This is a genomic window from Wenyingzhuangia sp. IMCC45533, from assembly GCF_054111225.1.
Genome location: NZ_CM134197.1, coordinates 1,018,528 through 1,075,503, shown reverse-complemented (window position 1 = coordinate 1,075,503; position 56,976 = coordinate 1,018,528). Strand labels below are relative to the sequence as shown.

The following is a 56,976-nucleotide window of genomic DNA, read 5'->3' as shown; positions in this document are numbered from 1 at the left end:
TCTCTAAAACAAGTGCTTTCTCCTAAACATTAGGAGCAACACATAATGCAAGCTAAGCTAACTTGAGATAATAGGAGAAATGAAAAAACCGAAAGAAGTATGTGACTTCTTTCGGTTTTTTCAAATTTTGACTAGTCTCTTTTATAATAACTAACAATGCTAGCCTTGGCAATGGTGTTATTATTTAAATAATAGCCCACAACTGCGGCATTGACGTTTTTATCCAATCCTAACTTATCTGTTTTTAAGGCATACACGGTAATCATATATTGGTGTAATCCGTGTCCTTTAGGAGGGCAAGGTCCACCATAACCATTGGTACCATAATCCGTAACACTTTGAATAGCTTGTTTAGGAGCTAAGTTTAAGTTGATGTTTCCAGCATTGGCAACCAATTCATTCACATTGGCAGGAATATCAAAGACCAACCAATGCCACCACCCACTACCTGTAGGAGCATCCGGATCGTACATCGTAATAGCAAAGCTTTTTGTTCCATTAGGAGCATTTTTCCACGATAATTGGGGAGATTCGTTTTTACCAGTACATCCAAAACCATTAAATTCTTCAGATTTTGTAGTTTCTCCACCAATTGTTTTACTAGTTAGTGTAAAAGTACTTTGAGCAAATAGGCTATTACTAAAAGCAGCGATAAGCGTGATAATTAAGAGTTGTTTTTTCATTGTGTTTGATTTTGAAGATAATTACAAACATAAGTAAGTAACTCGAAGTATTATAAGATTGATGGTTCTAAAAAGAGCTTATACCATACTATTGTCACTTCTACTTAGTGAAATAAATAGCTAATAGTGTAATTAATAAGTACCACACATCTTTTCCAAGGATATTCGGTATTTCTAAACGCTGTTTAATATTTTACTCCCGCCAAAATTTTAGTAGCTATATGATTATTTTTTGGAGGAATTGGGCAGACAAAATTTTTGTTGTAAGCACAATAAGGATTGTAAGCTTTGTTAAAGTCTAAGGTGATATAACCTGTAGGGTTCTCAGGAATAGTAGTATCTATGTATCTACCTCCACTATAAGTGGTAGTTCCGTTGGTGATATCTGTAAATGGGATAAATAAATAGTTTTGATATCCTCTTTTGTTTTTTAACGCAATGTTTTGGTAAATACTGAGTGTGTACTCTTTACCATCAAGCATAAAGGTTGCTAAAGCGTATTGCTGGTATGGGTCTTTTTGTGTTCCCGTAGTTTCCATATAAAAAACAGGACTGTTAAAGGTATAGGTTAGTTTAGCTTTTACCTTGTATTTAGAGTTGATAGGAAAAAAAGGTAGCGAATTAAACTTTTTACGTTTGGTTTTGGGTAGAGGACTTTTTGTTTTGTCTTTAAAATGGTTGTTTAACTCGGTTCTATGTAGGGTAATTAGCTCTTTATAACTTTTTTGAGCATAGGTATTACTCAGCATAAAACAAAAGAATAAGAGGAATGTTATTGTCTTTTTCATAAGTTAAGCTTTGGTAATTTTGGCTAAATAATCATAATGTTCTCCTTCTTGAATGAGTTCACAGTTTAAACCATTGTAAACGGCACATCGTTGCAGAGTATTGTAATCTACATACAGCCAATCAAAAGTTTCCGATTGTTGCTCTTTATAGTTCATCCAAAACTGTACCTCTCCGTAATAATCTTGGGTACCATCTATCCAATGATCTCCGTTTTCATCTTCAAACATATAAATAATATCGGAAGAGTCTATTAAAATTTGACCTTTGGGGGTTAAAAAGCTAGATAGATGCTTTAAAAATTCTGCTAACCTGCTAAGTTTTCCACAAATTCCAGTACCGTTCATCAATACTAAAATAGTGTCGAACTTTTCGTCAGTTGCAAAGTTGTAAATATTTGCAACGTTTACTTTATGGAGCCCTCTATCTTTTGCAACTTCTACGGCCCCTCCAGAAATATCAATAGCGGTTACTTTTAAGTTTTTACTTTGTTGCAGGTACAAGGAGTGACTACCCGCTCCACAGCCCACATCTAACACCTTTCCCTTAGCGAGTTGTAAAGCCTTTTGTTCCAAAGGAGGCATTTGGTTAAAATTTCTTAGTAAATAATCTAAAGGCATTTCATCTTCTTCGCTAACGGAGGAGTTCGTGAGCAACTTGTCTTTGACGTTTTTATCAAAATAATATGCTTTTAAAGCATTTCCCAAAACATCTGTAGCCATTAAGTAAAAAGTTTTTTCAAAAATACTTAGTTGTGTTGAGGCTTACAAACTTTGCACTCATCAATGTCTTTGTGTTCACCTTTTAAATAACCATTGTCGTCAATACTATAGTTGCAACAATCAACAAAGCCTTGCTTTAGCAATTCTTTACCTCTTAATATTCTAGACTTGGTGGCAGCTAAGCTGATGTTAAGTTCTTCGGCTATTTTTTGATGCTTGTATTGCTTAATAGTACTTAAAAATAGTACATCCTTGTATTTTTTTGGAAGTCTTAGAATTAGGGGCAATATGCAGTCTACAGCATTGTGATTCTCTGTTTTTTCGGTTGCTGGTGTTATCAACGAATCAGAACGATTTAAATTTTTGTGCTTTTTAAAATAGTCTAATACGGTATTGTTGGCGATGGTAAAAATCCATGATTTTAATTTTGTACCATCCTTTAAATTTTTTTGATGTGTGTGGATTTTAATAAACACTTCTTGCAAAATATCATCAGTAATTACGGTATCCTTAGTTTTACTAAAGACGAAACGCTTTATATCTTCCGAAAATTGATTCCAAATATTTTCTGTATCCATAAATAAATGTTCAAAAAATGGCTACTCGTTTGTTATAAGTAGCCATTTATAAATTTAACAATTACAATGAGAACATGTACAGCTATCGCAGGTACAATTTGTACAGTTTCCGTTTGTGCATCCATTACACTTGCAAGTACAATTCGTGTCTTTCATGATTTTAAAATTTAAGGTTACTTTCTACTAATAAGACGATTGAAATTATAAAAAGATTCATTTTTTAATCAAATTTTACTGGAATAGATAAATAAGCTTAGTATTTTTGATGTCGATGAATAAATTAGATATCAAACCAGAAGAAGGGGATTATTATACCAATGAGCAAGGTTACAGAGTTTTTACGGAGCAGTATCACTTAAAAAGAGGATATTGCTGCAAAAGCGGATGCAAGCATTGCCCTTATGGCTATGATAAAAAAACGGACACTTTTAAAAAATAAATTAAATGAAGAAAATAGTAGTTTTGGCACTAGCGTTAGTCTTAACAAGTTGTGCAGAATTGAATAACATAGTTAAAAGTTTGCCAATAGACCAGATATCCAAAGGTGCTCCTTTGAGCAATTTAGATATTTCTAAGGGACTAAAAGCTGCCTTGAACAAAGGAATATCCGACCAAGTAAGTAAGTTGACCTCAGAAAAAGGTTTTTACAATAACGAATTGGTAAAAATAGCTTTACCAGAGGAGTTGCAAAAGGTTGATGAAACTTTACGAAAGTTTGGTTTGGGAGATTTGGCAGACAGAGGATTAATTGCTCTAAACGCTACCGCCTCTGATGCTGTTAAAACAGCTACTCCTATTTTTGTAAACGCAATTAAGAGCATGAGTTTTAACGATGCTCGTAATATTTTAATGGGAGACAATACAGCTGCTACAAATTATTTAACGAATACCACAAACGATAAGCTATATGCATCTTTTAATCCGGTGATTAAGAGATCTTTTGATAAGGTAGGAGCTGCTGATATTTGGTCTCGATTAATTACAAAGTACAATCAATTGCCATTTATCTCTAAAGTAAATCCTGATTTAACGGATTATGTTACCCAAAAAGCTTTGGCTGGAGTGTATACAATGATTGCGGTTGAGGAGCAAAAAATTAGAACAGATATTTCTGAACGATCTTCTACTTTGTTACAAAAGGTATTTGCTTTGCAGGATAAAAAGTAATTGATTACTGAAACATTTTATAATACTTAAACAACCCCAACAAAATTATTTTATTGGGGTTGTTTGCTTAATAGTATTTGTGAAAATTCAGTAGTTGTAGATAGTTCTAATGCTTACTTAAAAGAAGAACCCTCATTTAATCTAATTCTCAGAATCTTAAAATAATCAAAAGCTTTAAGAATTCTAGAACCAAACCAACTAAACATTTCTCCGTCTACAAAAACGGCACTAGATCTGTTGGTGTATTCACTTATTTCAAAAGCGTGCTGGTCCTTAAAAGGGAAAGGTTCTGATGAAAATAACAAAACTTCAGGATCTCCGTCGTGTCTTATTCTCTGTGGATTTATTTCTGGATATTGTTCTAGGTTTTGATAAATATTATCGAATTTACACAGAGACAACATTGAGTTGATGTAAGTGTTGTTAGCAGCTACCATCCACGGATTGTGCCAAATAAAATAAGCTACTTTTTTATTATCAAAATCTTTGACAAAAGAAGAAAAATCTTCCAATTTCAAATTGATTTTTCTGTTTAACAAATCTGCTTCAGTTCTTCTATTAAGCATCATCCCCATATTTTTGATCATACGTTGTGTATCTTCAATAGATGAAATTTCTGTAACATACACTTGAGTAAACTTTTGTAAAGCTGCAACAATTTCAGGAGTATTTTCTTCTTTATTGCAAAAGACCAAATCGGGTTTTAGTTCCTTTATCAGGTCTAATTTTACTTTTTTTGTGCCTCCAACAATAGCCTTTGTATGCTTAAAATGGGCTGGGTGTACACAAAATTTAGTAACTCCTATAATAAGTTCTTCTACGTTTAAATCATATAACGTTTCTGAAATAGAGGGAACTAAGGAGATTATTCTTTTAGGTTTTTTATCAAAATTTAATTCGTTACCTAAATCATCAATAAAAGTCATTATGCAATGTTGTTATTAGCCAAAATAGTTGCCATTTGTTGCTGTAGCTTCTCAGCTTCTAATTTTGCAGCCTCCGCAAAATTATTTTCATTGCTTGCATAAATAATACCTCTAGAGGAATTGATTAGTAGACCAATATTTTCCTTGTTGATACCGTGCTCACAAACTCCCTCTAAACTACCACCTTGTGCACCCACTCCAGGAACAAGCAAAAAGCTATTGGGAGCAATTTCCCTAATTCCTTTAAAATATTCTGCTTTGGTAGCTCCCACCACAAACATTAGGTTTTCTGAATTATTCCAAGTCAAAGATGTTCTTAAAACCTCTTTGTAAAGGGGTTCTTTGGAGTTTAGTTCTTTGCCTTGAAAATCTAGCCCACCTTTATTAGAGGTTAATGCTAGCATGATGGTGAATTTATCCTTAAAAGCTAAGAAAGGTTCTACAGAATCGCTTCCCATGTAAGGAGCTACGGTTACAGAATCAAAATCTAAATCTTCAAAAAATGCTTTGGCATACATGGTTGAGGTGTTTCCAATGTCTCCACGTTTGGCATCTGCAATGGTAAAAATTTCTGGGTACTTGTCGTTGATGTATTTGATGGTTTTATCTAAAGATTGCCATCCCTTAATACCATAGGCTTCGTAAAAAGCGGTGTTGGGTTTATAGGCTACAGCTGCATGATGTGTGGCCTCTATAATTTGTTTGTTAAATTCAAAAATGGGATCTTCGGTAGCTAATAAATGAGTAGGTATTTTGTTTAAATCAACATCTAAACCTACACATAAAAAAGATTTTTTTCTTTTGATTTCTGATACTAACTGATCTAAAGTCATCCTTGAATTATTTGAATTTAATGATGTGCCAAAAATACGGATATAGGATTTAGGAGACAAGGGGTATGGAATTTAGTTTTAGGTTGATGAGCACCAATTTGCAGAAGCAGGAGCATCTGGATTTCTCAATACAATTTTCTGTTGAAAATCACTTAAAATGATTATGCTAAAACTTCACGTTAATTGTACTGAACTGGCGTTAAATAGGTTTTGAAATCAAGATGATAGGGCTTAGCAGTAATTTTTTAGTTTATTGATCAACCACCAACCACGCAACTAAACGTGTTAGGGATAGTAGTGGCATCCTTTTACTGCCAGTTTGAGTGAATTTATGAAGTGTAACGGAATAAATTTGTATCGAAAACAAGTAAAAGATATAACGGATAGCCCGACCTGCAAGGGAACACCCAAATATGAATAACGTTACAGTTCGTATTTTTTAGAGGCATCTAGCTTGATGAAAATAAACAGCAACATGGTAAATCCCCATAAAGATGATCCTCCGTAACTAAAAAAGGGTAGGGGAATACCGATGGTGGGGAATAACCCAATGACCATGGCGATGTTGATGAGTACGTGAAAAAAGAATACACAAGCTACACCGTAACCATACACTCGACTGAATTTAGATTTTTGTTTTTCTGCTAAATAAACAATTCTCAAAATAAAGGTCATAAACAAAATAATGGTTAATGCAGAACCCCAAAAACCCCATTCTTCTCCAATGGTACTAAAAATATAATCGGTGTCTTGTTCGGGTACAAATTTTCCTTGCGTTCGATCTCCATCTAAATAACCTTTTCCAAAAAAACCTCCAGATGAAATGGTTTTGATGGACTGGTAAGTATTGTATCCAATGTTTTTGGTGTCGTTACTTAATCCCAGTAAAATATTAAATCGATCTCGGTGTCTTTGTTTAAATACATAGTTGAATACGTAATAAACGCTATACACGTAGCTTATAATAGTAATGAGGAGTCCTAAAATTTTAATCCACTCAAAACGGAGTGATTTTTTTTTGACTTTTACTAAATATAAAACGGTAAGCATTGTGAGGGTTAAAACAACGGCAATTACGTAAACATAACCAAAAACGAGTGTAGCCAAAAATAAGGCTATAGCGGCTGCACCAATAATCATAATACTTGGATGTAAGCCCTCTCGATAGAATAGCAAAATAAAAGAAATATACACCAATGCTGATCCAGGATCTGGTTGGAGGGTAATTAAAAATGCAGGAATAACGATGATAACAAAAGTCTTTAACTTGTTTACTAGAGGTCCAAAGCTAAATTTCCTTTCGTTTAAGAGTCTTGCTAGGGCAAGTACGGTTCCTGTTTTGGCAAATTCTGTAGGTTGTAAACTAAAGCTTCCAATGGCATACCACGAGGTGGCTCCATTGATGTTTTTACCAAAAACGAAAAGTCCAGCGAGGAGAAGCATGCAGAAAAGATATATATAGGCTGCAAACTTTTCGTAAAAAGAACTTTCTATAAACAAAAGAAATACACCTATAACAAGCCCTAGTACTATCCAAATAATTTGCTTACCGTAACGCGTAGCGAAATCAAATATTTCGTGGTGGTTTTCTGAACTGGCAGCCGAGTAAATATTCATCCACCCAAAGCAGACTAGGAGTAGATAAAGGAGTATTAACGTCCAATCAATTTGTAATAATATGTTATTTCTTTGCGACCTCAAGACTTTGTATAGATAGTTGTTTTTGATATTCTTTTTGCAAAGAAGTATTGATAATTCTTTTTTCCCACCAGGCTAGTGTTTGTGTGCCCAAAAGGTATTTCTCAATCATTAAACTGGCAATTGGAGCAGCAATGGTAGAGCCATACCCTCCATTTTCTACAAAAATAGCTAGGGCTATTTTAGGATTCTCTTTGGGAGCAAAAGCTACAAATATAGAATGATCTGCCAATATATATTTAATGCCATTTTTTCTGATGTAGTTTTGCACCGTACCTGTTTTTCCACAAATATCTACTCCTTTAACTTGTACGTGTTTAGCGGTTCCCTTTTTGTAGACATCGTGCATTCCCTCTATAACTGGGGAAAAATGTATAGGATTTACAGTGGTTTGTTGTTTGGTGGTAAATTTTTCAATATCAATACTTTTTCCATCAATTTTTTTAAGCACATGGGGTTTGTAGTAATAACCTCTGTTGGCAATGGCAGCTACCATGTTAGCCAGCTGAATAGGAGTAGTGACTACTTCCCCCTGCCCAATGGCATTAGAGATAATAGTTGGGAATTTCCAAGTTTTTCTGGGGTATACTCGGTCGTAATAATCTGCATTGGGAATGTATCCTTTTCGACCTGTGGGTAAATCGTAGCCTAAATAATTCCCTAAACCAAAACTGTTTAAATGTGTAGCCCAGGCATCTACTCCTTGTTGAGGTTTAGGGTATTTTTCTATCAACCGCTTGTAAACGTTGGCAAAGTAACTATTACAAGATTTGGCAATTCCAAGCCTTAAATCGATGGGTCTTCCCACAATATCACAATGGCATCCCATAAAGTTGTGTTTGGCATTCCCGTACCTATATCCATGGTGGCAATAAAAAGTAGAGGAAGGTGTGATGACCTCTTCTTGAAGTCCTATTAATCCTTGAATTAATTTAAAGGGGGATCCAGGTGCGTAAGCTGCCTGTAATCCTCTATCCAACATAGGTTTGTTAATACTGTCATTAAATAGAATTACCGAGTTTTTAGACTTTTTTCGACCTACCATTAAATTAGGATCATAGCTCGGTGCTGTAATCAAAGCCAGTATTTCTCCTGAGCTAGGTTCAATTGCCACAATCCCCCCTCTTTTGTTTGTCATTAGAAGTTCTCCGTATTTTTGGAGTTCTAAATCTATAGAAAGCGTTAAATCGTTACCAGGTTTGGCAATCGTATCGTAAATTCCATTTTTGTACGGACCAATAACCTTGTTTAGTCGGTCTCTTAATTTGTATTCTACCCCTTTGGTACCTCTAAGTAATGATTCGTACTCTTTTTCTATTCCTTGAGTTCCTACCAACTCTCCCTGCTCATAGTAAGGGTTTTTTCTAGCCAACTCTTCATTCACCTCATTTACGTAGCCCAAAATATTGGCGGAAGATTGATGAGGATAGTGTCTTAGTGCCTTTGATTGTATGCTGAACCCTTTGTACTTATGAATTTTTTCTTGTAGATAAGCGTAATCTTCTTTAGCGAGCTGACTTAAAAAAACGGAAGGTAACCATCTTGAATATTTTTTAGCTCTAGCCAATTTATAGAGCAAATATTTTTTATCAATCTTTAAAAGATTACAAAACTCAACAGTATCAAATGGCTTTACCTCGTTAGGAATTACTTTTACATCGTAGGTTTGCTCATTAGCCACCATTAATTTACCATTTCTATCAAAAACAAAACCTCTTTCAGGATAGGTGTAAATCCTTTTTATGGTAGAGCTTGTTAAAGATACTTCTTTGCTATCGTGTTTGATAACTTGTAGAAAAAAAAGTCTAGAAATAAAGATGATACCTGTAACCAAAATAAGGATAGGAAACAGCAGACTTCTTTTTTTCATTTTTTGTTGGTTGGCGTAAATATGGCTAAAAGGATAGTTACCACAAAGGTAGTAAATAAACTATTTGTAAAAGACTTATAGATGGCTTCTCCTAAAAAAGCAGTGTTAAAATACTCTAAAACGTATAGTATCACTTGATGAATAAACGCGAGAACAAATACAAAAATTATTTTAGCAGCGGTATTGTAGTTACTGTATTTAAAAGTTTTTAAATCAAGCTCCTTATCCTTAAAAATAAACTTTAATAAAGGTAATTTAAAGTAAGCAATAGCCAAACAAGCAGCAGTATTGATACCACCGGAGTTGCAGAAAATATCAATTAACAATCCAAAGAAAAAAGCATTCAAAATTAGACCAGTAATATCCTTCTTTAAGGGGTACCAGAGAATAAATAAGATAGCGATTTGAGGGTTGATGTATCCAAAAAATCTTAAGTGGTTTGCTATTAAAACTTGAAAAGGAATTAACAACAAAAAATGAAGTGCAATTTTGATGTTATCCTTAGTCATATGTTGATTTTTCTAGTTGTTCAATCTCGTTCTTGTGTAAGTTTTTAATGATGTATACATTGGATACATTTCGCACATCGTTAAATAGTTTAACGTTGATTTGCTGGTAGCGGTTGTGTTCAAAATTAATATTGACTACTTTTCCAATAAGTATACCCTCCGGGAAAATAGCAGATCTACCTCCTGTAATAATGGTGTCTCCTACGCTTAATTGAGCCTGCCTAGGAATGTCTTCCAGCTGTACGGTATTATGCGTTCTACCATCCCAAGTAATGGTTCCAAAGTATTCGTTGTTTTTTAAACGAGCGTTGGCTTTAAAATTAGTGTTAAGAACAGAAATAGCACTAGCGTAGTTGTTAGATGTGTTGGTTGTAATTCCTATAATTCCCAAACTATTTACAATAGCCATGTCTTGACGAATATTGTCCTTTTCACCAATATTTAATGTTAGGTAATTGTTCCTTTTATGAAAATCATTATTGATGATTTTGGCAGGAGCGTATTGGAACTTTTGATTAAATCCTAAATCAACACTATCCTTAAATTCGAGATGGGTAGGAGTGTTTTTTAGAATATAATTTTTGAGTTTGCCGTTTTCTTGAGCAAGTAAGGTGTTTTCTTCTTTGAGGTAAAGATAACTTCTGAAAGAAGTTACGCTGTTATACACTCCACCAGATAGGTTGTTGGCAGAATTGATAAATTTGCTTTTTCTGTATGAGTGATATTGTATGGTAAGAAACAAAGCAATCAATTCTAATACAAAAAACAAGAGAAAATTTCTGTGTTTTTGAATTAAATAAAAGATGAATTGCATGTGCCTAGCTTAATAGTACGGATTTGTATTTTTCTAACTCTTTTAAGGCAATTCCCGTACCTCTAACTACAGCTCTCAACGGATCTTCAGCAATATAAACAGGCAAATCTGTTTTTCTGGATAAACGTTTGTCTAAACCTCTTAACATAGACCCTCCACCTGCGAGGTAGATTCCCGTATTGTAAATATCAGCTGCTAGTTCTGGAGGAGTAGAAGATAAGGCTTCCATGACAGCATCCTCAATCCTTAAAATTGATTTATCTAAGGCTTTGGCAATCTCTCTGTAAGAAACTTGAACTTGTTTAGGTTTACCACTTAATAAATCTCGCCCTTGTACTAACATATCTTCAGGAGGAGTTTCTAAATCTTCTGTAGCAGCTCCTATTTGAATTTTAATTTTCTCGGCAGTGGTTTCCCCAACATGCAAGTTGTGTTGTGTTCTCATGTAGTACATGATGTCATTGGTAAATAAATCACCCGCAACTTTAACAGATTTGTCACATACAATACCAGCCAATGCAATTACAGCAATTTCTGTAGTACCACCCCCTATATCAATAATCATATTACCTCTTGGCTCCATAATATCAATACCTACACCAATGGCAGCTGCCATTGGTTCGTAGATAAGGTATATTTCTTTTGCATTCATGTGAATGGCGGAGTCTCTTACAGCTCTTTTTTCTACTTCTGTAATTCCAGAAGGAATACAAATGACCATTCTTAGTGAAGGAGCAAAAACTTTCTTTTTAATGGAAGGAATACTTTTAACAAACTCTTTGATCATTTCTTCAGAAGCTTGGAAATCTGCAATCACACCATCCTTCAACGGTCTAATCGTTTTGATGTTTTCATGCGTTTTTCCTTGCATCAAACTAGCATCTTTACCTGTAGCAATAATTTTTCCAGTTGTCCTATCTCTTGCCACAATGGAAGGAGAGTCAATCACCACTTTACCTTCGTGAATGATAAGTGTGTTGGCTGTACCTAAATCAATGGCAATATCTTCGGTCCAAAAGTCAAAAAATCCCATGTGCTAATGAATTGTTTTAGTGTCTGTATGTATTCTTTATAAATGTACTAAAATTAATGTTTAAAATGGCGAGTTCCTGTAAACACCATTCCAATTCCGTTTTCGTTACAATAATCAATAGATAACTGATCTTTAATAGATCCACCTGGTTGAATGACAGCTTCTATTCCAGCGTTGTGAGCAATTTCCACACAGTCTGGAAAAGGGAAAAAAGCATCACTAGCCATTACCGCACCTTTTAAATCAAATTTAAAATGATTTGCTTTTGCTATCGCTTGCTCTAAAGCATCTACTCTAGAAGTTTGACCCGTACCTCCCGCACATAATGTTTTGTCTTTTACCAAGATAATTGTGTTAGATTTCGTGTGCTTACAAATTTTAGAAGCAAACAATAAATCATCGATTTGAGCATCTGTTACTACTTTTTCTGTAACGTTTTTCAAATCTTCTTTTTTATCGGTAACTAAGTTCGCATCTTGGAACAATACTCCGTTTAATGCTGTACGATAGGATACTTTTGGCAATTCAATATCTTTTAAGATTAGAATTACTCTGTTTTTCTTTCCTTTTAATACTTCTAAAGCATCTGCATCATAAGCAGGAGCGATTACTACCTCACAGAATAATTTGTGAATTTCTTCAGCAGTAGCTATATCAATCGTTTTATTGGCGATTAAAACTCCTCCAAAAGCTGAAGTAGGGTCTCCTGCCAAAGCATCAACATAAGCATCTCTTAAATTGTCTCTTTGTGCAAAACCACAAGCATTGTTGTGTTTTAAGATAGCGAATGTAGGAGCTTCTCCTTTAAATTCGTTAATTAAGTTTACCGCAGCATCAACATCTAATAAGTTGTTGAAAGATAATTCTTTACCGTGTAATTTATCAAACATAGCCTCTAAATCTCCATAAAAAGCACCTTTCTGATGTGGATTTTCTCCGTAACGTAAAGGAGTTGCTTTGTCAAAAGATTGACGGAAGTTAGTTTCCTCTTCATTCATGTAGTTATAAATAGCAGCATCGTAGTGACTAGATACAGCAAATGCTTTTGCAGAAAAACGCTTTCTGTCTTGAATAGAAGTAGCACCGTTGTCAGTAGAAATGATATTTAAAAACTCATCATATTGTTCCATAGAAGAAACGCAGATAACGTCTTTAAAGTTTTTAGCGGCAGCTCTAATTAAAGAAATACCACCGATGTCAATTTTTTCAATAATATCTTGTTCAGGAGCTCCACTAGCCACCGTTTTTTCAAAAGGATATAAATCCACAATAACAATATCCATTTCAGGAATTTCAAACTCAGCTAATTGTGCTTTGTCACTTTCATTATCTCTACGGCTTAAAATACCTCCAAATACCTTTGGATGCAAGGTTTTAACACGTCCTCCCAAAATTGACGGGTAAGAGGTAATATCTTCAACAGCAACGCAGTTAATACCTAAGTCTCTAATAAACTTTTCAGTTCCCCCAGTTGTGTAAATAGTAATCCCTAACTCGTCAAATTTTCTAACAATTGGCTCTAAACCATCTTTGTGAAATACTGAAATTAAAGCTGATTTAGCTTGTTTCGTAGTGCTCATTTTTATGAATTTCGATTAAAAAAGCAAAATTACTAAAAGTACTCCAAAGCATAAACTATTGAGTGTGTTTATTGTTAAAGTTTTATAAATTGTATAGAACTTAATATTTTAAAACTATTTTTGAATTTAAGTTGTGTTGTAATTATAGTGAACGATAAACTTTCAACACCGTTGTTACAGTCATACTTCAAATAAAATTGACAGATGAAAAATAAAAAAATTTGGTGGTTCTTACTTCGGTTTTTTGGAACCTACTTTGTTCTTTTTGCCTTGTATTCTTTGTTTCTGTCTTTAACACAAGTAAAGGGGCAAACTTTTGTTTGTGACCCCTTAACAAGAAACGTAGCCAACCAATCTAGAAATTTGTTAAACGCTTTTAATCAAAATGCAGTAACCGAAAATGATTCTACGGAATTGTGCGTAAAAATGATTGTTGATGGTTATTACGTAGTGGGTGTTATTGAGGGGTGTAATTCTGTGAGTATCATTATTCTCTTTGTAGCTTTTGTTATGGCATTCAAAGGGACTTTAAAACGAACCGTGCTATTTTCACTTTTTGGAATCGCAACTATTTATTACGTAAATATTTTAAGAATATCCATCCTTACTTACGGAGTTTTTCATTTTGGGAGTTATACGGATGTATTACACAATATTGTTTTTCCTGCCATTATTTATGGATATGTATTTTTACTGTGGATTATTTGGGTGAACTATTTTTCTAATTTAAAAAAGAGAGATGCCTAAGGCTTTAAAAGTTATAATAATAATCGGTTTGCTATTGGGCTTAGTTCTGGTAAGAGCTTTTGAGTACGACCTATTTTACGATCCACTTTTAAAATATTTTAAAGGAAATCATCTAACAGAACCTTTACCCGAAATCAACATTTTCAAATTAGTTTTTTCATACACTCTTAGGTATGGAATAAATGCAATGATTTCATTATTAATTCTAAAAATTGTATTTCCTAAAAATTCCTTTCTTAATACAATAGTGCTGTTCTACACCTTGGCATTCGTGCTATTGATGTTGCTGTTTTTTAGTTTTATTGTTTTTGAAGTGAATGTAGGCAACCTAATTTTATTTTACATCCGAAGGTTTATTATTCAGCCTATATTTATTCTTCTTCTTTTTCCTTTACTATACTTGTTTAAAAAAGGTTACACATTGTAGCGTAGCGTAAGTTCTAATCTTGTTGTATTTTTGCGGCTTTAAGAAACTAAAATTATGTGGATTTATTTAGGGTTGCTGTCGGCTTTATTTTTAAGTTTTAATGCTTTGTGTAGAAAAAGAAGCGTAAAGAACAATGCTGTATTTCCTGTTTTACTGGCAACAAACGGAGTTAGTCTGTTATTGTTGCTTCCCGTTTTTTTAGGGTCTATTTTTTATATGAACAAGATGAAAACACTAGGACTATACATTCCTAATATTTCTCTGGAAGATCATTTTTTGATAGGAATTAAGTCAGTTCTGATGACATGTTCTTGGATTTTGGCTTTTTATGCACTCAAATATTTACCGATTACTATTGTGACTCCCATACGGGCTTCTGGGCCCTTCTTTACTTTTTTAGGGGCAGTATTTATTTATCATGAAAGTCCAGTTCTATTACAATGGATAGGTTTCTTTCTAATTATAATTTCTATGATATTTTATTCGCAAATAGGTAAAAAAGAAGGAATTGTTTTTAAAAACAATAAGTGGATATGGGCTATTGTAGGTGCTACGGTATTTGGATCGAGTAGTGGTTTGTATGATAAGTTTTTGTTACAGTACAAAAGTTATGAGGTTTTAACTGTACAGTGGTGGTTTTTCTTTTACGTTACCCTTTTTATGTTATTGTTGGTGGTATTTGTTTACAAACCCAACAAAGAAAAAATGGGTGTTTTTAAATTTCATTGGTCTATTCTAGCAATAGGTCTATTGATGTTGTTGGCTGATTATTTTTATTTCAAAGGATTACAAGATCCAGAAGCGTTAATTATGATTATGTCTGCTGTTAAACGAAGCCAAATATTATTTACTGTAGTGATTGGTGGTTTGGTTTTTAAAGAACAAAATAAACGGATGAAACTGATTCCCTTAATTGGGGTGTTGGCAGGGGTGTTTTGTATTTTATTTGGGAGTTGACAATAATATTCAAATTGTTGAATCTTACTGTGGAAGTGACTTTCTAACAAACAATTATTATTTTTGATTAAAAAAAAACATGAAGAACAAACTACGAAAAATAGCAATTTTTTTATGCTTAATGCCTTTAACAGTTTTTTCTCAAGAGGTTATCGATAGCGAGATAAATGGAAAAGGAGTTTTAGAACTATACCGCTTTGGTCATTCAGAGTTTATTATGAATAATCACAATCCTGTTATTTGGAGTACTAAAAATACCGCGACAGGTAATTATCCTTTTACTAACGGAGATTTGGGGCATTTGGTCTTACAACCAAGAACATCTGCTACTAGAGATATACTAATGATAACTGGTCAAGGAGACAAAGTTAGGTTGGCTGTTAAGGGTAGTGGTAATATAGGGATTGGGACTACTGAACCTTTTTCTAAGCTAGAAGTAGATGGGGATATATCACTAGAAAGAACAAATAAAATTCAGTTCTTATATGATGATGGAAGTCGAAAACACTTGAGGGCTTACATAAGATCTACTCAGGGTAGTAATACTGGAGATGCTGCGGATGATTATAATTCTTTAGTTTTTGGTGTTGGAAATAAAAACGAGGCTATGAAAATTGATGGTAATGGTAGAGTAGGAATAGGAACTAGTAATCCCAACTTTAAATTAGATGTTAAAGGTATAATTTCTAACGGAGCGTCAGATTTTATTTTGGGTAAACTTGACGGAAGAGATCAAGGCACTAAACTGTCGAACAGAGCGCTGGTACATTTTTCAGACGATAGATTGTTTATAAACTATGATGGAGATTTTGAAGGAGGAGTTAATATACCTTCTGGTGTGGTCCTTGGTAGCACAAGTAAACTGTCGGGTAATCTTTCTAACGGTCCAGCTTTGGCAATTGGAGATAGTGATACGGGTCTTAAACAAATGGGAGACGGAAAACTAGGTGTTTTTACAAATAACGTAGAGAGGTTACGTGTTGACGGGGCTGGTATTAAGGTTGACACAGGTACAGATTATAGTTTTGTAAGAATAGGGAGAGAGGCTCACGATGCTATTATTGCAGACAACAGAGATGATAAATTCTACGGAGGTGGATACTGGTTTAGAGTACATGACGAATCCTTAGGAAACAAATATAGAGATGTGATGATATTATCGAGTAGCGGTAACGTGGGAATTGGAGTTAGAAATCCACAAAACAAATTATCAGTAAACGGAACTATTTGGGCTAAAGAAGTAAAAGTAAGTTTGACAGATGCTGCTGATTGGGTTTTTGAAGAGGATTACGACTTAAAACCGCTTTCAGAAGTAAAAAAGTTTGTTCAAGAAAATAAGCACTTACCAGAAATTCCATCAGCAGAGGAGTTTAGAAAAGAAGATTTAAAAGTTTCTGAAATGACCAATAAATTGTTGCAAAAAATAGAGGAGTTAACTTTGTATACCATAGAACAGGAAGAAAAACTAGAGGCTCAAGAGTATAGAATTAAGAGATTAGAAAATCTTTTGATACATCATAATAACTAACTCGTCTGAATATAATGATAAAAGTAGTTTAAGTCGGTTAGCATAGTAATAGGTTATTAAGATTATAATCATATCCGTAGTTAAACAAAAAACAAATACTATTTGCAGTTGCTATTGATGGTTGCATAGCTAAAGAATAGAATAAACATATAAAATTAATTTCTTCGGAGGATTTTTCATTGATGCGCTCAGTATTTTGCGTGTGAGTTAATGTTAATAAAACGTTAAATTTTGTTTCTAAATCTAATGATACATTCCTCAACTTCATATGTTTGTAAACAAATTAAACTAAAATTAATATGAAAAACCTATTAACTCTTGCTTTGGTGCTTTTATCCATAATTAATTTGCAAGCACAATCTCCCAACTTAATATTTAATAACTCACCCGTAGATGGAGTTAATTCAATTGGTTCGGAGGGTCCGAACAATGAAGATTTAAAGATAAAAGGTGAAAGAAATGTACTCGTAACGGTTAACGAACAAAATAAACATGCTAGCGGAGCCTTTCAAGTTACTAGTGGAACTTCTGGAAATAATTTGTTTAAAGTTGATGAATATGAGTTTAGTCTACCTGGGCTTTTCATGTCAGAAAATGGTTCAACTTTGAGTACTCAGTTTATGGATATTGATATAGACTACTGTTTTTTTTATGGTTCTACTGAGTTTTATAGTAGTAGTTCATTCTACGGTTATACATTTTTCCATGATCAAATAGTACAATTTGATAAAGGATTATCGATTGGGTACACGAATAACAAGAAGTCCCAAATCTCTATGTTAGAAAAACAAATGGTGATAGAAAATCTTTCAGAAGATGGAGATATAATACTCCAGACCAAAAATAACGTAGGTAATGTGGGAATAGGAACTACAACCCCAGCTACCAAGCTTGAAGTTAATGGAAACATTAATGTGGGCGTAGACAATTCTGATATATCCACTGGAAATAATACGTATGGGAATAAAATATCTTTTCTTGGGGCCAATAGTAGTACAGACGCTATATGGATGTCTAGGTATAATGTAGCCTATAATGCATCAGAGTTAAGGATTAATATTGGAGATGATTTATCAGATGATGACAAATTTGTTATAGGTTCAACGTATTATGGTGATGGACTTTTTAAGCCCGTTATGACTGTTTTAACAAACGGTAATATAGGAATAGGGGTTAGTGACCCTAAAAATAAGCTATCTGTCAATGGCCCTATTTGGGCAACAGAAGTAAAAGTAAGTTTAACAGATGCTGCTGACTGGGTTTTTGAAGAGGATTATGACTTAAAACCGCTTTCAGAACTAAAAAAGTTTGTACTAAAAAACAAGCACTTACCAGAAATTCCATCAGCAGAGGAGTTTAGAAGAGAAGATCTAAAAGTTTCTGAAATGACCAACAAATTGTTGCAAAAAATAGAAGAGCTAACATTGTATACCATAAAACAGGAAGAAAAATTAGAGGCTCAGGGAAAAGAGTTAGAAAGGATGAATCAACTGGAAGAAAGATTGTTGCAACTCGAGAAAATATTAATAAAGATGTAAGATTGAGTATAGACTCACTATTATATTAAACGCTAAACCTATTTAATTACACGTAAAGCTAATGATGAAAAGAATAATATTATATGCACTATTGATTGTTACATTCAAATTGAGTTCTCAGAATAATGTCAATCGAAATGGTTTGCAGTCAACAGTTATAAATACTTTGTACGCTAGTGAAAAACAAGCTAAGCGTTACGAAATAGCTAGTGTTCTCTTTAATTCTCATCATTGGCAGAACGGAAGTATAATCATTGTAGAATTATTTAACGTAAGATATCAATCTGGTTACGAGAAGTATATTGTTGAATTGGGATATGGTCAAGGTACAGGTAGCTCGACTCCTAAGCTGACCTTGGTGGATGCACAGGGAAAGAGTCATAATGCTAAAGTTAGTCTGGGGTCACCTAAAAATCACACAACCAACTATGGGGGATACCCTAATAAAACTGTTTCAATATATGTGGATGTTAGATATTATAGCGAATACACAGCAAAAATTACTCACTTAAGAAACAAAGTAGCAACGTTTACTAGCCATCAACAAATAATTATCAATGAAAATCCTACATCTGTAAATATTTCTGATTTTACAGCCCCAGTTTTTTCAAAAGCTACGGATAGCTTGTGGACTCAAAACTCTAATGGTATAAACTATAGTCGAGGTAATGTAGGAATTGGAACCACAAATCCTGATGGTTGGAAATTAGCCGTTAATGGGCGTGTAAGAGCTAAAGAAATTAAAGTTGAAACTGATTGGTCGGATTTTGTTTTTCATGATGATTACCAACTACCAACAATTCAGGAAGTAGAGAATCATATAAAGCAAGAAGGTCATTTGAAAGATATTCCAAGTGCTAAAGAAGTTGAAGAAAATGGGGTTTTCCTTGGGGAAATGAATTCAAAATTATTACAAAAAATTGAAGAATTGACTCTTTATACAATTCAACAGCAAAAGGAGATTGAAAGTTTGAAAGAAGAAAAAAAGCAGATTAGGCTCTTACAAGAAAATCTAATTTTTATGAATAAAAGATTGAAAAAATTGGAACATTAATATTAATGTGAGTTCGACTTAAGAAACGGTAACATTTTAGGTAAAAAAAGCAGAATGTTTAGTTGATTAAAGTGCTTAATTACAATAAACTAAACTAAATTTATTCTGCTCATGACTTCTGACATTAAAATTATTGAAATTTTCTGTAACCTAGACGACTTTATGAAAGAATTCGAGACTATTTTAGCAAAAAATAGTATTCCTGATCTATCACAACCTAAAAAACGAAACAGAAAGTCTAAAATGACTAAATTTCTCCCGCTTTTAAGTTTTTGGTGTTTCCATGTTCATCATATACTACCAATTCTCCAGTAAGCAATACTCCTGCATTAATAACTAAATGCTTGTGCATATGCAATTGGGTTTTTGGAGGTATGGTAATTTTTAAAATGGTTACTTTTGGGGTACCATCCGCATACTTTAGCAACGTTTCTCCATTCCAACTCTTGGTAGTTTCAGCAAGCTTTTCAACTTTGATTTTGGTGCTATATTCTTTTTTACAAGCAGTTAGTAAGACGATAGAAATAATTAGGAATAGTTTTTTCATTACGAGCTTTATTGAGAAGGTAAAAATAGATTTTTAGAGTTATAATACTTGAAAAGGAGTAGACCTTTTTGTTTTAGGTAACTACTATCTAATTCCGTATTTTTGGTTTCCAATATATGTTAGAATCTACACTCAGATTCAAAAAAGAATCTAAAAGCCATATGAAACACTATTTATCTATTCACGATTTACCCTCCATCAAGGAAACTGCTCAAGAAGCCATTCAATTAAAGAAAAGCCCTTTAGAACTCAAAGCTTTAGGAAAAGACAAAACCATCGGGATGTTGTTTTTTAACAACAGTTTACGTACTCGTTTAAGTACGCAAAAAGCAGCTTTAAATTTAGGAATGAATCCCATTGTTATGAATTTTGGATCAGAAGGATGGCAATTAGAATTAGAGGATGGTGTTATTATGAACGAAGGAAAGTCTGAGCATATTAAAGAAGCTGCTCAGGTAATTTCACAATATTGCGATGTGATTGCTATTAGAGCTTTTGCAGGTTTAGAAGATAAAACTAAGGACGAGGCAGAAGAAATATTATCTGCTTTTACAAAGTATGCAAGTGTACCTATTGTAAACATGGAATCATCTGTAGGACATCCATTGCAAGCGCTGGCAGATGCCATTACTATAGAAGAGCATAAGCCTATCAAGCAAAAATTAAAAGTGGTGTTGTCATGGGCTCCACACCCAAGAGCATTGCCTCATGCTGTAGGAAATTCTTTTGCAGAAATGGCTTTGGCTCACGAAGACGATTTTGAGGTGGTCATTACGCATCCAAAGGGATACGAATTAAATCCAGAAAAAACAAAGGGAGCTATTATAGAATATGACCAAAAGAAAGCTTTTGAAGGAGCTGATTTTATTTATACTAAAAACTGGTCTTCTTATAACGATTATGGTAAAGTAGCAAATACAGATGCTTCTTGGCAAATTACTGCGGATAAAATGGCAGTTACAGATAACGCAAAATTTATGCACTGCTTACCTGTACGCAGAAATGTAGTGGTCGCAGATGAGGTGATAGATTCTGAGAACTCTATTGTAATTAAACAAGCCAATAACAGAACGTATGCTGCTCAAATTGTTTTAAAGAAAATTTTAGAAGGTTTAAATTAAGAAGTTGGTTGTTATCTCGACTAATGTCTAAAACATGTCAAACATCTAACATCAAAATTATGGCAGAGCAAAAATTACCCTTACCACCCTTTACAGAAGAAACAGCTAAGCGAAAAATCCAGATGGCAGAAGATGGTTGGAATTCCAAAGATCCTATCAAAGTATCTATGGCATATACCCTTGATACGGAATGGAGAAATAGAAATCAATTTGTAAACGGAAGAAAAGCCGTTCAAGATTTTTTAAAAGACAAGTGGAACAAAGAGTTGGATTATAAGTTAAAAAAGGAGCTGTGGGCTTATCAAGATAACAGGATTGCCGTTCGTTTTGAATATGAATACAGAAATGAAAGTGGACAATGGTTTAGGGCTTACGGAAATGAGAATTGGGAATTTGATGAAAATGGCTTAATGAAAAAAAGATACGCAAGCATCAACGATTTAGAAATTTCAGCATCAGATAGAAAATTCAAATAAAAGATAAATGAAAGTTAAAGGCTCAAAAATTAGTATTTTTGAGCCTTTAACTTTTTTGAATCAAACACAAAATGACAAAGCAAAAATTAACCATTGTAAAAGTAGGAGGTAACGTCATAAATAATCCAAAAGCGCTACAAAGTTTCTTAACAGATTTTGCAGCCTTAAAAGGGAACAAAATATTAGTTCACGGAGGAGGAAAACGTGCTACGCAATTGGCAGGTGATTTGGGAATAGAAGCTACAATGATTAATGGACGTAGAGTAACAGACACTGCTACCTTAGAAATTGTAACCATGGTATATGCGGGTTTGTTAAACAAAAATATTACAGCAATTTTGCAAAGTTTTAACTGCAACGCTTTAGGGCTTTCTGGAGCTGATGGAAATGCTATTCAAGCACATAAACGTATAGTAACCGATGTAGATTATGGTTTTGCAGGGGATGTAGATGGAATCAATGCTACTAACATTGCCACATTTATTAATGGAGGTATGACTCCCGTTTTTTGTGCCATTACACACGATGGAAAAGGGCAGTTGTTAAACACTAATGCAGACACGATTGCGAGTACGATAGCTGTTGGAATGTCAGAATTATTTGAGGTTTCTTTGGTGTACACTTTTGAGAAAAACGGAGTGTTAACTTCTGTAGATGATGATAATTCTGTAATTACGAATATCAATTCTAAAAAATATGCAGCGTTAAAAGCTGATGGAATTATTGCCGACGGAATGTTGCCTAAAATGGAAAACTGTTTTGATGCTTTGCAGCAGGGGGTTTCAGAGGTTGTTATTGGAAATCCAACAGTAATTAAAGATAAAGAACAGTTGTTTACAACGTTGACACTGTAAAGTTTATAGTCATTTTGTTTCTAAAAATATAATGAAGAAAAAAGTATCGAGAAATAGAATTCGTTCTCGATACAAATTTAAACCACTACGTTTTTTTAAATTCACTCGAACTGACAAAGAGTTTGATGTACTTCGTCAAATGATTTTCAAGAGTTAAAAGCTGTGTTGATAAATTTTACTATTGAATTTGTGAAGGTTATTAAATGTCATTTCGAGTGATTTTGAGGAACGAAAAAATTGTATCGAGAAATGGTGAAATAGAATTGTAATTGAATATGAACAAGACAAATTAGAATAAAGTTCTCAATACAAATTTAAACCACCACATTTTTTTAATTTACTCGAACAGACAAGAAGTGTAAGTGTCATTTCGAGTGATTTTGAGGAACGAAAAAATTTTATCGAGAAATGGTAGAATAGAGCTATAATTGAATATAAACAAGATAAATTAGAATAAAGTTCTCGATAAAAATTTAAACTACTACGTTTTTTAAATTTACTCGAACTGACAAGAAGTGTAAGTGTCATTTCGAGAGATTTTTGAGGAACGAAAAAATCGTATCGATAAACCAAATAGTATGATAGCACAATTACAAACTGAAGCTTTAGAATTATTACAAACCTTAATTCAAACCCAATCCTTTTCTAAGGAGGAAGAACCTACTGCAGAAATTTTATCAGAATGGTTAACAGATAGAGGAATTGAGGTTAAAAGAGACTTAAATAATGTTTGGGCAACTAATAAATATTTTGATGATAGTAAGCCCACAATTTTACTAAACTCTCATCACGACACGGTTAAACCTAATGCGGCTTATTCTAGAAATCCATTCGAAGCAAAAATAGAAGGAGATAAGTTGTACGGATTAGGATCCAACGATGCGGGAGGATGTTTAGTAGGTTTGTTGTCTGCTTTTGTTTATTTCTACGACAAGCAAGATTTGAAATATAATTTTGTAATGGCTGCTACGGCAGAAGAAGAAATATCAGGAGAAAACGGGATTGCCTATATGCAACCTATCATGCCAAAAATTGATGTGGCAATAGTAGGAGAACCTACTTTATTGGACTTGGCCATTGCAGAAAAAGGACTGGTTGTTTTTGATGGAAAAGTAACGGGAACGCCAGGTCACGCTGCTCATATTCCCAATCATCAGAATCCTATTTTTAAAGCTTTAAAAGATTTAGAGTGGTTTAATAATTATCAATTTCCAAAAATATCCAACGCTTTAGGAAAAGTGAAAATGACAGTATCTCAAATCAACGCGGGTAAACAACACAATGTAGTTCCATCAGAATTAAGTTTTGTGGTAGATTGTAGAGTTACAGATCAATATACCAATGCAGAGATTGCACAGATTATTGAAGAAAATACAGACTGTGAGATAAAGCCTAGATCGTTACGATTAAATTCATCTTCTATCAATCCCAATCACGATTTGGTAAAAGCAGGATTGGCCTTGGGAAAAAAAACGTACGGTTCTCCAACCTTGTCCGATCAATGTAGATTAACTTGCGAATCTGTAAAGGTTGGTCCGGGAGATTCTCTAAGATCTCATTCTGCCGACGAATTTATTTATGTGCAAGAAGTGTATGATGGTGTGACTTTTTACATCGATCTTTTAGGCAAAATTGTTTAATAAACTAACAATAAAGTAAGCATAGAAAAACAGGATACATATTTTTATATATGTATCCTGTTTTTAGTTGAAGTGAGCATCAAAATATACTCAATTTACTTAAGCAAATGTGTGCCATGAGTAACAGCCGCTCCAGCTCTTAGGGCTGCGGTTACAAAAGTTACTTCTGCCAACTCCTCCTCGGTGGCACCTGCTTCAATAGCTTTGTCTTTATGGATATCAATACAGTAATGACATTGCGTAGTAAGCGCAACACCCAAAGCAATTAATTCCTTATATTTTTTTGGAATTTTACCATCTTGCATAACTACTTGGTCAAATGCCATAAAAGTTTCCATGGCTTCGGGAGCTTTTTTACCTAGTTTCCCTAACTTGGAAAATAAATCTTTTAAATTGTAGTACATCTGTTTATGTTTTAGTTTCTACCAGCCATTACACCACCATCAACATCCCAAATAGCACCAGTTACCCAGCTAGCTTTATCGGATAATAAGAAAAGAATAGACTCAGACACATCAGCAGCTGTTCCGTTTCTTCCTATAGGTTGGAAACCGTTAAAGCCTTCCAATGCTTTAGCAGCTTCTTCTTCACCCCCAAAAACTCCATTGTAAACAGGTGTATGTACAACTGCTGGCGAAACTGCGTTTACTCTAATATTAGTATTGGCTAGTTCCATGGCTAAGTGCTGCGTAAGAGAATGTAATCCTGCTTTTTGCATGGAATAGGCAGAAGATGGAGTTGCTTTAACAGCTTGCTTGGCCCACATAGATCCAACATTTACAATAGCCCCACCATTGTTTGTTCCCATTTTTTTGGCAACTGCTTGGGTGATAAAAAAGAATCCTCTATTTAAATCTAGATAAGAATTGTAGTCCTCTAGTGTATGATCTAAGAAAGGCTTTGGAGCAAAAATACCCGAAGCATTTACCAAATAATCTACACGCTCCAATGCGTTGATGTTTTCTATAAAAGAGTTTACCTCTTGTTGGTCGCTGATATTTACTTTGTGCTTTGTGAAATTTCCCTCGGTAATCTTGTCAGTATTTCTACCTACAATATGAACGCTTGCTCCGTTTTCTGCTAAGAGTTGAGCTGTTTTGTAACCAATACCACTAGTACCTCCTATGATAATTGCCGTTTTGTTTTTAAATATTTCCATTGTTTATAAATTTTAATTAAATTAATTATACAGACAAGTCTGTCTTTAGGTGTTTAAATTTTTTTAGTTGATAAGTGATAAACTCATCTTTTTTGCAAAAGCAATAGGCCAATTTTCTTGATGCAAATGACTTTCTGCTACTGCAGTTTCGTATAATAAATAATACTGTTTTGCTAATTTTTCAACTTCTTCCTGAGTATAATCTTGTGTATTTTCAGAAACCAATTGTGCAATCAAGGCAATAAAATCAGTCTTTTGTTTTTGAATTTCAGCTTTTATTTTCTGATTGTCTTTAGGAATTTCAGATACAGTTCTAATACACCAACATCCATTAAAATCTTTATCTTCAAAAAAGAGATCTAAAAATTCAAATAGTGCAGTTAATCTATCTAAACCTTTGCTTTTGGTATTACAAAAAGAGTGAATATCTTTTAAAAAAGTATTGTTTTTGTGTTGTAAATAAGCAACGCAAATATCTTCTTTAGATTTAAAATGATTGTACAACGTAGCTTTGGCTATTCCAGCTTCAGCAATAATCTCATTAATACCTGTTAAATTATATCCGTTATTGTAAAATAAATTGGAGGCGGTAGTAATGATATGTTGTCTCATCTCATTTTTCATATAGCAAATATATAAAAATATTTTAAAAACAGACAAGTCGGTCTACTTTAATATTATGTACTTTACTTTTTACAATTCAAATTCAAAAAAAGTATCTTTGCAGCCATACAAAAAGAATCATTATGAAACTTTGGGACAAAGGATATGCTACAGATAAAAAAATAGACATTTTTACCGTAGGGAATGATAGAGAATTGGATTTGCAACTGGCTAAGTATGATGTGCTTGGGAACATTGCTCAATCTAGAATGTTAAATTCGATTGGTACCATTACAGACGATGAACTAACAGGTCTAGTTACCGAATTGAACAATATTTTAAAGACAGTTGAAGACGGTAGTTTTACCATTGAAGATAATTTTGAAGATGTACATTCCAAAGTAGAGTGGTTGTTAACAGAAAAGTTGGGAGATGCTGGGAAGAAAATTCACACAGCACGTTCTCGTAACGATCAGGTTTTATTAGATGTTCATTTGTATTCTAAAGATGCTATTTTAGAATTAAAAGACTGGGCTAAAAAACTTTTTGACTTACTGATTGAGCTAGCAGAAAAATATAAAAATCATTTATTACCAGGGTACACACATTTGCAAGTTGCCATGCCTTCTTCTTTCGGAATGTGGTTTTCTGCTTATGCAGAAAGTTTAATTGATGATGTCTACTTTTTAGATGCTGCTTACAAAGTTGCTGATCAAAACCCGTTAGGTTCTGCTGCAGGTTATGGATCTTCTTTTCCTATTGATAGAGAAATGACTACCCAAGAATTAGGTTTCAAAGCTTTAAAAGTAAACTCTGTAGCTGCCCAAATGGGACGTGGTAAATTGGAAAAATCTATCTCTTTTGCCATAGCGAGTTTGTCAGCAACCTTAGCAAAAATGAGTATGGATATCTGTTTGTATATGAGCCAGAATTTTGGTTTTGTAACCTTTCCTGATGAGTTAACAACGGGTTCTAGCATTATGCCACATAAGAAGAACCCTGATGTTTTTGAATTAATTAGAGGAAAGTGCAACAAATTGCAAGCTCTACCTTACGAGTTGACGTTGATAACCAATAACTTACCAAGCGGATATCATAGAGATTTACAGTTGGTAAAAGAGGGATTGATTCCTTCAGTATCTACTCTGAAATCTTGTTTGGATATGATGGTATTCTCCTTGGAAAACATCATTATTACAGAAAATATTGTAGAAGACGATAAGTACAAATACATTTTTAGTGTCGAAGAAGTGAATGCTCTGGTACAAGCTGGAACTCCGTTTAGAGATGCTTATAAAATAGTGGGAGCTAAAATTGCTAATGGAGAATTTAAACCTGACACCAACGTGAATCACACCCATATAGGTTCTGTAGGGAACTTGAGATTGGATTTAATTAAAGAAAAAATGGAGATTTGCTACTAAAAAAACATTATTTATCAAATAAAAAAAACACCCAAACTGGGTGTTTTTTTGTTTAGTAAAATAATAATACTTTAGTTTTAAAATAAAATCCTTTACATTCAAGTGTTTCCCGTTCAGTTCAAAATTGATAGTTCATCAAATTGCATAACTGATCTTAATTTAATAGCTCGATGTTTTTAAACGTGCAAAAATTGAAGAGTATATAACTCCTACACCAAACTACACCTGAATATGTGACGACTGTAAATAATAAGTGTATATGAATAATTCAGAAGAATTGAAATTATTAATGATGTTCTCTTTGTTGGCATCCATCAATTTAATGGTGCTTTTCTTGATTCTATTCTTCAAGAAAAATAACACCTTATGTACTAAAGTGCTTGGATTGTTGGTGTTTGTTCCTAGTGCTGTTTTAATTGTTAACCCTCTTTTATATTCTAAAGGTTTTTCAGACTATCTTCTGTTTATTTATTTGGCTTTTTCTATCCCTTTCTTATTCGGTCCGCTACTACTGCTCTATATTCATTTAGTTCAAGGGAATAGTTATCGGTTTAAAAGGAAGTATCTCCTTCACTTTCTACCAGTATTTGCTGTTACGCTGTATGGCTTTTACATCCATTTCCAACCCGATGAATTTATCAGAGAAAATTATTTACAAATAGTATCGGGAGAAAATTTGGTGACCAATCTTATTTACTTCGCTCAGTTTATACATTTTGCAGTGTACATTACTTGGAGTATCAGAAAGGTAAATTCTTTTAAAACAAAGACGTACATGTCGGTTACGGACAGAAACAACTACAATTGGTTAAAGTTTTTTGTCACTCGTTTGCTTTATCTTAATATTTTGTTGATGGTTGTATATGTTGTTCAGATGAGTTTTTTCCCAAATTATATGATGTACTCAGATCTTTTGGCAACTCCTTTAGCATCTACTTGTTTTTACCCAATTATGGTCTACAAAAGTTTTACAAGCGATGTGTTTAGTAAAGAAGTTTTAGAGAAACAAGCCTTGAAATCTAGGAGATCTCAAACGTTAGCATCTAATAACATTGCAAATAAAGAAATATCTCTAGGGAATAATGGAGATGCATCTAAAATCTCTAAATCAATATTAAAAGAGGTAAAGGATAACAAATCTTATTTAAGGCCAGATTATACTATTTTCGATTTGTCTAAACAACTTCAATTATCACAAAGAACTATTTCTGAAACCATCAATAGTGAAATGGGCAAAAACTTTTCTGACTTGATTAATGAACATAGAGTAGAAGAGTCTAAATTAATTTTAATTGATAAATCAAAAGACTTAACGATTGATGCTATTGCAGAACTCTCAGGTTTTAAAAGTAGAGCAACATTTTATAGAGTATTTAAGGATAAAACAAAAATGACTCCGTTGCAGTATATCAAAACACATAAAGTTGTCTCATAAACTGTTTTTGAGACATTTCTCCTATCCTCTTACTAGAAAATCATTTTTCGTTCAAATACTTTTAGGGTCAATTGTATTTTATGAATTTTGTAAATCTTCTCAGTCATCCTAACGAAAACGGTATTTTAGAGTTCGTATTAGGTGTTCTCTCTGTTTTGTCCATTTACCATTTGTTTATGTTTTTTCAAAACAAAGACAAAGCTTACTTATATTATTCTATCTATACATTTTTAACCATTTTTGGTTATATCTCTTTAGCAAAAAATAATATAATTGCTCAAGCGATTGCTCCAATACAAAGCAGTTTAGAAAAATTTGATGTGTATTCCAAGTTTCTATATAATGCGATGTACTTCGTGTTTGCTTTTGAATTTGTAGGTATCCGAAGTAAATCTAAGAAATGGACTCAATATATTTTTTATCCGCTTATTTTTATTGTCTTAGTAGGAACCATAGCTCAAATAATATCTCTAATCACGGGAAATAATCTATATATTTTTGACACATTCCATCTGTTCTTTGTTCCTACTATTTTTATTCCCACCATTATTGGGTACATCGCATTGTTTAAGTTCTCATTTATAGGTAAGAATTACATTATTTGGGGTTCTTTAATCTTATTTGTTAGTTCTATGCTGGGGGTAATATTACACCACATTTTAGGGGATAGTGAAGCTAGCGAAATTAGATTTACTGTTTTCTATATCGGTTTAATTGTAGAAAACATTTGTTTCTCATTAGCGATAGGCTACAAGCATAAATTGGTTTTAGAACAGAATCAAAAAAGAGAGCAATTGTACTTGCAGAAAATGCTAAATAGTCAGGAAGAAGAAAGAATACGTATAGCCAAAGAATTACACGATGGAATTGTACAACACATTGGAAGTATTATTTTAAAATTACGTCATCAAAACAAAAATAAAAACGAAAGTACTGAAGTGGCTTATGAGTTGGAAAATGTAAATCAAACTTTAAGAGATGTATCACATCAAATGATGCCAAAATCATTGATAGAATTTGGGTTGTTTTCTGCGGTGGACGATTTACTAGCTAAGGCATTGCCTTATAAAAATATTAAATACGACTACGATTATTTGGGGTTTGACTGTAGACTAAATCAACAATTGGAGCACCATTTATTTAGGATTGTTCAGGAAATTACTCAAAATATCATCAAGCATAGTCAAGCCACAGAAGTAGCCATTACTTTTATAAAAAATTCCAAAACAGTGATGTTAAGAGTAGAAGATGACGGAAAAGGATTTGATGTTGAAAAACTACAAAGAGGAATAGGTTTGAGTAATATTAAAGAGAGGGTTAGTATTTTGAACGGAGAATTAAAGATAGATAGTGAATCTAATAAGGGGACTACGATTATTATAAAAATTGAGCAATATGATTAAAGTTTTAATAGCGGACGACCACCCCTTAATGGCTAATGGTATCAAAGATTCTATTGCAGATCAATCTCACATCAGTGTTGTAGGTATTTGCTCTAATGGGCATGAAGTACTTAATTATATTAAAAATAACAAAGTTGATGTACTGCTTTTGGATATTGAAATGCCTGTTATGAATGGTATTGAATGTGCAGAAAAGCTTTTGGAAAAATACATACACTTAAAAATTCTGATTCTTTCTATGTATCAAGAACCTTCTGTGGTTAATATGGTAAAAAAAATAGGAGTACACGGTTACTTGCTTAAAACTACCCCTAAATGTGGTTTGATAAATACAATTAATAAAATTTTTAAAGGCGAAAAAAAATTTGATCAGCATCTAAATTTACCAAGTAGAGAAAATGTGCTAGACTATATAGATAGCGAAAAAGCAATTTTAGAGGAATTGTCAAAAAGAGAAACAGAAATACTTACGCACCTGTCTAAGGGTTTTACCAATAAAGAAATTGGGGATCATCTTTCTATTAGCGCTAGAACTGTAGATACTCACAGAACTAATTTAATGCGAAAATTAAACATTCATAACATAGCAGGATTAATTAGGTTTGCTTTTAAAGTAGGGCTTAATTAATGCAATGGCGGTTATATTTTTTATAACTAAACACCCATGCAACTAAGTTGTATTCAACGTGATCCCATATCGACTTCGATCATATTTTGCTGTTAAAGAATACAATAATTTCTCTAAGAAAATCTCTACAACCCATTGTATATGAGTCTCTCAAAAGCACAAAATACGGGATTTAACGTATTGGGGAAGTAATGGAACTCTAATAGTTTTGATGGTAATAAACACTAAAACTAAAAGAGATGAAATTATTTAAAAAATTACTACTCGTTGTGGTAGCTATCGTATCACTAAACTCCTGTGATGAGGATGATAAGAACGAAATTGATGTAAACACCTCGGTAAATGGATCTTTATCCGCTAAAATTGATGGAAAGGACTTTGTGTCTAACAGTCTAACCGCTTCTATCTCAGAAATTACTTTAGGACAAACCACCTCAACCACTATCCAAGGAACCGATAGCGATGGCAATGCTATATCTATTTTAATTCTAGGATACAAGAAGAGCGAGGATCTGGCTAGAAACAACATTGCCCCAAAAGCAACATTTACTTACACAAAAACAGATGTAGACCAAGCGATTAGCAACCCGGTACCCGGTAATGGAGCTGCACAAATATGGACAGAACTAGGATTGAGTACCAGTAAAACAGCAAAACTAAATATTACCGAGGATGATGGTACAACAATCAAAGGAACCTTCGCTTTTAAAGGAGTTAATAGCCAAGACGACTCCACAAGAAGCATAACAGAAGGGAAGTTTGAACTTAAACGAAAATAAATGGTGAAAACAATTAAAACAATTATTACGGTTTGTTGTTTCCTTACTGTTTTATTTAGCGGTAAAATTCACGCGCAACTAGGCAATTCTGTCTACAATGACGATACCAAATGGCAAATATCAGGGGTATTCGCCAGTGCAAAAAACGTTTGGGATCAAAAAGCATTTGACAAAGAAGTAGAACTTACTTCTGTAGATTTAAGTTTTTATAAATCTAACTTCTCCAAAGGAGCCAGGCAATACAGTTATAGAATTAAATACATAAGTGATTTTATTCCGCAACTAGCCTCACCATTATTCGAAGAATCTAGAGACCAACTTTTTGCTAAGTCAGGCTTACCCGTTTTAACGAGCCTTTTAGGTTGGTATAATACTGCTTGGTCGCTTACAAATTCAAATAAATTTCAAGTAGCAGTGGGTGTGCATTTGGGAGGTTACACTTACGGGATTGAGGTAGAAAGAGAAGACGAGGATAACGGAATAGGAGATACCTTTCCGTTTGTTGCTGGTGGTCCTGCATTGATTGTAGATGTTGCGCTGCCCTTTAACTTAGAGTTACACTACGAAGGTTCTTATGCCTATGCCTACCAGATAGATCCAGATAAAGAAATTCCTGATGATGAAACACTATACTTTTTAAACCAAAACCTACAACTCAGAAGAAAACGATGGTTTGCGAGTTACGAATTGGTAAGTGGAACTAACGATACGGGAAATAAAATAGTAAGGTCTCAGTTTGGATTGGGCTATGCATTCTTTTAAAATTTGATAAAAATGAAAAAATATATCACGATCATATTGCTGATTTTTTTATCGGCTTGTATCAAGGAGATAGACAACGACGGCCCTTGTAATGAGGATCAAAATGCCATGGTTAATGACAGGTGTGCAAGAGCATTTATAAGTGCAGGTAATTACAGTAAAACTGGAAGTACGAGTGAGAAAGTTACTATTACGTTTAATGTAAGTGGAACATCCAGTGTTAGCTTATTTTTTAATGATACTGATAGTTTGTTAGAAGAGGGATCTTTTACAAGCGGTCAAAATAATTTTACAGCTAGCTATGGTTTTTCTGGTAAGGAAAGTCAAAAACGTCTTTCCATAAAAATAACTTCAATAGATAGGACTAACAGGAAAATCTCTGGTAGTTTTTCGTTCGATGGAACTTTTGCGGAAAACTTTCAGTCCCTTCCAGTGTCCTATAATGGAACTTTTAATAATGTTCAATTTTAATACAATTATCAAATGAAAAAGCAATTATTACTTGTAGCGCTAACAATTTCTATATACAGCTACAGTCAAAGTATAAACTATAAAATAGTAGAAAACAATCCAGAAACGTTGTCTGAAAATTATATCACTGCAGAAATTTTTGGAGGTGACTTTAATGGGGAGTTTAATGAAGCAGCTCTATTTGTGGGAGCGAATGGTTTTTGGAAAATTACAGACAGAATTAAAGCCGAAGCGCTTTGGAGGGTGAATTTATTTAACATCGCAGGAAGTGGATTTGGAACTCAATTTGAAGCGGGTGTATTTACGCCCCTAAAAATTAAAAACAAAACGAAAGAAGTACCTGTCATTTTGGGCTCAAAATACGGGAGGATTACGAATAAAGATGGACAGTCAAGATCTGGTACTACGACAAAATTTATCAACGTAAACGGAACTTACAAAAATCAGTACGGAGCTAGGGGAGGTTTATATTACAGAAAATCTAGCTTTACGTTCGAACAAAGTTTCTCTACAGAATTAGATATCAGTTACTCTATGTTTGGGGTATATTTAGGATTGGAAAAAATAACGCAGGCATTTGTTAAAGCGCTTGTTGGGGAAAACAATGTTGCTAAGTACGGACAAGGTAGAACGAGAATCTATATAGATGCATTGTTGCTGCCTGTAAATTCTTTTAGTGGTAACGATAATTTTGATATTGATACTGAAGGTAGTATTGGGTTTAGAGCAGGTATGCATTGGCAAGTAAGACCTTATGTGGGTAGAACAAAGTCTTGGGCAAGACCCGTCTATTCCGCAGAAATAGGAGCCAGACCTTTTTCAGGTTTTTATGTAATGGTATCTATGGGGTTAACGGTGTTTAATCAATAAAACTACGGTAAATACCGTATTTACAAATGATAATAATTTCTCTTACTTTGATTATTGAGTAACTAAATCAATAATCATGATAAGAGAATTTTTACTTAAATTATTTGTACTACTTATTTCTTCTACATTTATGCTAACATCCTGTAGCTCTGATGCAGATGATTCGATGTCCTCGGAAGAAAAACAAGAAGAAAAGCAGGAAGACGGAGAAGGGGACTTAACACAAGCTCAAAAAGATTTTATAGAAGTTTTAAAATCTAAGTATCCAACCCAAGTGGTAAATTTTAATACCGAGACTGCTATTGGTAACGCTCCGTATGTAAAGAACCAAAAATTAACGTTTACTTTTTCTAGCTCGGGAATGTTGTTTATAGATACCAATCCTGAAAAAAACGATGGTTCTGAAATAGAATTGCCCGGATTTATTATCAGTGGTAAAGAGTACGTTTGGAAAGATGTTGATAAAGATTTGTCATATGCTTTATCATTAAAAGCAGACAATACCATCAACGAAGTAAACGTATCCAAATCATCAGACAATACTTTTTACAACTCTTTAAAAGTAAGTACAGACGAAATTGAAGTAGAAAAAACGTATTCGTTCTTGTTACTGCCTGGCGATATTGAATGCACTGCACAGACACGCAATAAAATAGAAACCGACCAAAGACTAATTACAATGAGAACCAAGTTTTGTGATGGTTCACAAAAATCTGTAAACTTTAATTTTAAGGCTGATACAGATATTAGCACAGGCACCTACCCAATACAAGCAACTACTTCTGAAGAGAGAAACCCTGATTCAGGTAAAGTTGCAGTTAGGCTATTTATTGATGGAGAAAACTATTACGGTACTACAGGTTCAGTGATTGTAAGAACCAATTCCAAAGGAAGCACTACAGTAGATTGCGTTTTTGAGAGTTTGGTGCTCAAGAACGCTAAGAACGAAGAAATAGTTATTTCTGGACAAATCTTAGGAGTTTAATTTCTTGAACAAATGCAATGACAAACCAAAAACTATACAATAATAACTAAAACTCAAACATGAAAAAACATTTACTTATTATCTTATTTTGTGGAGTCACGCTAACTGCGCAAAATATTTCAGAGGCTAAAGTTTCAGGTAAAACTTATGGAGCTTCTAAAATGAAAAAAGCAACAAAAAAACTATTCATCAATTCTTTTAATGTGAATTATGAAATTTACAAGGAAGCCATTGATGTTAAGACAGGTTCGTCTGGATTTAGAGGTAAAAGAACTGGAGATGCCACTGCAAGAGCTGCCATCGGTTTATCAGGAATTATCAAAGACGACATACAGGTTAAGACAGATCAATTATACACTGAATTTGTTGCAGATTACAAGGCAAAGGGATTCGAAATAGTGAATATCGAGCAGGCACAGAAAATTGAGATATTTGACGGTTGGGAAAAAGAAACAGGTCCTTACGTAAAAGAATCAGGATTTCCTGGTGTTTTAACAAGTATACCTACGGGCTATTCTTTTTTATACAAGAAAAGATCAAAATCAGGAAAAGTAAAAAAAGGATTATGGGGAGGTTATTTTAATGCTCCAATTATCTCTAAACAATTAGATAATGCTTTTGTAGTAGACATCGACTTATACGTGGTTTACTCTGAGGAATCTTCAAAAGGATTTAACTTAGGTAGCTTAAGTAAAGTGGCCAAAGTAAAAATAAATACCAATTTAAGATTGGCAGCAGATTATGCAATTGTTGCTCCAAAAGCTCCTACAAAATTAGGGGTGTTTGGAAGCATTGGGTTTAAGGGAGCAACCACAGTGGATTATATTAGATCTACATATAATGTGTCTTACAGCAAAGTAAAGGTAGGAGCAGGGGCTGAAGGACAGTACAACGGATTGTTAAAAAAGCCAATAGAAATAAGTGGAGTCATGAAAAAGGAAAAGGTAAGTGCTTACCAAAAACAATCTTCTTTTACACCTACTTCCTTTAGTTCTTATGGACCAACCTTTATGGAAGATAGATTTTCTAAAAATGCTACTTGGGTAAAGGTAGATAGTAAGAAATATGCAGAAGGTTTGTATAAGGCATGTGATGCTTTTTTAGAAGAGAACACAAAAATTTTATTCAAAAAAATAGGTCTCTAAAAGAGAAAATACAATTCATAAAAAAAGCAGCCAATCGGCTGCTTTTTTTATGAATTGTGACTTCCATCACAATAAGGCTTATTTTTACTTTTACCACATCCACAAATAGCGACTCCACCATCTTTTTCAGCAGTAAACAAAATAGGTTTTCCACCTCCTTTGGTTACGTGAGCACTATCACAAAATGGCATTTTTGCGGAATGACCACAAGTACAATATTTATAGGTTTTCCCTTTTTCTAATGTTATTACTGGCATATTTGTATAATTTTAAATAATCTTCTAAATCTATACAAAATTACACTTAGATAGATTTTAAATTAATGTGACCCGTCACAGTAAGGAGCGTTATTAGTAGCACCACACGTACATAAAAATGTTCTTTCGTTTTCTGTTACTTTAAATAACAAGGGTTTTTGTTGCGTTGTTTTATGGCTACCATCACAGTAAGGTTTGGTATCACTTAAATGACAAGTGCAGTAAGCGTAGATTTTGTCTTTTATTAAATAACAAGCTTTAGGTGTAGGAATTGGTTTTTTCATAGCTGTATTAAAAGTAAAAACCGTTCAAATTGAGTTGAACGGTTTAAATAAATCGTTAGAATTGTATTTGTTAAGCATGAATAGCTCTATCTGCTGTAGCAGCCAAACAAGCTTCTTTAATAGCTTCTGTGTAGGTAGGGTGTGCATGAGACATTCTAGAAACATCTTCTGCGGATGCTCTAAATTCCATAGCAACAACAGCTTCAGCAATCATATCGGCAGCACGAGCACCAATCATATGAACTCCTAAAATTTCATCCGTAGTAGCATCTGCCAATACTTTTACTTGTCCATCTATATCCATAGAAGCTCTGGCTCTACCTAAAGCTCTCATGTTAAAAGAACCAGATTTATAGACAACTCCAGCCTCTTTTAATTGCTCCTCAGTTTTACCAACTGCAGCAACTTCTGGCCAAGTATAAACAACTCCAGGAATCAAGTTATAATCTATATGTGGTTTTTCACCCGCAATAATCTCAGCAACCATGGTTCCTTCCTCTTCTGCTTTGTGAGCTAACATAGCACCTTTAACCACGTCACCAATCGCGTAAATATTTTCTATGTTGGTTTGTAAATGTTCGTTCGTTTCTATTTGTCCTCTGTCTGTAGTTTTGATACCAATATTGTTCAAACCTAATCCTTTGGTAAAAGGAACACGTCCTACAGAAATTAAAGTGTAATCTCCTTCAAAAATCACTTCCTCTCCTTTTTTATTATCAGCAGTAACCTTTACACCTCCGCCAGTATTGGTTACAGAAGTAACTTTGTGGCTAGTAAAGAATTTTAAACCTTGCTTTTTTAGAGACTTTTGTAATTCTTTAGATAGCATAGCATCCATTCCAGGTACAATCTTAGGCATATATTCTATCACAGAAACATCAGCCCCTAAACGTTTATACACTTGTCCTAGCTCCAATCCAATAACTCCACCACCAATAACAATTAGGTGTTTTGGCACCTCTTTTAGTTTTAAAGCTTCTGTAGAAGTTATGACTCTTTCTTTATCGATATTGATAAATGGTAGAGATCCCGGTTTAGATCCTGTTGCAATAATAGTTTTAGCTGATTCTATCTTTTCTACAGACCCATCATTTTTATGAATATTGATGTGAGTAGTGTCAAAAAACTCTCCACGTCCTTCATAAACATCAATTTTATTTTTGTCCATTAAATAATTAATTCCCGCAGAAGTTTGAGAAACAACCTCTCCTTTACGTTCAATCATTTTAGGAAAATCTAAAGTGATATTATCCACACCAATTCCATGCTTATCAAAGTGAGATACAGCATCGTGGTAGTGATGGGAAGAATCTAACAACGCTTTAGAAGGAATACATCCAACGTTTAAACAAGTACCACCCATAGTGCTGTACTTTTCAATAATAGCAGTTTTTAATCCTAATTGTGCGCATCGTATAGCTGCAACATATCCTCCAGGTCCAGAACCGATAACGGTTACGTCGTACTTGTTCATTTTTAATCGTTTTTTATGTTAACAAAAGTAAATAATATAGATGAAGAGGTTAAGTGAAAATGATTCAATTAACGCTTTTTTAGTTTTTGTTGATTTTTATTGATTTAAATGGGGAAGCCAAACATTTTTCCCATGCCAACAGTAAATAACCAGCTGCCATAAATAGCGTGTTCCACGCTTACCCACAAGATAGATTTGGTTTTTTTGTAAGTGTAGGCAAACAATAATCCTCCTACAAATGTAATTCCAAATATCAACCAACTTTTAAAAAGCACATGTGCTAAAGAAAATATAAGAGCATTAGAGAATAAAAAAATAGTCTGATTTTTAAACAACGAATGGTATCGATAAAAATAAAAAGTACGGTAAATAAATTCTTGAGGAATAACAGATAAAAAAGTATAGATAAAAACAAATTTTAACCATACCCATGGTTGAGTGGTTATGGGTTTAAGTAACAAATTAGGTTCTGTGTATCTGATAAAAAGAACACTACTAATGATAATTAAAATAAGCCAAATTAAAGTGTTTTTCCAAAATCCTTTAGGTTTTTGCTGTTTGGTGTTTTCAAATAAATCAGTTCGGTTTATATAACTAATGTAGGCTAGGTACAATAAAATTAAGGGAATAAAAACGAGTCTAATGCTTAAAGGAATGCTGTATAAACTCAAAAATACGGGGTAGATAACAAATAGTAGTAAAAACTCTACGATAAGTTGTTGTTTAGGTTTCATGCTATAGAATTAAAAATATGAATGAGGTTACAGTGTTTGGTGGTAGTTTTTCTGAAAATAGAGAAAATAATTATACAACAAATAATTTACCTCGTAGCCATAATCTATATTTTGGTCGTAATCAATAGTGATGTTGTATAAAGAATTGGGATATCTAGCAGGATTATTAACTCTAATATTCCAGCTAGTTACGTATCGGTAGTTTTGGATTTCTAAATAATTTTGAGAAAAATAACCTCTGGGTTGCGCTGTAGATTGTAGCCAAACGTTAAAACCAGCATCAATGATAATAATTTCATAGTCTACATCCTCGTTTACAATAGCAATGGTGTCACTTAGGTTAAATCGATCATCGTAAACGTTATGATCCTTTAAGCGCGAAGATTTGCAAGAGTAAGTCGCAATAGAAATAATACAAACACTAAGAAAAAGCCTTAAAAAAGTTTTCATGGTTTTTTGTTTAAAATTACAAAAAAAGAGCTGCTTATCATATTGATAAACAGCTCATAGTTTAGTTGTTATGTGTCAAATTATAAGTTAGTTGAATAAACTGGCCGTATAATTTAAGATAGCAAACCTGCTCTTTTTAACAAGGCATCGGGCTGAGGTTCATGACCTCTAAACTGCTTGTACAAGTCCATCGGGTTTTGGGTGCCTCCTTGACTTAGTACAAAGTCTTTGAATTTTGTAGCGGTTGTTTTGTTAAAAATTCCAGTTTCTAAAAAATATTCAAAAGCATCCGCATCTAAAACCTCTGCCCATTTATAAGAATAGTACCCCGCAGAATAGCCTCCTTGAAAAATGTGAGAGAACGAAGTACTCATACAGTTTTCTTCCACATCTGGGTATAATTGTGTACTTGCAAATGCTTCCTTTTCGAAGTCTTTTACATTTATACTTTTTGGGTTACCGTTTACATTGCTACTGCCATAGCTGGACGGCCTGCGGCCGTGCCAGGCCATATCTAGAATTCCGAAGCTTAACTGTCTTAAAGTTTGTAATCCTTCTAAGAAATTAGCGGCTTTTTTAATTTTTTCCACCAACTCCAAAGGAATCATTTCGCCTGTTTGATAATGTTTAGCAAACAGTTCCAGAGCTTCTTTTTCGAAACACCAATTTTCCATTACTTGGCTAGGCAATTCTACAAAATCCCAAGAAACAGAAGTACCAGACAAACTAGGATATGTAGTGTTGGCTAACATTCCGTGTAAAGCATGTCCAAATTCGTGAAATAAAGTAGTTACCTCGTTAAAAGTTAATAAACTAGGTTTGGTTTCAGTAGGTCTCGTAAAATTACAAACAATTGAGATGTGCGGTCTAGAGTTCTCACCATCTTTAATCCACTGACTTTTGTAGCCCGTTTTCCATGCCCCATTACGCTTCCCTGGTCTTGGATGGAAATCGGCATAGTAAATCGCTATAAAATCTCCTTGCTCATTGGTTACTTCGTAAGTTTTTACCTCCGCGTGATATTTTTCTATGGTATCTACTTCTTTAAAAGAAAGTCCGTATAAACGCTTGGCAATTTCAAAAGAACCATTAATCACGTTTTCTAACTGAAAGTAAGGTTTTAAAGCCTCTTCATCAAAAGAAAATAATTCTTGTTTTAGTTTTTCGCTATAATAAGAACTGTCCCATTTTTGAAAATCGTGAACTCCATCCTTTTTAGCAAAGTCTTTTAATTGGGTAAACTGCTCAGTAGCTTTGGGCTTTGCCTTATTTACAAAGTCTTCCAAAAATTCCGTTACTTTTTCAGGAGATTCTGCCATACGATCTTCTAAAACAAAATGAGCGTGAGATTGATAGCCGAGCAATTGAGCTCTCTGAGCTCTCAATGCTACGATGCGTAAAACTATTTTCTCATTATTGAATTGATTATCTTGAAATCCTTTTTTACCCGCAGCAATGGCTATTTCTTGGCGGAGCTTTCTATTGTCAGCATAAGTCATAAAAGGAATATAACTAGGGTAATCTAACGTAAACACCCATCCTTTTTTATCCTTGCTTTTGGCAGTTTGCTCAGCAGCTTCTATCACGCCTTCAGGCAGTCCTGCCAAATCTTTTTCATTGGTAATTAGAAGTTCATAATTCTGAGTTTCTGCCAATATGTTTTCACCAAAAGTTAATGACAATTTAGAAAGCTCAGTATCAATTGCTCTTAACTTATCTTTGTCCTTGTCGTTAAGATTAGCACCGTTTCTAGAAAAACCTTTGTATTTTTTTTCTAACAACATCTCGGCCTCCGGCGTTAAATCTAAATGATCCTTTTGTTGGTAAACAGTTTTTACTCTCTCAAACAAAACTTCATTTAGGCTAACATCATTGGAAAATGCGGTTAATAGTGGAGAAACTTTTTGTGCAATTTTTTGCATTTCATCGTTGGTCTCTGCAGAGTTTAAGTTGAAAAAGATAGATGAAACATTACTTAAAGTATGTCCAGAAAATTCTAGAGCTTCAATCGTATTTTTGAACGTTGGAAGTTCGGAATTGTTGGTAATCTCGTCAATTTCTTGTTTAGCTTCTTTAATAGCCTGCTCAAATGCAGGTTGATAATGCTTACTTTCAATTTGCTGAAAAGGAGCAGTGCTATATGGGGTAGTGAATGGTTGTAATAATGGGTTATTCATGTTTGTTGCTATGATGAAATTAGTTATAACAAAATTAACAGAAAACTTAAGTGAATCTCTTTTTTAGTCTACAAAAGCAGAATATTTTTGATAAAATATGTTCCTTTGTATAAAAATCAGTTTTTTAGAATGAAAAAGATACTCAAATTACTACTACTTTTAGTAACAGGGCTTTTAACATCGTGTAGTCCAAAAGTAAAATCAGTTATAACATCAAAGCAAAAAGCACTTTCTTACGATGCAGAATTGTTTGTTTTTACAGAAAAAGAAATAATTCCAGATGGCTTAAAAGAGATAGGGAAAGTTTCGTTGGGGGACTCCGGATTTACAACAAAATGTAATTACGAGACAATGCTAGAAATAGCAAAGTTACAAGCTAGAAAAATCGGAGCAAACGTGGTAAAAATAACGGAACATAAATTTCCTTCAGTTCTAGGAAGTACATGTCATAGATTAAAAGCAACCTTATACTACATGGATGCTGACAAAGAACTTGCTAAACAGGTAAATGAAGAGCCCATAATTGAAGGTGCTGATTATGCATTGTTGCATGTGTACAGATATAAAGGAATTGGTCCCTTAGTATCTTACAATTTAAAACTTGGAGACACTACTCTTTGTAGAGTAAAGAATAATTTTAAAGAGACTATCAAGATAAGGAAAGAAGGTTTAAATACAATTTGGGCTAAAACAGAATCTAAGACAGAGTTGCCAATAGACGTAGAGTTTGGTAAGCACTATTATTTAAGATGTTCCGTAGATATTGGTTTTTTTGTAGGAAAACCAAGCATGGAATTTGTGGACTTTAAAACTGGTAAAGACGAGTTTGAGTCGTTCGAGGCTAAATATGATCAAACAAAAGAAATAAAATAATGAAAAAATATACAATAATAACTGCTCTTTTTCTATTGACAATGTTTAGTTCATCATTTGCGCAAGATTTAATAGTAACTAAAAAGGGGGATTCTATAAATGCACAAATAACTAAAATAAATAAAGTATATTACTATTTTAGGTTTGTAAAGGATGGAGAGGTTAGAAATACTCTATTGCCCAAAGAAGAAATAAAAGAGCTAAAAAAAGAATATTATAAAGTTTCTGAGATACCAAATAATTATAAACGTAAAGTAGATAAAGATTTTTCTAGGTTCAGGTTTGCTTTGCAGGGAGGATTAGGATATCGTACAGCGAAAACATTTAGTGGCTTTGGTCCATCATTAAAAAAACACATAGATGAATTAAAATCTGGGGTTAATTTTGGAGGTGATTTTTATTACTTTTTTGGAGAATCAATTGGTGTAGGGCTTAAATACAGTAGATTTTATAGCAGCCATGTTACACAAGATATACTTATTGTTTATGATGATAATCCAGGTGTAACTGAATTTGGCATAAAAAACACGATTCAAACTAACTTTATTGGATTTTCGCTAGCAAGTAGATATAATTTTGGAAGTACAGAGAAACACCAACTATTTTTAACTTTCGCACCGGGGTATTTGTCTTATAGCGACGATGAACAATCTGGGAATCGTTCGTTTAAAATAACTGGGGATACAATAGGTTTAAATTATGATTTTGAGTACAATTATAATATATACAAAAACCTTTTCTTAGGAGTGCAGTTATCTTATTTAACAGGAGCGTTGAATGAGGTTGAAATAGAGGAAAATGGGGTCAAAAGAAAGCGAGAACTGGATGGCGATAATAAAGAAAGTTTAAATACATTCAACATTTCTGTAGGGCTAAGGTTAGAATTAAATTAAACCTTTCGATTTCATTTCTATGTACTTGTTGATGGTATCTATCGTTAAATTTTTGGGAGTGGTTAAAATAGCATGAATTCCGTATTTATTTAGTTCCAACACCATTTGTTCTTTGTCGTAAATAAACTTTTCTGCAACTACTTTTTTAACAATTTGAGATTCGTTGTTTGTTGTTTGCTTTGCTAAGTTTAGAATTTCTGTATTCTTAAAGAAAACAACCAGTAACAAATGACTTTTATTAATGGCTCTTAAATAAGGCATCTGCCTTTGCAGCGCATCCATACTATCAAAATTGGTAAACAAAATAAGTAAACTTCGTTGTTTGATGTATTGCTTTACAGCTCCGTAAAGCACTCCAAAATCAGACTCTTCAAAGTTGGTTTTAACTTTGTATAAAGATTCCAATACCAAGCCTAATTGATGATTTCTTTTTTGACAAGCAACATAATCATTGATGTTCTTAGAGAAAGAAAACAAACCCACTTTGTCTTGTTTTTGTAAAACAACATTACTTACAACCAAAGAAGCATTAATGGCGTAATCTAACAAACTCAAATTCTCAAAGGGCATTTTCATAGTTCTCCCTCGGTCGATAAGCATATAAATATGTTGAGATTTTTCATCAATAAATTGATTAACCATTAACTGGTTTTTTTTTGCAGTGGCTTTCCAATTAATATCTCTAATATTATCGCCTTGTACGTATTCTTTAATTTGTTCAAACTCAAAAGAATTTCCAATACGTCTTATTTTTTTATTTCCGTAACTAGTGGTAAGACTATTGATTGTTTTTAAATCAAATTGTTTTAGTTTTAGAAAAGAAGGGTAGGTTTTAACCATTGTTTCTTTGCTTAATTTAAAACGTCTGGTTACCAAATTAAAATTAGTACGAGCAAAAACATGAGTGTAGCCAAAATAGTATTCTCCTCTTTGCAAAGGGGTAAGATTGTATTGAATAGTCTTTTTTTCTAGCGATTGTAGGTTTTTAGAAATACAAAAATCTCTTTTCTGAAACTGTTCTGGCAACTCTTCTATTACTTTAAGATATATGTTTAGTGCATAGTTGTTTTTTAGATGAATGGTTACTGTGTTCTCATCGCTATTAGAGAATTTTTCAGGGAGTAACCTATCAGCCTCAATACCATTTTTGGTACGATACAAAATATAGAAATCAACAACAACAAGCCCCAGTGTGACAAATAACAAAACAATATTTACACTATACAAAGGTTGGATAAAAAAGCTAATCACAGCAAGCACAACGTGTCCTCCAATCAAATAAAAAAACAGATTGTTTAGATACAGGCTTCCGTAAAATGCCTTTATTCGGTTAAAAATACTTGTCGCGTTTTGTGGCATTTACTAAGCGGGTATTTCTGTAGATTGAATACTATCATTAATGATTTGTGCAGCAGAAATACCCTCCATTTCTCTCTCGGGTGTAACAATAACTCTGTGCTGTAATACAGGAACTGCAATTTGTTTGATATCTTCTGGAGTTACAAAATCTCTACCATTAATAGCTGCAAAGGCTTTGGAAGCTTTTAGCAAGGCAATGGAAGCTCTTGGAGAGGCTCCTAAGTATAAAAAAGAGTTGTTACGAGTATTTACCACAATATCTGCAATATATTTTATTAAATGAGGCTCCACTACAATTTGTTTAACCAAAGCTTGAAACTTTAAAATGTCTTGCTGACTAATGCTTTGCTCTATAAAATCTAGCTTAGGCTTGGTTGCGTTGTGCTCTCTACTAATAATTTCAATTTCATCTTCTAAGTTTGGATAATCTACCACTATTTTAAATAAAAAACGATCTAACTGAGCTTCTGGTAATCTATACGTTCCTTCTTGGTCAACAGGGTTTTGGGTAGCGATTACCATATAAGGGGCTTCTAAACTATACTTTGCACTATCAATAGTAACTTGTCTTTCTTCCATCACCTCAAACAACGCGGCTTGGGTTTTGGCTGGAGCTCTGTTAATTTCATCAATTAAAACAAGGTTAGAAAAAATAGGTCCCTTTTTAAATTCGAATTCAGATTTTTTTAAATCAAAAATAGAAGTACCCAACACATCAGAAGGCATTAAATCTGGAGTAAATTGTATACGCTGGTAGCCCACTGCTAAAGATTTTGCTAGTAGTTTTGCGGTAACCGTTTTAGCAACTCCTGGAACCCCCTCTATCAATACATGACCTTCGGATAAAAGCGCTGTCAATAAAAGATTTACCATGTTTTTTTGTCCTACAATTACTTTTGAAATTTCTGATTTAATGGTGTTAATCCCTTTGTGTAATTCAGATAAATCTATTCTACTTGTAAATTCTAATTCTTCCATACGGTGGTTTTTTTATAAAATTCTTCTATCTCCTTGTTTAGTTTTAAAAGTAAAGAAATAGAAGAAGTTTTTCTGTTTTTAATATTGTTAATCAACCTGATGAGGTCTTTAGTTTTTTGGTAATCGTAACCAGATTTAAGACTCAATTGTTTGATGAACTGTTTGTTGGTTGTATCTGTAATTAAGTTGTACTGATGACGAATGTCTTTGTAAAAAACGTTTATTTTTTGATGAATGATAGGCTGAAAATTATCACTGTCTTCATACAGCGTAGTAACAGTTTCTACAAACTCCAAACTTGTGTTTTTTACGGGGGGTATAATTGGAATAATTTTTTGTTTTCTTTTAGCATTCAGTAGTAAAAATATCCCGAGGGCTACCAACATTAAATTCCACGCAAGGTTAAGAGCATTATTTTTTTTAACAAACCTCAAAGGGCTGTTAATCAAATCATCATCTATTTTATAATTACTTTCAAAGTATATTTTAGAACTTAATGGGTTGCTTGGAATTACCTTGTCTGCAACGAGAGATAAAATTTGATTTACATACTCAGGGTCATCCATCTTTAGCAAATAATAATTACTAAAAATCTCAGGTTGGGTGTGTAAGTAAAAAACTCCTTTTTTATAGGGAATTTCAACATAATTGGTGCTTGTTATTATAGAGTCATTGGCTCTATAAGCTACATTTCCAATACTTTTAATGTTGCTAGAATCTTTAAAAATCGTTTGATTGTATCTTAGTTTTGGTAGATACGTATAACTAGAACGATTTGAACTTACAGTCATAGAATCCTGACTGATTGCTAAGTTTTTAATATTCTGGGTGATGTTCAACGAATCAGTTAAAGAAGTAGAAAAATAATCTGCACTAATGAATGCTATATTTCCCTGAGCTATGTAGTTTAAAAGGGTGCTTTCTGAAACAGCATCTGGCCTGTACTGATTGTCGATATTAACATACAAATTATTGTTTTCTAAATGAGCAAAGGCACCGTTTTTAGTATGCTCGTAAAAAGTTTTTTTGAGTTTAATTAAATCTTTGTTTGGGTATATGTTAGTGAGTTGTTCGTAAAAAACTTTTAAATCATAAGGGTTTGTGTTGTTTTCATTGTATGTTTTTTCCCAAATAATGTCTTTTTTCTTTTGGGATTCTAACAAAACAACAATGACCAGAATAACAACTCCTGTAAGTATGAAGACTACTTTTTTCATAGGTCTAAATCTTTTAAAAGTTGCGCGTATGTCTCTTTAATTTTATCAAAAGACGTTTCGTCAATAGCAAACTCGCCATACCAAACATAATTGTAGTAATAAGAAACAGATTTGAAGAGGGTGATGTGTTGGGAATCTTCTATTTCGAGTTGATAATCTGCATTGGTTTTTAAGTTGTTCAATTCTATCAATCCTCGTTCAGATAATTTTTGAAGAACCCATAGATAGTAATATTTAGTAGCAAGTCTAAAATCTTTGTTAGTTACAGATGACCTGACCAGTTCGCTAAAATTTGCCTTTTCAATATTTTCTATTTCAGTTTCGTATATCAGAGAGTTATCTTTTCTTTTTTTTCTAAAAATCCACTGACTTTCATTTTTTAAAATCATTTTAACAATGATGTAGATAGCAATCAAGGCTATTACGATGTAAAAAAAAGTAGAGAAATATTTTAGGTTAGGAGAAGATACCCCTATGTTGTTTAAGAGCCTAATCAAAGCATCGAGCAACCACTTTTTTAATTGAATCATAAAAGAAGGTTCCTGAACTTCGTACACATAATCTTTGGAGGTGTAGTTGTCCTTATATCGCTCAGGGAATGTTCTCTCGGAGTATTCAAAAGCACGTTCTTTAGTTTGAGACCACGTATTCAAAGAACTAAAAACAAAAAAACAAAAGTAGTATGTAATAAGTTTCAGTTTCATGATTCGCTCTTTAAAGTTATTTGCTTTGCTACTTTTTTAGGATAGATTAAAAAGTAATAACTAATAAAGCTCAATGTGCTTGAAATGATGAAATACGCTAAAAACGTAGGCATATCGTTCCCGTATCTAGACACAAAACCTTCTAAGAAACCCGCTGCAATAGTAAAAGGAAATGTGGCAATCATAATCTTTAAAGCATCTCTCATGCCTCTTTTAAAGGAGTCTATTCTTTTATAGGATTTAGGAAATAAGATGCTCGCTCCAAGAATTAAGCCTGCTCCCCCTTCAATAACAATTGCAAAAATTTCCATAGCTCCGTGTATCCAAATACCTTTTAAACTCTTTAAGAAAACTCCTTGCTCCGCAAAAAAGTACTGAAAAGCACCTAACATAATTCCATTGTTAAGCAATACATATCCAGTTCCTATGCCACCGGTAATTCCAAACACAAATGCCTTCAATCCTACGTATAAGTTATTAAAAGTAATGCCAATAAAACTTCCCCAATTCGTTCCTCCAGCATAAACGGCAGTCGGATTTCCGTTTTCTATATTTTCTAAAGTTTTATTTACGTAACCATCAGATAAAATGAGTCTTACAAAGGTGTCATCATAAATGGCAGATATGACCCCTGTGGCAACAGCAATTCCAAAAATAATAAATGAGTACAAAATGTATTTTTGATATTGAAATAATAACAAGGGAACCTCTACTAAAAAGAAAGAAAGCAACTTGTGTTTTTGTTCTTTTTTTGATTTGTAAATCTTTTGAAAAGCAAGAATGGTTAAATGGTTTAAATACACCACTAGTTTGCTTTTTTTGTAATATGTTTGTGCGTAGGCTAAATCGTTAACTAAGTGGAGGTAAAGTTTGGATAGCTCGTCTGGCTCAGAGATGTTTTTTTCTTTGATTGCGTTTTCAAAACGCATCCATTTTTCTTTATTTTGTTTGATAAAAGCAACCTCCCTCATAGGTTAACAAATTACACTATTAAATGGCAGAAATACAAATTACCACTACGCAAAATGTGAACTTAAATTTTAAGGCTGCTGAATTAAACCACAGAATATTAGCATGGTTCATAGATGTGTTGGTAAAGCTTTCTTATATCAGTTTAATGTCTTATTTAATATTTAAAGTTTTTAAACTGAACTTAGGGTCAAACACGTCAGATTATTGGTCTGCGATGGCAGTTGTGATTGTGTTCTCGCTTCCCTTGATTTTCTATACGCTAGCCTCGGAGACTTTTTTAGGAGGGCAGACGGTAGGTAAAAAAGTGATGAAATTAAAAGTGCTAAAAATAGATGGCTACCAAACGGGATTTATGGACTTTTTTATCCGATGGGTGATGCGTATTGTAGATATCAACTTAGCGATACCTATACCAGGGGTTGTAGGATTGGTTACTATCGGAAGTTCAAAAAAAGCTCAGCGATTAGGGGGGATGGCTTCGGGTACGGCAGTGGTGAGTTTAAGAAATAAAGTGAATATTAGCCACACCATTTTAGATGAAACAGTAAACAATGATTACCAACCGACGTACCCATCTGTAATTAAATTATCGGATAACGATGTGAGAATTATTAAAGAAAACTTTATCAAAGCACAAAAGAATAAAGATCATGGTTTGTTTCTAAAGCTGAAAGAAAAGATAGTCATGGTGATAGATACAGAACCTTTAGAAGAGGGGAAAGTGGAAGAATTTATTGATACGGTTATCAAAGATTATAATTATTACACAACAAAAATGTAGTACAAAAAAAAGGCTCAACAATCTGTTGAGCCTTTTTTAACCTATGAATACTAGATTTTATCTAAACTTCGGCAGTTCCAATTTCATCCAATTCGTTTACTGGGTTTTTTGGGTCTGCACCATATTGATTAGTTCCTTTATCCCCTTCAGTAGCTAATACTACAATAAGCCAAATAATTCCTACCAACGGAATTAAAGATACAAGCAAAAACCATCCACTTTTGTTTACATCATGTAGTCTTCTGACGGCAACAGCCAAACTAGGTAGAAACACAACCAATCCGTAGATACTCGCTAAATAAACAATAGCACTGATTCCAGTAGCGAAACCTATACCTTGTAATGACCAAGAGATAATCAAATTAAATAAAAAGAACATCCAATATTCTTTTCTTCTTGCTCTTCCGTCAAAATCTGAGTACTGTTTTAATACCTTTAAATACCAATCCATTTTTTTGTTTTTTTAAATTTTCATCGAAAAATACAAAAAATAGAGAAATGAATAGATTATTTTTTAAAGAGTGTGGGTCTTAGGATTTATTCCATACTTGTTAGCACCAGCATCACCCTCTTTTAAAATTAAGTAAATACAGTAAGGGAAAAGGAAGCCGTATAAGCCAGGGTTTCCAGTATCTTGAACCCTACGAGCACCTACAGCAATAGAAGGAATTAGAACAAGGGCAATGTATAATGTACCCAAATAATTGGCTTGAAACACGGTGTTAAAAATTTCAAAAGAAAAGAATTCTAAACCTAAATATTTCCCTAATTCATGGAAAACCGTGAATAATATTTTATTAATAACCAAGTAGTAAAAATACTCTTTGCGTCTAGCTCTTCCGTGAAAATTAGCGTATTGTTTTAAAGCTTTGAAGTACCAATTCATAATATATAAAGTAAAAAGAAATTGAGGCAAAGATAAGTAATAACAAAGTATTTAAATATTTAGGACATAAATAAATAATGTCCCTAAAATTGATCATTTTTTTTGGTTTCGTAATCGTTGTATGATGTTGTACAAAAGGCTATAAATATGAGAAGTAAAACACTCTTGAGATTTTAAGGTTATTAACGGCCAACACCTTAGAGTTGTTTATGATTTATTGAAATCGACAATTTTAAATTTGTTTTCCATAGCGATGTAAGAAAGATAAGTTATACATTTACAGGTGCTTAATTTAAAATTATGAAGCTATGAAAATTTTAAAATTTATTTTTTGTTTTGCATTTAGTTCTGTGCTGTTTACCAGTTGTAAAAACAATTCTAATTCCAAGAGCACTAATGAAGGTGAGCAATATGCAGAGGAGGAGTACGATTATAAAGATCCTTATCCAGAATATTGCTTAGTTGGGAGAATCTTAGATATTGATGCAGATAAATTGAATGGTGATGACGCTATTTTAAAGACAGAAGGTAGAAATAGGGCAGGTGAAGTAAATACTAAAATTACAAGTTTTACGGTAAGTTTAAGCAACTTTGATGGTTTGAAAGAAGCAAATATTTCTTCTCTTTCATTGGATGTGAAATTAGGGTTGAAACCACCAAAGTTTGAGGTTGGAAATTTTACCTTGACACCTTATTCAATACTCACCACAGAACAGAAAGAGTTGCCAGAGGTGATGGTGTTTTTACACGATTTAGATAGAAGTTCGTCTTTTGAGGCAGTTATGCAGCCAGATGTGGAGAAAATTATTAACAGCGAAATTTATCAGCCAGATACGTACCCAGCCTATATTATTGCTGCAGCATCGTTAGAGATTACTCATGTAGAAGATATGAAGTTGGATGAGGATGAATTAGAAACTCAAAAAATACAAGCGGAGATGGGTATGGAAACTGGACAACAATATGTAAAGGGCTTTGTGTCGTTTACTATCAAAAAATTTGGACCCAAAGGTAAAGATTTTGGACCTCATACATTTACATTTGCATCGGTCAATCGCTGGGCATACTTTCCTAATCTGTAGAAATAATCGCTTTGTGAAAAACACTTTAATTTTCAAAACAGAGGAGGTTGATTCAACGGTGAAATGAAGATTTTTTGAAATTACGTTTTCACTTCTAATTGTGAATAAATACTTAGGCAAAACAAATATGCTAGCCGAGAAATAAAAAAATAAAATCATTTGCAAATCCAAAAATCTATGTTAAATTTGTCCCTATGGAAATGACAAATAAAAATACTTGGTGGTGGTACTCTCTTAATTAATTAAGCGTGAGTATTGTTGTGTATTTTAAAAAATAAATAAATATATAAAGGCTTATCTCACGATAAGCCTTTTTTTATAGTGTATATACCTATGAAGAAATTACAATTTAAGACAGTTATTAAGGAGCAAATGGCCGATACGGTTACACCTGTAGCACTGTATTTGAGATTTAGAGACCGTTTTGCCAATACTGTTTTATTAGAAGGGTCGGACTATCATTCAAAAGAAGATAGTTATACCTTTATCGGTGTCGATCCATTGGTTCATATCAAAGCAGAAAACGACTTTTTAAGTTTGACTTATAGGGACGAAATGATAAGCAATGCTCCGTTGCAAAGAAATTTCCACGAAGTATTTCAGTATTATTCGGATTTGATTCAAACGGACTCTCCTGAAAAGTACAAATCGTTTAACGGGTTGTATGGATACACAACCTATGATGCAGTTCAGTATTTTGAAAATATCAAACTAAAAGCCAAGCAAGCAGAGTCTGCTATTCCCCTTTTGCATTATAGTTTTTTTAGGTACGTAATAGCCATCAATCATTTTAATGATGAAATGGTGATTATAGAGAATGTACCAGAAGGAGAAGAAGCTAATATCGATGAGATTGTAACGATTGTAAACAATCCAACTTATCAAACTCAAAATTTTTCTTATGATGATAGTACAGAAACATCAAGCTGTACAGATGAGGAATTTAAGGAGTACGTAAGAAAAGGAAAGGCACATTGTAAAAGAGGAGATGTTTTTCAGATTGTATTATCTAGACAATTTCAACAAAAATACAAGGGAGACGATTTTAATTTATACAGAGCTTTACGTTCTATCAATCCATCTCCGTACTTGTTTTATTTTGATTATGGGAATTTCCGCTTGATGGGATCATCGCCAGAAGCTCAAATTAAAGTACAGAAAGGAGTAGCAACCATCAACCCTATTGCAGGTACTTTTAGAAGAACAGGAAACGCTAAAGAAGACCACGCATTGGGCGAAAAATTATCTAATGATAAAAAGGAAACCGCAGAACATGTAATGTTGGTGGATTTGGCTAGGAATGACTTGAGTAAACATGCGGATCATGTAAATGTTGAGGTGTTCAAGGAAGTTCAGTATTTTAGCCACGTAATTCATTTAGTGTCTACTGTAGAAGGAAAAATTAAAGGAGATCCATTAAAAATTGTGGGGGATACCTTTCCAGCCGGAACTTTATCGGGAGCTCCTAAATACAAAGCCATGCAGTTAATTGATACTTACGAATCTCAAAGCAGAGGGTTCTACGGAGGAGCAGTAGGAGTTATTGGTTTAACAGGAGAAGTGAATTTGGCCATAGCAATAAGATCTTTTGTAAGTAAGAATAACACGCTATACTATCAAGCAGGAGCAGGTATTGTGATGGATTCTACAGAAGAAGGAGAATTACAAGAAGTAAATAATAAGTTGGCAGCATTAAAGAAAGCTTTGGTGTTGGCAGAGAAGATATAAATTAGTGCAGAGTAGATAGTACAAAGTACAAGGTAAGCGTAGCTACTGTACTCATTACTCAATACTCAGTACTCAGTACTAAAAAGACATGAAAATATTAATACTAGATAATTACGATTCTTTTACCTACAATTTAGTTCATATGGTAGAAGAGATTACTGGGGAAACTCCAGATGTGTTTAGAAACGACGAAATTCCTTTAGAATTAGTAGGAGAGTACGACCTAATTATGTTGTCTCCAGGACCTGGAATTCCAGATGAAGCAGGAATTTTAAAAGAAGTAATTGCAGAATATGCGGACAAAAAACCAATGTTTGGGGTTTGTTTAGGTTTACAAGCGATTACCGAAGTGTTTGGAGGGAAAATCATCAATATGGACAACGTTTTTCATGGTGTAGCTACTGAAATGAAAGTGATTGATGAAGAGGCCTTAATCTTTAAAAAGTTGCCACCCTTTTTTACGGCAGCAAGATATCATTCTTGGATTGCGGATAAAGAATCAATGCCTAAAGAATTAAAAGTTACTTGTGTGGACGAAGATGGAGGAATTATGGCCATAGAACATGAGAAATACAATATTAGTGCTGTTCAATTCCACCCAGAATCCATTTTAACCCCAGATGGAGAAGCTATGGTAAGAGAATTTATAGAAAAAGCGAAAAGTAAATTGTCATAATACAACCATTGATTCAACGCTTTACAGTTAGCACTCAATATCAAATAGAAAAATGAAAAAAATATTAACTCGTTTGTTTGAATTCGAAAAACTAACTCAGCAAGAAGCTAAGGATGTTTTAATTCAAATTGCTAATGGTGAATTCAACAACTCACACATTGCTTCTTTTTTAACAGTTTTTCTAATGCGACCGATTACGGTTGCAGAATTAACAGGTTTTAGAGAAGCGTTGTTGGAATTGGCTTTAAAAGTTGATTTGTCTGATTTTAACACGATAGATTTATGTGGAACGGGAGGAGATGGTAAAAACACTTTTAATATTTCTACCTTAACTTCTTTTATTGTTGCAGGAACTGGTCACAAAGTAGCCAAGCACGGTAATTATGGGGTTTCATCAGCATCGGGTTCTTCTAATATGTTAGAGTACTTAGGATACAAATTCACCAATAACGAAAGTGTTTTAAAAACCCAATTAGACAAAGCCAATATTTGCTTTTTACACGCCCCTTTGTTTCATCCTGCTATGGCAGCTGTAGGCCCTGTTAGAAAAGAGTTAGGAATGAAAACATTTTTTAACATGTTAGGGCCATTGGTAAACCCAAGTATGCCACAAAATCAGCTAGTAGGAGTGTTTAATTTGCAAGTAGGAAACTTATATAAAAATATTCTAAGTAAAACATCAGAAAACTTTGCTGTAGTTCATGCCTTAGATGGTTACGATGAAATATCGTTAACAGGAGCATTTAAACTTTATACCAAAGAAGATGAACAAATATTAAAACCCTCTGATTTCAATTTACCTCAAATTAAGCAAACTGAAATTTATGGAGGAAATAGTGTGCCAGAAGCGGCGGCTATTTTTAACAGCATATTAGAGGGTAATGGAACGGAAGCTCAAAATAATGTGGTACTTACCAATGCAGCATTTGCGTTAAAAACATTCGAACCTAAATTATCTTTCAAAGATGCTTATGCAGAAGCGAAGGATAGTTTGATGGGAGGTAAAGCAAAGGAAAGTTTACAGAAATTAATTATGAATTCATAAAAAAACATTGTGCATAGCTCTTTGTACATTGATAATTAAATAATATGACAATTTTAGAGAAAATAGTAGCTTATAAAAAAGAAGAAGTAGCAAAAATTAAAGCTGAGGTTCAGATAAAAAAGTTGGTAGAAAGTCCAAATTTTAAAAGAACCCCTCTTTCTTTAAAAAAATCTTTGTTAGAAGTAGGTTCTACGGGAATCATAGCTGAGTTTAAAAGGCAATCTCCATCTAAAGGAATTATCAATGATAAGTCCGATATTTTAGAGGTGACCAATGGTTATTTGGATGCGAACGTAGCTGCACAATCTATTTTAACAGATACCCATTTTTTTGGAGGTACTATGGTAGATTTAATGAAAGCGCGTAGTATTAATGAAGTAAAGCCTATTCTAAGAAAAGATTTTGTGGTTGATGCTTTTCAAATCGTAGAAGCCAAAGCAATTGGTGCTGATGTGATTTTGTTGATAGCGGCTTGCTTAACTAAAGAAGAGTTAAAAAACTACGGTCAGTTAGCTACAGATTTAGGAATGGATGTGTTGTACGAAATCCATACCCAAGAAGAACTAGATAAAATAGATGCCAACGATAAAATTATTGGAATCAATAACAGGAACTTAAACACGTTTAAGGTGGATTTGGAGAATTCCATTGAGTTAGCTTCTAAAATACCAGATACTTGTATTAAGGTGTCTGAAAGTGGAATTAGTGATCCTAAAATTATTATGGGATTAAAACAATATGGTTTTCAAGGATTTTTAATTGGAGAAAACTTTATGAAAACAGACAACCCAGGAAAAGCCTGTAAAGAGTTTATTGGGCAAATGTAAAATTAGCACAAAGTAGTTAGTGTTAAGTACAAAGTCAACACTAACTACTCAGTACTCAGTATCATAAAAACATGAAAATCAAAGTTTGTGGAATGAAATATAAGGAGAATATCCAAGCAGTTGCTGGGTTGCATCCCGATTATTTAGGATTTATATTTTATCCCAAATCGCCACGTAATTTTGAGGGGGTAATTCCTGAAATTGATGAGAACATCAAAAAAACAGGAGTATTTGTAAACGCACCCATTAATTTTGTAGTAGATAAAGTAAAGGAGTACGGGTTTAAAGCTGTGCAATTACACGGAAAAGAGTCTGTAGCTTATTGTCAGGAACTCAACAGTTTTGATTTAGATATTGAACTATTTAAAGTCTTTTCAATTAAAGATGAGTTCGATTTTTCTGTACTTAAAAACTACGAACCTTTTGTAAATTACTTTCTTTTTGATACCAAGGGAAAAGACAAAGGAGGGAACGGATATACCTTTGATTGGTCGGTGTTAAAACAATATCCATCAAAAAAACCATTTATTTTAAGTGGAGGTATTGGTGTAGAAGAAATAGATAAAATAAAAGAAATATTAAACACAAATTTGCCTATTTACGCTTTAGATATCAATAGCAAATTTGAAGACGAACCAGCTGTTAAGAATGTAAATTTGATACAGCAATTTTTTAGAGAAATAAAGGAGTGTTGATTCGCTTTTTGTGTAATCGGTCAAACGTTTAAACAAATACACGCATCAACAAATAAATAAAAAAATATGTCAGAATTTCAAGTAGATAAGAACGGATATTACGGACAGTTTGGAGGAGCATATATTCCAGAATTGTTATATCCAAATGTACAAGAATTGGAAGATAATTACTTAAAAATTATCCATTCAGAGGCTTTTCAAAAGGAATACTTATACCTGTTAAAGCAATACGTAGGTAGACCAACACCATTATATTACGCACCCAATTTATCAGACAAATACGGAGCGCATATTTACTTAAAAAGAGAAGACTTAAACCATACAGGAGCTCATAAAGTAAACAATACCATTGGTCAAATACTTATAGCGAAGCACCTAGGAAAAAAACGAATTATTGCAGAAACAGGAGCAGGGCAACATGGAGTTGCTACAGCAACGGTATGTGCTTTAATGAATTTGGAGTGCATTGTGTTCATGGGAGAGGTAGATATAGAACGTCAAGCTCCAAACGTAGCACGTATGAAAATGTTAGGAGCCAAAGTAGTAGCCGCTACCAGTGGTTCTAAAACTTTAAAAGATGCCACTAACGAAGCCATAAGAGATTGGATTCAGCATCCAGAAGAAACCTATTACCTTATAGGTTCCGTAGTAGGGCCGCATCCGTATCCGGATATGGTAGCTCGTTTACAAGCCATCATTTCAGAAGAAATTAAATGGCAATTAAAAGAACAAACCGGAAAAGAAAATCCAGATACCATTATTGCTTGTGTAGGAGGAGGTTCCAACGCAGCAGGAGCTTTTTATCACTTTATGGATAATAAAGAGGTAGAATTAATAGCTGTAGAAGCAGCAGGACTGGGAGTAAATTCTGGAGAAAGTGCAGCCACCTCACAACTAGGTCAAGTAGGAGTCATACACGGATCTAAAACCATTTTAATGCAAGATGAATACGGACAAATTGTAGAACCATATTCTATTTCAGCAGGTTTAGATTATCCAGGAGTAGGACCGTTACACGCGCATTTGTTTGATAGTAAAAGAGGAACTTTTTTAAACGCTACAGACCAAGAAGCCTTGGATGCAGCATTTGAATTAACCGAAATAGAAGGAATTATACCTGCGCTGGAAACAT

61 protein-coding genes (1 of these 61 only partly in view) are annotated in these 56,976 nt (G+C 33.5%); 32 read left to right on the top strand and 29 right to left on the bottom strand.

What is annotated here, in order from left to right:
* Positions 1–131: 131 nt before the first annotated feature.
* From ACXGQW_RS04750 to ACXGQW_RS04735, 4 genes are all read right to left on the bottom strand, one after another.
* Positions 132–683, bottom strand: a complete 552-nt coding sequence (locus tag ACXGQW_RS04750) for a YbhB/YbcL family Raf kinase inhibitor-like protein (protein WP_457823954.1) — start codon at positions 681–683, stop codon at positions 132–134.
* Between the two features lie 185 nt (positions 684–868).
* Positions 869–1,471: a DUF1684 domain-containing protein gene (locus tag ACXGQW_RS04745; protein WP_457823953.1), complete on the bottom strand. Its 603-nt coding sequence runs from the start codon at positions 1,469–1,471 to the stop codon at positions 869–871.
* A gap of 3 nt (positions 1,472–1,474) precedes the next feature.
* Positions 1,475–2,191, bottom strand: coding sequence for a class I SAM-dependent methyltransferase (locus ACXGQW_RS04740; protein WP_457823952.1), 717 nt, complete (start codon positions 2,189–2,191; stop codon positions 1,475–1,477).
* Positions 2,192–2,217: 26 nt separating this feature from the next.
* Complete coding sequence (locus ACXGQW_RS04735; protein ID WP_457823951.1) at positions 2,218–2,769, bottom strand: sigma-70 family RNA polymerase sigma factor; 552 nt, start codon at positions 2,767–2,769, stop codon at positions 2,218–2,220.
* A 271-nt stretch (positions 2,770–3,040) separates the two neighbouring features.
* On the opposite strand from ACXGQW_RS04735, the gene ACXGQW_RS04730 reads away from it, so the two are divergent.
* Together ACXGQW_RS04730 and ACXGQW_RS04725 are read left to right on the top strand one after the other, a co-directional pair.
* Positions 3,041–3,208 carry a DUF5522 domain-containing protein gene (locus ACXGQW_RS04730; RefSeq protein ID WP_457823950.1) on the top strand — a complete coding sequence of 56 codons (168 nt, stop codon included), beginning with the start codon at positions 3,041–3,043 and terminating at the stop codon, positions 3,206–3,208.
* 5 nt (positions 3,209–3,213) lie between these two features.
* Complete coding sequence (locus tag ACXGQW_RS04725) at positions 3,214–3,936, top strand: DUF4197 domain-containing protein (RefSeq protein WP_457823949.1); 723 nt, start codon at positions 3,214–3,216, stop codon at positions 3,934–3,936.
* A 113-nt stretch (positions 3,937–4,049) separates the two neighbouring features.
* On the opposite strand, the gene ACXGQW_RS04720 is transcribed toward ACXGQW_RS04725, so the two are convergent.
* From ACXGQW_RS04720 to purH, 8 genes are all read right to left on the bottom strand, one after another.
* Entirely contained in the window at positions 4,050–4,862 is an 813-nt protein-coding gene (locus tag ACXGQW_RS04720) for an ABC transporter substrate-binding protein (protein WP_457823948.1), read from the bottom strand.
* On the bottom strand, positions 4,862–5,695 hold the full coding sequence (gene pyrF / locus ACXGQW_RS04715) for an orotidine-5'-phosphate decarboxylase (RefSeq protein ID WP_457823947.1): 834 nt from the start codon (positions 5,693–5,695) through the stop codon (positions 4,862–4,864). The genes ACXGQW_RS04720 and pyrF overlap by 1 nt, the downstream gene beginning before the upstream one ends.
* A 423-nt stretch (positions 5,696–6,118) precedes the next feature.
* Positions 6,119–7,396 (bottom strand): rod shape-determining protein RodA, encoded by a 1,278-nt coding sequence (gene rodA, locus ACXGQW_RS04710; RefSeq protein WP_457823946.1) that lies wholly within the window; start codon positions 7,394–7,396, stop codon positions 6,119–6,121.
* Positions 7,377–9,263 carry a penicillin-binding protein 2 gene (gene mrdA / locus ACXGQW_RS04705; RefSeq protein WP_457823945.1) on the bottom strand — a complete coding sequence of 629 codons (1,887 nt, stop codon included), beginning with the start codon at positions 9,261–9,263 and terminating at the stop codon, positions 7,377–7,379. Before mrdA ends, rodA begins: the two co-directional genes overlap by 20 nt.
* On the bottom strand, positions 9,260–9,772 hold the full coding sequence (locus ACXGQW_RS04700) for a hypothetical protein (protein ID WP_457823944.1): 513 nt from the start codon (positions 9,770–9,772) through the stop codon (positions 9,260–9,262). The genes mrdA and ACXGQW_RS04700 overlap by 4 nt, the downstream gene beginning before the upstream one ends.
* The gene (gene mreC / locus ACXGQW_RS04695; RefSeq protein ID WP_457823943.1) at positions 9,765–10,586 is read right to left on the bottom strand and encodes a rod shape-determining protein MreC; all 822 of its coding nucleotides are present in this window, start codon (positions 10,584–10,586) and stop codon (positions 9,765–9,767) included. Before mreC ends, ACXGQW_RS04700 begins: the two co-directional genes overlap by 8 nt.
* A 4-nt stretch (positions 10,587–10,590) precedes the next feature.
* Positions 10,591–11,619, bottom strand: a complete 1,029-nt coding sequence (locus ACXGQW_RS04690; RefSeq protein ID WP_457823942.1) for a rod shape-determining protein — start codon at positions 11,617–11,619, stop codon at positions 10,591–10,593.
* Between the two features lie 53 nt (positions 11,620–11,672).
* Positions 11,673–13,199 (bottom strand): bifunctional phosphoribosylaminoimidazolecarboxamide formyltransferase/IMP cyclohydrolase, encoded by a 1,527-nt coding sequence (gene purH, locus ACXGQW_RS04685; RefSeq protein ID WP_457823941.1) that lies wholly within the window; start codon positions 13,197–13,199, stop codon positions 11,673–11,675.
* A 204-nt stretch (positions 13,200–13,403) separates the two neighbouring features.
* Here purH and xrtF point away from each other — a divergent pair, with 204 nt between their 5' ends.
* The 6 genes from xrtF to ACXGQW_RS04655 all read left to right on the top strand — a co-directional run bounded on the left by xrtF (position 13,404) and on the right by ACXGQW_RS04655 (position 19,450).
* On the top strand, positions 13,404–13,946 hold the full coding sequence (gene xrtF, locus ACXGQW_RS04680; RefSeq protein ID WP_457823940.1) for an exosortase family protein XrtF: 543 nt from the start codon (positions 13,404–13,406) through the stop codon (positions 13,944–13,946).
* Positions 13,939–14,373, top strand: coding sequence for an exosortase F system-associated membrane protein (locus ACXGQW_RS04675; protein WP_457823939.1), 435 nt, complete (start codon positions 13,939–13,941; stop codon positions 14,371–14,373). The genes xrtF and ACXGQW_RS04675 overlap by 8 nt, the downstream gene beginning before the upstream one ends.
* Positions 14,374–14,427: 54 nt before the next feature.
* Positions 14,428–15,330, top strand: a complete 903-nt coding sequence (locus ACXGQW_RS04670; protein ID WP_457823938.1) for an EamA family transporter — start codon at positions 14,428–14,430, stop codon at positions 15,328–15,330.
* Positions 15,331–15,409: 79 nt separating this feature from the next.
* Complete coding sequence (locus tag ACXGQW_RS04665; RefSeq protein ID WP_457823937.1) at positions 15,410–16,858, top strand: hypothetical protein; 1,449 nt, start codon at positions 15,410–15,412, stop codon at positions 16,856–16,858.
* A 299-nt stretch (positions 16,859–17,157) separates the two neighbouring features.
* Entirely contained in the window at positions 17,158–18,396 is a 1,239-nt protein-coding gene (locus tag ACXGQW_RS04660) for a hypothetical protein (protein WP_457823936.1), read from the top strand.
* A gap of 61 nt (positions 18,397–18,457) precedes the next feature.
* Positions 18,458–19,450: a hypothetical protein gene (locus tag ACXGQW_RS04655; protein WP_457823935.1), complete on the top strand. Its 993-nt coding sequence runs from the start codon at positions 18,458–18,460 to the stop codon at positions 19,448–19,450.
* 247 nt (positions 19,451–19,697) lie between these two features.
* On the opposite strand, the gene ACXGQW_RS04650 is transcribed toward ACXGQW_RS04655, so the two are convergent.
* Positions 19,698–19,997 (bottom strand): hypothetical protein, encoded by a 300-nt coding sequence (locus tag ACXGQW_RS04650; RefSeq protein WP_457823934.1) that lies wholly within the window; start codon positions 19,995–19,997, stop codon positions 19,698–19,700.
* Positions 19,998–20,158: 161 nt separating this feature from the next.
* Between ACXGQW_RS04650 and ACXGQW_RS04645 the strand changes: the two genes are divergently transcribed.
* From ACXGQW_RS04645 to ACXGQW_RS04630, 4 genes are all read left to right on the top strand, one after another.
* On the top strand, positions 20,159–21,118 hold the full coding sequence (locus tag ACXGQW_RS04645) for an N-acetylornithine carbamoyltransferase (RefSeq protein WP_457823933.1): 960 nt from the start codon (positions 20,159–20,161) through the stop codon (positions 21,116–21,118).
* A gap of 59 nt (positions 21,119–21,177) precedes the next feature.
* A complete protein-coding gene (locus ACXGQW_RS04640; protein ID WP_457823932.1) occupies positions 21,178–21,594 on the top strand; it encodes a nuclear transport factor 2 family protein in 417 nt (138 codons plus the stop codon).
* Between the two features lie 71 nt (positions 21,595–21,665).
* The gene (gene argB / locus ACXGQW_RS04635) at positions 21,666–22,448 is read left to right on the top strand and encodes an acetylglutamate kinase (RefSeq protein ID WP_457823931.1); all 783 of its coding nucleotides are present in this window, start codon (positions 21,666–21,668) and stop codon (positions 22,446–22,448) included.
* Between the two features lie 578 nt (positions 22,449–23,026).
* A complete protein-coding gene (locus ACXGQW_RS04630) occupies positions 23,027–24,088 on the top strand; it encodes a M20 family metallo-hydrolase (protein ID WP_457823930.1) in 1,062 nt (353 codons plus the stop codon).
* Positions 24,089–24,183: 95 nt separating this feature from the next.
* On the opposite strand, the gene ACXGQW_RS04625 is transcribed toward ACXGQW_RS04630, so the two are convergent.
* The 3 genes from ACXGQW_RS04625 to ACXGQW_RS04615 form a co-directional block, all read right to left on the bottom strand.
* Complete coding sequence (locus ACXGQW_RS04625; protein WP_457823929.1) at positions 24,184–24,492, bottom strand: carboxymuconolactone decarboxylase family protein; 309 nt, start codon at positions 24,490–24,492, stop codon at positions 24,184–24,186.
* Positions 24,493–24,503: 11 nt separating this feature from the next.
* Entirely contained in the window at positions 24,504–25,247 is a 744-nt protein-coding gene (locus ACXGQW_RS04620; protein ID WP_457823928.1) for an SDR family NAD(P)-dependent oxidoreductase, read from the bottom strand.
* A gap of 63 nt (positions 25,248–25,310) precedes the next feature.
* Complete coding sequence (locus ACXGQW_RS04615; protein ID WP_457823927.1) at positions 25,311–25,859, bottom strand: TetR/AcrR family transcriptional regulator; 549 nt, start codon at positions 25,857–25,859, stop codon at positions 25,311–25,313.
* Between the two features lie 134 nt (positions 25,860–25,993).
* On the opposite strand from ACXGQW_RS04615, the gene argH reads away from it, so the two are divergent.
* From argH to ACXGQW_RS04565, 10 genes are all read left to right on the top strand, one after another.
* Complete coding sequence (gene argH / locus ACXGQW_RS04610) at positions 25,994–27,274, top strand: argininosuccinate lyase (protein WP_457823926.1); 1,281 nt, start codon at positions 25,994–25,996, stop codon at positions 27,272–27,274.
* Between the two features lie 259 nt (positions 27,275–27,533).
* Positions 27,534–28,709, top strand: coding sequence for a helix-turn-helix domain-containing protein (locus ACXGQW_RS04605; protein WP_457823925.1), 1,176 nt, complete (start codon positions 27,534–27,536; stop codon positions 28,707–28,709).
* A gap of 80 nt (positions 28,710–28,789) precedes the next feature.
* Entirely contained in the window at positions 28,790–30,112 is a 1,323-nt protein-coding gene (locus tag ACXGQW_RS04600; protein WP_457823924.1) for a sensor histidine kinase, read from the top strand.
* Entirely contained in the window at positions 30,105–30,740 is a 636-nt protein-coding gene (locus tag ACXGQW_RS04595; protein ID WP_457823923.1) for a response regulator, read from the top strand. Before ACXGQW_RS04600 ends, ACXGQW_RS04595 begins: the two co-directional genes overlap by 8 nt.
* A 239-nt stretch (positions 30,741–30,979) precedes the next feature.
* Positions 30,980–31,519 carry a hypothetical protein gene (locus ACXGQW_RS04590; RefSeq protein WP_457823922.1) on the top strand — a complete coding sequence of 180 codons (540 nt, stop codon included), beginning with the start codon at positions 30,980–30,982 and terminating at the stop codon, positions 31,517–31,519.
* The gene (locus tag ACXGQW_RS04585) at positions 31,520–32,281 is read left to right on the top strand and encodes a hypothetical protein (RefSeq protein ID WP_457823921.1); all 762 of its coding nucleotides are present in this window, start codon (positions 31,520–31,522) and stop codon (positions 32,279–32,281) included.
* 12 nt (positions 32,282–32,293) lie between these two features.
* The gene (locus ACXGQW_RS04580) at positions 32,294–32,752 is read left to right on the top strand and encodes a hypothetical protein (RefSeq protein WP_457823920.1); all 459 of its coding nucleotides are present in this window, start codon (positions 32,294–32,296) and stop codon (positions 32,750–32,752) included.
* 12 nt (positions 32,753–32,764) lie between these two features.
* Positions 32,765–33,622, top strand: coding sequence for a hypothetical protein (locus ACXGQW_RS04575; protein ID WP_457823919.1), 858 nt, complete (start codon positions 32,765–32,767; stop codon positions 33,620–33,622).
* Positions 33,623–33,698: 76 nt separating this feature from the next.
* Complete coding sequence (locus ACXGQW_RS04570; protein ID WP_457823918.1) at positions 33,699–34,607, top strand: hypothetical protein; 909 nt, start codon at positions 33,699–33,701, stop codon at positions 34,605–34,607.
* A gap of 59 nt (positions 34,608–34,666) precedes the next feature.
* The gene (locus tag ACXGQW_RS04565; protein WP_457823917.1) at positions 34,667–35,752 is read left to right on the top strand and encodes a hypothetical protein; all 1,086 of its coding nucleotides are present in this window, start codon (positions 34,667–34,669) and stop codon (positions 35,750–35,752) included.
* A 47-nt stretch (positions 35,753–35,799) separates the two neighbouring features.
* Here the strand turns inward: ACXGQW_RS04565 and ACXGQW_RS04560 are convergent, their stop codons facing one another.
* From ACXGQW_RS04560 to ACXGQW_RS04535, 6 genes are all read right to left on the bottom strand, one after another.
* Positions 35,800–36,009 carry a CDGSH iron-sulfur domain-containing protein gene (locus ACXGQW_RS04560; RefSeq protein ID WP_457823916.1) on the bottom strand — a complete coding sequence of 70 codons (210 nt, stop codon included), beginning with the start codon at positions 36,007–36,009 and terminating at the stop codon, positions 35,800–35,802.
* A 62-nt stretch (positions 36,010–36,071) separates the two neighbouring features.
* Positions 36,072–36,293: a CDGSH iron-sulfur domain-containing protein gene (locus tag ACXGQW_RS04555; RefSeq protein ID WP_457823915.1), complete on the bottom strand. Its 222-nt coding sequence runs from the start codon at positions 36,291–36,293 to the stop codon at positions 36,072–36,074.
* Positions 36,294–36,363: 70 nt separating this feature from the next.
* The gene (gene lpdA / locus ACXGQW_RS04550; protein WP_457823914.1) at positions 36,364–37,767 is read right to left on the bottom strand and encodes a dihydrolipoyl dehydrogenase; all 1,404 of its coding nucleotides are present in this window, start codon (positions 37,765–37,767) and stop codon (positions 36,364–36,366) included.
* Between the two features lie 104 nt (positions 37,768–37,871).
* Positions 37,872–38,501, bottom strand: a complete 630-nt coding sequence (locus ACXGQW_RS04545; RefSeq protein WP_457823913.1) for a CPBP family intramembrane glutamic endopeptidase — start codon at positions 38,499–38,501, stop codon at positions 37,872–37,874.
* 27 nt (positions 38,502–38,528) lie between these two features.
* Positions 38,529–38,951 carry a DUF6146 family protein gene (locus tag ACXGQW_RS04540; protein WP_457823912.1) on the bottom strand — a complete coding sequence of 141 codons (423 nt, stop codon included), beginning with the start codon at positions 38,949–38,951 and terminating at the stop codon, positions 38,529–38,531.
* A 113-nt stretch (positions 38,952–39,064) separates the two neighbouring features.
* Positions 39,065–41,128, bottom strand: coding sequence for a M3 family metallopeptidase (locus ACXGQW_RS04535; protein WP_457823911.1), 2,064 nt, complete (start codon positions 41,126–41,128; stop codon positions 39,065–39,067).
* Positions 41,129–41,257: 129 nt separating this feature from the next.
* Between ACXGQW_RS04535 and ACXGQW_RS04530 the strand changes: the two genes are divergently transcribed.
* Together ACXGQW_RS04530 and ACXGQW_RS04525 are read left to right on the top strand one after the other, a co-directional pair.
* Complete coding sequence (locus ACXGQW_RS04530) at positions 41,258–42,001, top strand: hypothetical protein (RefSeq protein ID WP_457823910.1); 744 nt, start codon at positions 41,258–41,260, stop codon at positions 41,999–42,001.
* Positions 42,001–42,894 carry an outer membrane beta-barrel protein gene (locus tag ACXGQW_RS04525; RefSeq protein WP_457823909.1) on the top strand — a complete coding sequence of 298 codons (894 nt, stop codon included), beginning with the start codon at positions 42,001–42,003 and terminating at the stop codon, positions 42,892–42,894. The genes ACXGQW_RS04530 and ACXGQW_RS04525 overlap by 1 nt, the downstream gene beginning before the upstream one ends.
* Here the strand turns inward: ACXGQW_RS04525 and ACXGQW_RS04520 are convergent.
* The 5 genes from ACXGQW_RS04520 to ACXGQW_RS04500 are packed head-to-tail and all read right to left on the bottom strand — an operon-like array spanning position 42,886 to position 48,123.
* Entirely contained in the window at positions 42,886–44,253 is a 1,368-nt protein-coding gene (locus tag ACXGQW_RS04520; protein WP_457823908.1) for a DUF58 domain-containing protein, read from the bottom strand. The two genes, ACXGQW_RS04525 and ACXGQW_RS04520, sit on opposite strands and share 9 nt — an antisense overlap.
* 3 nt (positions 44,254–44,256) lie before the next feature.
* Positions 44,257–45,231: an AAA family ATPase gene (locus tag ACXGQW_RS04515; protein WP_457823907.1), complete on the bottom strand. Its 975-nt coding sequence runs from the start codon at positions 45,229–45,231 to the stop codon at positions 44,257–44,259.
* On the bottom strand, positions 45,219–46,448 hold the full coding sequence (locus ACXGQW_RS04510; protein ID WP_457823906.1) for a hypothetical protein: 1,230 nt from the start codon (positions 46,446–46,448) through the stop codon (positions 45,219–45,221). The genes ACXGQW_RS04515 and ACXGQW_RS04510 overlap by 13 nt, the downstream gene beginning before the upstream one ends.
* The gene (locus tag ACXGQW_RS04505) at positions 46,445–47,152 is read right to left on the bottom strand and encodes a hypothetical protein (protein WP_457823905.1); all 708 of its coding nucleotides are present in this window, start codon (positions 47,150–47,152) and stop codon (positions 46,445–46,447) included. Before ACXGQW_RS04505 ends, ACXGQW_RS04510 begins: the two co-directional genes overlap by 4 nt.
* On the bottom strand, positions 47,149–48,123 hold the full coding sequence (locus ACXGQW_RS04500; protein ID WP_457823904.1) for a stage II sporulation protein M: 975 nt from the start codon (positions 48,121–48,123) through the stop codon (positions 47,149–47,151). Before ACXGQW_RS04500 ends, ACXGQW_RS04505 begins: the two co-directional genes overlap by 4 nt.
* A 23-nt stretch (positions 48,124–48,146) precedes the next feature.
* On the opposite strand from ACXGQW_RS04500, the gene ACXGQW_RS04495 reads away from it, so the two are divergent.
* Positions 48,147–48,905, top strand: a complete 759-nt coding sequence (locus tag ACXGQW_RS04495) for an RDD family protein (RefSeq protein ID WP_457823903.1) — start codon at positions 48,147–48,149, stop codon at positions 48,903–48,905.
* Between the two features lie 61 nt (positions 48,906–48,966).
* On the opposite strand, the gene ACXGQW_RS04490 is transcribed toward ACXGQW_RS04495, so the two are convergent.
* A complete protein-coding gene (locus ACXGQW_RS04490; RefSeq protein ID WP_457823902.1) occupies positions 48,967–49,356 on the bottom strand; it encodes a DUF805 domain-containing protein in 390 nt (129 codons plus the stop codon).
* A 63-nt stretch (positions 49,357–49,419) separates the two neighbouring features.
* Positions 49,420–49,791 (bottom strand): DUF805 domain-containing protein, encoded by a 372-nt coding sequence (locus tag ACXGQW_RS04485; protein ID WP_457823901.1) that lies wholly within the window; start codon positions 49,789–49,791, stop codon positions 49,420–49,422.
* Between the two features lie 308 nt (positions 49,792–50,099).
* Between ACXGQW_RS04485 and ACXGQW_RS04480 the strand changes: the two genes are divergently transcribed.
* From ACXGQW_RS04480 to trpB, 7 genes are all read left to right on the top strand, one after another.
* Positions 50,100–50,873 carry a hypothetical protein gene (locus ACXGQW_RS04480; RefSeq protein ID WP_457823900.1) on the top strand — a complete coding sequence of 258 codons (774 nt, stop codon included), beginning with the start codon at positions 50,100–50,102 and terminating at the stop codon, positions 50,871–50,873.
* Between the two features lie 333 nt (positions 50,874–51,206).
* Positions 51,207–52,601, top strand: coding sequence for an anthranilate synthase component I family protein (locus ACXGQW_RS04475; RefSeq protein WP_457823899.1), 1,395 nt, complete (start codon positions 51,207–51,209; stop codon positions 52,599–52,601).
* A gap of 88 nt (positions 52,602–52,689) precedes the next feature.
* Positions 52,690–53,277 carry an anthranilate synthase component II gene (locus tag ACXGQW_RS04470; RefSeq protein WP_457823898.1) on the top strand — a complete coding sequence of 196 codons (588 nt, stop codon included), beginning with the start codon at positions 52,690–52,692 and terminating at the stop codon, positions 53,275–53,277.
* Between the two features lie 52 nt (positions 53,278–53,329).
* Positions 53,330–54,322, top strand: coding sequence for an anthranilate phosphoribosyltransferase (gene trpD / locus ACXGQW_RS04465; protein ID WP_457823897.1), 993 nt, complete (start codon positions 53,330–53,332; stop codon positions 54,320–54,322).
* Between the two features lie 44 nt (positions 54,323–54,366).
* Positions 54,367–55,149, top strand: coding sequence for an indole-3-glycerol phosphate synthase TrpC (gene trpC, locus ACXGQW_RS04460; RefSeq protein ID WP_457823896.1), 783 nt, complete (start codon positions 54,367–54,369; stop codon positions 55,147–55,149).
* A 71-nt stretch (positions 55,150–55,220) separates the two neighbouring features.
* Positions 55,221–55,844, top strand: coding sequence for a phosphoribosylanthranilate isomerase (locus ACXGQW_RS04455; protein ID WP_457823895.1), 624 nt, complete (start codon positions 55,221–55,223; stop codon positions 55,842–55,844).
* Positions 55,845–55,910: 66 nt separating this feature from the next.
* Positions 55,911–56,976, top strand: the 5' portion of a protein-coding gene (gene trpB / locus ACXGQW_RS04450) for a tryptophan synthase subunit beta (protein ID WP_457823894.1). 140 nt of this gene lie beyond the right edge of the window; 1,066 of the gene's 1,206 nt are visible here — the first part of the coding sequence; its start codon is at positions 55,911–55,913; its stop codon lies beyond the right edge, outside the window.

Bases quoted from the DNA above. Each gene is read 5' to 3' on its own strand.
- ACXGQW_RS04750 (WP_457823954.1), bottom strand. From the start codon at position 683: ATGAAAAAACAACTCTTAATTATCACGCTTATCGCTGCTTTTAGTAAT.
- ACXGQW_RS04745 (WP_457823953.1), bottom strand. From the start codon at position 1,471: ATGAAAAAGACAATAACATTCCTCTTATTCTTTTGTTTTATGCTGAGT.
- ACXGQW_RS04740 (WP_457823952.1), bottom strand. From the start codon at position 2,191: ATGGCTACAGATGTTTTGGGAAATGCTTTAAAAGCATATTATTTTGAT.
- ACXGQW_RS04735 (WP_457823951.1), bottom strand. From the start codon at position 2,769: ATGGATACAGAAAATATTTGGAATCAATTTTCGGAAGATATAAAGCGT.
- ACXGQW_RS04730 (WP_457823950.1), top strand. From the start codon at position 3,041: ATGAATAAATTAGATATCAAACCAGAAGAAGGGGATTATTATACCAAT.
- ACXGQW_RS04725 (WP_457823949.1), top strand. From the start codon at position 3,214: ATGAAGAAAATAGTAGTTTTGGCACTAGCGTTAGTCTTAACAAGTTGT.
- ACXGQW_RS04720 (WP_457823948.1), bottom strand. From the start codon at position 4,862: ATGACTTTTATTGATGATTTAGGTAACGAATTAAATTTTGATAAAAAA.
- pyrF (WP_457823947.1), bottom strand. From the start codon at position 5,695: ATGACTTTAGATCAGTTAGTATCAGAAATCAAAAGAAAAAAATCTTTT.
- mrdA (WP_457823945.1), bottom strand. From the start codon at position 9,263: ATGAAAAAAAGAAGTCTGCTGTTTCCTATCCTTATTTTGGTTACAGGT.
- ACXGQW_RS04700 (WP_457823944.1), bottom strand. From the start codon at position 9,772: ATGACTAAGGATAACATCAAAATTGCACTTCATTTTTTGTTGTTAATT.
- mreC (WP_457823943.1), bottom strand. From the start codon at position 10,586: ATGCAATTCATCTTTTATTTAATTCAAAAACACAGAAATTTTCTCTTG.
- ACXGQW_RS04690 (WP_457823942.1), bottom strand. From the start codon at position 11,619: ATGGGATTTTTTGACTTTTGGACCGAAGATATTGCCATTGATTTAGGT.
- purH (WP_457823941.1), bottom strand. From the start codon at position 13,199: ATGAGCACTACGAAACAAGCTAAATCAGCTTTAATTTCAGTATTTCAC.
- xrtF (WP_457823940.1), top strand. From the start codon at position 13,404: ATGAAAAATAAAAAAATTTGGTGGTTCTTACTTCGGTTTTTTGGAACC.
- ACXGQW_RS04675 (WP_457823939.1), top strand. From the start codon at position 13,939: ATGCCTAAGGCTTTAAAAGTTATAATAATAATCGGTTTGCTATTGGGC.
- ACXGQW_RS04670 (WP_457823938.1), top strand. From the start codon at position 14,428: ATGTGGATTTATTTAGGGTTGCTGTCGGCTTTATTTTTAAGTTTTAAT.
- ACXGQW_RS04665 (WP_457823937.1), top strand. From the start codon at position 15,410: ATGAAGAACAAACTACGAAAAATAGCAATTTTTTTATGCTTAATGCCT.
- ACXGQW_RS04660 (WP_457823936.1), top strand. From the start codon at position 17,158: ATGAAAAACCTATTAACTCTTGCTTTGGTGCTTTTATCCATAATTAAT.
- ACXGQW_RS04655 (WP_457823935.1), top strand. From the start codon at position 18,458: ATGATGAAAAGAATAATATTATATGCACTATTGATTGTTACATTCAAA.
- ACXGQW_RS04650 (WP_457823934.1), bottom strand. From the start codon at position 19,997: ATGAAAAAACTATTCCTAATTATTTCTATCGTCTTACTAACTGCTTGT.
- ACXGQW_RS04645 (WP_457823933.1), top strand. From the start codon at position 20,159: ATGAAACACTATTTATCTATTCACGATTTACCCTCCATCAAGGAAACT.
- ACXGQW_RS04640 (WP_457823932.1), top strand. From the start codon at position 21,178: ATGGCAGAGCAAAAATTACCCTTACCACCCTTTACAGAAGAAACAGCT.
- argB (WP_457823931.1), top strand. From the start codon at position 21,666: ATGACAAAGCAAAAATTAACCATTGTAAAAGTAGGAGGTAACGTCATA.
- ACXGQW_RS04630 (WP_457823930.1), top strand. From the start codon at position 23,027: ATGATAGCACAATTACAAACTGAAGCTTTAGAATTATTACAAACCTTA.
- ACXGQW_RS04625 (WP_457823929.1), bottom strand. From the start codon at position 24,492: ATGTACTACAATTTAAAAGATTTATTTTCCAAGTTAGGGAAACTAGGT.
- ACXGQW_RS04620 (WP_457823928.1), bottom strand. From the start codon at position 25,247: ATGGAAATATTTAAAAACAAAACGGCAATTATCATAGGAGGTACTAGT.
- ACXGQW_RS04615 (WP_457823927.1), bottom strand. From the start codon at position 25,859: ATGAGACAACATATCATTACTACCGCCTCCAATTTATTTTACAATAAC.
- argH (WP_457823926.1), top strand. From the start codon at position 25,994: ATGAAACTTTGGGACAAAGGATATGCTACAGATAAAAAAATAGACATT.
- ACXGQW_RS04605 (WP_457823925.1), top strand. From the start codon at position 27,534: ATGAATAATTCAGAAGAATTGAAATTATTAATGATGTTCTCTTTGTTG.
- ACXGQW_RS04600 (WP_457823924.1), top strand. From the start codon at position 28,790: ATGAATTTTGTAAATCTTCTCAGTCATCCTAACGAAAACGGTATTTTA.
- ACXGQW_RS04595 (WP_457823923.1), top strand. From the start codon at position 30,105: ATGATTAAAGTTTTAATAGCGGACGACCACCCCTTAATGGCTAATGGT.
- ACXGQW_RS04590 (WP_457823922.1), top strand. From the start codon at position 30,980: ATGAAATTATTTAAAAAATTACTACTCGTTGTGGTAGCTATCGTATCA.
- ACXGQW_RS04585 (WP_457823921.1), top strand. From the start codon at position 31,520: ATGGTGAAAACAATTAAAACAATTATTACGGTTTGTTGTTTCCTTACT.
- ACXGQW_RS04580 (WP_457823920.1), top strand. From the start codon at position 32,294: ATGAAAAAATATATCACGATCATATTGCTGATTTTTTTATCGGCTTGT.
- ACXGQW_RS04575 (WP_457823919.1), top strand. From the start codon at position 32,765: ATGAAAAAGCAATTATTACTTGTAGCGCTAACAATTTCTATATACAGC.
- ACXGQW_RS04570 (WP_457823918.1), top strand. From the start codon at position 33,699: ATGATAAGAGAATTTTTACTTAAATTATTTGTACTACTTATTTCTTCT.
- ACXGQW_RS04565 (WP_457823917.1), top strand. From the start codon at position 34,667: ATGAAAAAACATTTACTTATTATCTTATTTTGTGGAGTCACGCTAACT.
- ACXGQW_RS04560 (WP_457823916.1), bottom strand. From the start codon at position 36,009: ATGCCAGTAATAACATTAGAAAAAGGGAAAACCTATAAATATTGTACT.
- ACXGQW_RS04555 (WP_457823915.1), bottom strand. From the start codon at position 36,293: ATGAAAAAACCAATTCCTACACCTAAAGCTTGTTATTTAATAAAAGAC.
- lpdA (WP_457823914.1), bottom strand. From the start codon at position 37,767: ATGAACAAGTACGACGTAACCGTTATCGGTTCTGGACCTGGAGGATAT.
- ACXGQW_RS04545 (WP_457823913.1), bottom strand. From the start codon at position 38,501: ATGAAACCTAAACAACAACTTATCGTAGAGTTTTTACTACTATTTGTT.
- ACXGQW_RS04540 (WP_457823912.1), bottom strand. From the start codon at position 38,951: ATGAAAACTTTTTTAAGGCTTTTTCTTAGTGTTTGTATTATTTCTATT.
- ACXGQW_RS04535 (WP_457823911.1), bottom strand. From the start codon at position 41,128: ATGAATAACCCATTATTACAACCATTCACTACCCCATATAGCACTGCT.
- ACXGQW_RS04530 (WP_457823910.1), top strand. From the start codon at position 41,258: ATGAAAAAGATACTCAAATTACTACTACTTTTAGTAACAGGGCTTTTA.
- ACXGQW_RS04525 (WP_457823909.1), top strand. From the start codon at position 42,001: ATGAAAAAATATACAATAATAACTGCTCTTTTTCTATTGACAATGTTT.
- ACXGQW_RS04520 (WP_457823908.1), bottom strand. From the start codon at position 44,253: ATGCCACAAAACGCGACAAGTATTTTTAACCGAATAAAGGCATTTTAC.
- ACXGQW_RS04515 (WP_457823907.1), bottom strand. From the start codon at position 45,231: ATGGAAGAATTAGAATTTACAAGTAGAATAGATTTATCTGAATTACAC.
- ACXGQW_RS04510 (WP_457823906.1), bottom strand. From the start codon at position 46,448: ATGAAAAAAGTAGTCTTCATACTTACAGGAGTTGTTATTCTGGTCATT.
- ACXGQW_RS04505 (WP_457823905.1), bottom strand. From the start codon at position 47,152: ATGAAACTGAAACTTATTACATACTACTTTTGTTTTTTTGTTTTTAGT.
- ACXGQW_RS04500 (WP_457823904.1), bottom strand. From the start codon at position 48,123: ATGAGGGAGGTTGCTTTTATCAAACAAAATAAAGAAAAATGGATGCGT.
- ACXGQW_RS04495 (WP_457823903.1), top strand. From the start codon at position 48,147: ATGGCAGAAATACAAATTACCACTACGCAAAATGTGAACTTAAATTTT.
- ACXGQW_RS04490 (WP_457823902.1), bottom strand. From the start codon at position 49,356: ATGGATTGGTATTTAAAGGTATTAAAACAGTACTCAGATTTTGACGGA.
- ACXGQW_RS04485 (WP_457823901.1), bottom strand. From the start codon at position 49,791: ATGAATTGGTACTTCAAAGCTTTAAAACAATACGCTAATTTTCACGGA.
- ACXGQW_RS04480 (WP_457823900.1), top strand. From the start codon at position 50,100: ATGAAAATTTTAAAATTTATTTTTTGTTTTGCATTTAGTTCTGTGCTG.
- ACXGQW_RS04475 (WP_457823899.1), top strand. From the start codon at position 51,207: ATGAAGAAATTACAATTTAAGACAGTTATTAAGGAGCAAATGGCCGAT.
- ACXGQW_RS04470 (WP_457823898.1), top strand. From the start codon at position 52,690: ATGAAAATATTAATACTAGATAATTACGATTCTTTTACCTACAATTTA.
- trpD (WP_457823897.1), top strand. From the start codon at position 53,330: ATGAAAAAAATATTAACTCGTTTGTTTGAATTCGAAAAACTAACTCAG.
- trpC (WP_457823896.1), top strand. From the start codon at position 54,367: ATGACAATTTTAGAGAAAATAGTAGCTTATAAAAAAGAAGAAGTAGCA.
- ACXGQW_RS04455 (WP_457823895.1), top strand. From the start codon at position 55,221: ATGAAAATCAAAGTTTGTGGAATGAAATATAAGGAGAATATCCAAGCA.